Genomic DNA, 57,671 nt, shown 5'->3' with positions numbered 1-57,671 from the left:
GGCTCTACAGGCCGCCCATCGACCTGAGTTGCGGTCCCTGTCCGGCGGCAGGGAATCCCACGCCTCCTTCGTCGTCAGCGTCGTCGTCGGCACCTCGCTCGGCCTCGCTGCGCGTGTCAGCCTCGGCAGTGCCGTCCGAGTCGCCCTCGAGTCCGTCGACCATGCCGTTCGTCGGGTCGAAACCCTCGGCGGCGCCCTCGCCCTGATTCGATCTGTCCATGAGATGACGGTCGCACTCGAGGCACCATCACCGCTGGACGGTGGCTCTGAGATCCATGAACGTCGGTCCAGGAACGTCGGCCGCGGACTGCGTCCGGGACCGCGATCGACGGCTCACCCGGCTCAGCGCGACGGTGTTCAGCGAGCGAGACGCTCCGCCAGGGCGGCCTCGTCCGTCACGAACCAGACGTGCTGGCTGCGGTTGGACTCCCAGACGTAGTCGCGGAACGCTCCGCTCGCCGCTTCGAAAACGGACACGTCGCCGACCACGACGAGGCGCAGTCGGTAGTTCACCAGCTTCTGGGTGATCTCCCCGGCCTTCCGCGTGCTGAGATCGAAGAAGCCGGGGTCGAGCCGAGACACCGGGATCGCGATGGTGCTGATCCCCTCGGACCATGCGTTGCCGATGAGGTCGGAGGCGTCGTCCGATGTGGAGACGAGCGGGCCGTCGGGGTCGAGGTGCAGCACGCGGATGTCGCCGTGGTCGTCGATGCGCATGCACACGAACCTAGGGTCTCCGTCGGCGGCTCGGGCGACTGTTACGCCGTGGCGTGGACTCGGCCTGTGCGCGCGCTCCGAACTCGATCAGCGTCGACCGGGTGCCGGTCCTGGGTGAGGCGGCGGCGAACGAGACTGAGGCGGCGGCCGCGCCTGCGGCACCGCGTCAGTGACAGGAGAACACCATGGACCTCGGAGGCCTCGGAGACAAGGCGAACGACTTCGCGAAGAGCGAGAAGGGCGAACAGATGAGCGACGACGCGCTCGAGAAGGGCGGCGACGCGGCGGACAGGGCAAGCGGCGGCAAGTACGGCGACAAGATCGACAGCGCGGAGGACGCTGCCGACAAGAAGGTCGGCGGCGCATAGGCGGGTCCCGCTTCGTGCCGGATGAACGCGCTCGTGTCGGATGAACGCGTAATCGCGCGATCATCCGGCACACCCGCAGTCATCGCCGCGTCCCGGCGTGGACCGCACGGTCAGCCGGCCAGGACCTCGTCGACGAACTGCCGCACTGCCGACGTCACGATGTCGTTGACGTCGACGCCGGAGCGGGCCGCGACGCGGAGGCCGTGATCGGCCTTCGGCACCTCGACCACCCGGATGCTGGTTTCGCCCTCCGTCTCCCGGCGCACCTGCGCCGCGGATCCGAACGTGTCGTGCTCGCCCTGCACCACGAGCACCGGCACGTCAGGGGTCAGCAGCTCCTCCAGCCGTGACTTCTCCGGCTTCCCCGGAGGATGCAGCGGGAAGCCCAGGCACACGACCGCCGCGGCCCCCAGTGCGCCCGCGGTCCGGCAGCCGACCCGCGCACCGGCGCTGCGGCCACCGACGAACAGCGGCACGCCGTTCGCGAGCTCGAGCACCGTCGGGGCCGACTCCAGCCATCCGATGTCCAGCATCGGCGGCCGGACCGCGACCTTCCTGCCGGCGAGCCGCCATGGCTGCTCGTGGCGGACGACGGTGATGCCTTCGGCCGGCAGCGCCTTCGCCACGGCGAGAAGGTCGCGGGAGTCGATTCCGCCTCCGGCGCCGTGGCCCAGCCACAGGACGGCACGGGGCTCGTCGGCGGCGGACACGGTGATCCGTGCCGGCCCGAGCGAGGTCTCGAGAAGGCGCTCCACCCCTCGACCGTACCCGCGCGGCAGACGCTCGCGAGGTAGCGTGAAGGCCATGCAGCCGATGTTCCCCATCCCCGCGCCGCCCGGCACGCCACCGTGGGTAGGCGGGCTGTTCGTCCTCGCCGCGGTCGCCACAGTGGTCGTGCTGATCCTTCAGGCGGTGCGGTACTTCCGCAGCAACCGCGACGACGACGACTCGCACTGAGCACCGGAGCCGCTGCGCGCCCGGACGGTTGGTAGGCTCATGACCACAACCGAACACCGGGCCGCGAACGCGATGCGGGAGAGCCCCACCAGGGGCACCGAAGGAGCAAGCCTCCCCGCCAATCTCTCAGGTATCTGTACCGCACCGCACTGGCCACTCTGAAAAGCGAATCGAGCTTCGCTCGATTCCGCCCACGGTGAAAGCGACGGCGACCCCGACGCGAAGCTCTCAGGCAGATGACAGAGGGGGAGTTCCACCCGCAGCCCTCGCGCGCCAGGAGAACTCAGTGACGATAGGCCTCTCTCCGCTCCACCAGCTCCATGCCGATGCCGGAGCGAGCTTCACCGACTTCGCCGGCTGGCAGATGCCGGTCAGGTACAGCTCGGATCTGGCCGAGCATCACGCCGTCCGCACCGCGGCGGGCCTCTTCGACCTGTCGCACATGGGCGAGATCGTGGTGGTCGGACCCGAGGCGGCGGCCGCCCTCGACTACGCACTCAGCGCCGACCTGTCAGCGATCGTGGCCGGCCAGGCCAAGTACTCGCTGCTGCTCGATGAGCAGGGCGGCATTCTCGACGACTTGGTCGTGTACCGCACCGGCAGCGATCGCTACCTTGTGGTCGCGAACGCCTCGAACCGGGAGCTCGTCGCCGAGGAGCTGCGCAACCGGTGCTCACCGTTCACCTGCGATGTGTTCGACGAGAGCGACGACATCGCGCTGATCGCGCTGCAGGGGCCGAAGTCGCGGGAGATTCTCGAGAACCTGGAGCAGCCACTCGAGACACCGCTGGGCGAGCTCCGCTACTACCGAAGCGCGCCGGCCCGCTTCGACGGGCACGAGGTTCTGGTCGCCCGCACCGGCTACACCGGCGAGGACGGCTTCGAGCTGTTTCTCGCCCCGGATGCCGCGGCGCAGCTGTGGACTGCGATCCGCGAGGTCGGTGCCGGCAGCGGCCTGCTCCCCGCCGGGCTCGCGAGCCGCGACACCCTCCGTCTGGAGGCCGGCATGCCCCTCTATGGCCACGAGCTGAGCAGCGATGTGCAGCCGGTGCAGGCTGGACTCGCCCGCGCCGTCGCCCTGACCAAGCAGACGGAGTTCATCGGACGAGCAGCCGTCGAGCGGGGACCGGACGACGGCGCACCGGTGCTCGTGGGCCTCACCGCGGAGGGTCGCCGGGCGCCTCGCGCCGGGTACCCGGTGCTCGACGGTGACGGCGACGGCGCCGGCCTGATCGGCACCGTGACCTCCGGTGCACTCTCCCCGACGCTCGGCCATCCGATCGCCATGGCCTACGTCGCCCCCGAATTCGCAGGTGAGGGAACCAGACTCGCCGTCGATGTGCGCGGCACGCGCATCCCAGCCACGGTCGCCGCGCGTCCGTTCTACTCCCGAAAGGCAGCATCATGAACGCCCCCACCGGACTGCTGTTCACCGCCGAGCACGAGTGGGTCGACGTGGAAGGCGACACCGCGACGGTCGGCGTCACCTCCTACGCCGCGGACCAGCTCGGTGACGTCGTCTACGTCGACCTGCCGTCCGCAGGGGACGCGCTCACCGCGGGAGCGGTCATCGGCGAGATCGAGTCGACGAAGTCGGTCGGGGAGCTGTTCGCCCCGGTCAGCGGTGAGGTGCTCGAGCGCAACGACGACGTGCTGTCGAAGCCGGAGCTCGTCAACAGCGACCCCTACGGCGTCGGCTGGCTGCTGAAGGTGCGCTTCTCCGAGCTGCCGCAGCTGCTCAGCGCCGACGAGTACGAGAAGCTGGTCGGCGAGCAGTGAGCACCCCCTTCACGGACCGGCACATCGGAACGGATTCCGTTGCCCAGCTGCAGATGCTCTCGGTGCTCGGCTACGACACGGTCGAGGATCTGGTGCACGCCGCCGTCCCGGAGTCGATCCGCGCCCTGCCCGTCGCGGAGAGCTCGATCCCGAAGGCCGCAACCGAGCGGGAGGCGCTCGCCGAGCTGCGTGCGATCGCCCGTCACAACAAGGTCCGCCGCTCGATGATCGGACTGGGCTATTACGGAACCCTGACGCCGTCGGTGATTCAGCGCAACGTGCTCGAGAACCCGAGCTGGTACACGGCGTACACGCCCTACCAGCCGGAGATCTCGCAGGGCCGGCTGGAAGCGCTGATCAACTTCCAGACGATGGTGTCCGATCTCACCGGGATGGCGACGGCGAACGCATCGATGCTCGACGAGGCGACCGCCGTGGTCGAGGGGATGCTGCTCGCCCGCCGGGCTTCGAAGTCGCCGTCGAACGTGTTCCTGGTCGACGCGGATGCCTTCCCCCAGACGAAGGCCGTGCTCACGACCCGCGCGGAGGCGGTGGGCATCGACCTGGTGGAGGTCGACTTCACCACCCCTGAGCCCGGTTCGGGCACGCTCCCTGAGCCTGTCGAGGGGACCACCTCCGAAGACGGCGCGGTCCCGGTACCGATCGACGGGTCGACCGGCTCAGCGGCCGAGGCGTCCCTCCCAGAGGCGTTCGGGGTCTTCGTGCAGTACCCCGGCGCGTCCGGCCGGGTCTGGAACCCCACCGCCGTGATCGACGCCGTGCACGATGCCGGCGGTCTCGCGATCGTCGCAGCCGACCTGCTCGCGCTGACGATGGTCGCCTCGCCGGGAGACCTGGGCGCGGACGTCGCCGTCGGCACCAGCCAGCGCTTCGGCGTGCCCATGGGCTTCGGCGGACCGCACGCCGGCTACATGGCCGTCCGCGCCGGCCTCGAGCGGCAGCTCCCGGGCCGGCTGGTCGGCGTGTCGAAGGATGCCGACGGACACCCCGCCTACCGGCTGAGCCTGCAGGCACGGGAGCAGCACATCCGCCGGGAGAAGGCCACCAGCAACATCTGCACGGCGCAGGTGCTGCTCGCCATTCTCGCGTCGATGTACGCGGTGTACCACGGGCCCGGCGGGCTCACCAGGATCGCGTGGAACGTAGCCCGGAAGACCCGCGCATTCGCCGACCGGCTGAAGCGGGCCGGGTTCGAGATCGTGCACGACTCCTACTTCGACACCCTGACGGTGCGTACTCCGGGCCGCGCGGCCGAGATCGTCGCCGCCGCGCTGGAACGCGACCTGCTGCTGCACCTCGTCGACGACGACACGGTCTCGCTCAGCTTCGACGAGGCGACGGCGGAGACGGGAGTGATCGGCGGGCGCAGTGGCACGTCTCACCTCGAGCTGGATGACGCCCTCGCGGCGTCGTTCGGCATGGGCGGAGGCTGGGCGGAGTACTCATCGACCGGGGTGCCCGAGGATCTCCGCCGCACGACCGACTTCCTCACGCACCCGGTCTTCAACACGCACCGCACCGAGACGGCCATGATGCGGTACCTCAAGTACCTCGCCGACAAGGACTACGCGCTCGACCGCGGGATGATCCCGCTCGGCTCGTGCACGATGAAGCTCAACTCGGCCACGGAGATGGCGGCGGTGACCTGGCCGGAGTTCGCGGAGATCCACCCGTTCGCGCCGACCGAGGACGTCACGGGCTACATGGTGCTCATCTCGCACCTCGAGACCTGGCTGGCCGAGCTCACCGGGTACGACACCGTCTCGCTGCAGCCCAACGCGGGGAGTCAGGGCGAGCTCGCGGGTCTCCTCGCGATCCGCGGCTACCACCTCGCGAACGGCGACGACCAGCGGAACATCTGCCTCATCCCGCAGAGTGCGCACGGCACCAACGCCGCAAGCGCCGTGCTCGCCGGGATGCGCGTCGTGGTGGTCAGGACGGACGAGTACGGCAACGTCGACCTCGACGACCTGCACGCCAGGATCGACGAGCACGCCGGCGAGCTGGCTGCGCTCATGGTCACCTACCCATCGACCCACGGCGTGTACGAGCACGAGATCCGGGCGGTCACGGATGCGGTGCACGAGGCGGGCGGGCAGGTGTACGTCGACGGCGCGAACCTGAACGCGCTGCTCGGGTACGCCCGGTTCGGCGAGTTCGGGGGCGACGTATCGCACCTGAACCTGCACAAGACCTTCTGCATCCCGCACGGCGGCGGCGGCCCCGGCGTCGGGCCGGTCGCTGCGAAGGCGCACCTCGCGCCCTTCCTCCCCGGGCATCCGCAGTCGCAGAGCCCGGTGCACCCGGCGTTCGATCTGCTCACCGGGAACGCCGGCTCCCTGGTGCACGGCGGCGGGCCGGTCAGCGCCGCGCCGTACGGCAGCCCCAGCATCCTGCCCATCAGCTGGGCGTACGTGCGGATGATGGGTGCCGACGGACTGATGCGCGCCACCGGGGCTGCGGTGCTCGCCGCGAATTACGTCGCTGCCCGGCTGCGGGACTCATTCCCGGTGCTCTACGCAGGCGACAACGGCCTCGTCGCGCACGAGTGCATCCTCGACGTCCGGCCGCTCACCCAGGCCACCGGCGTGACGGTGGAGGATGTCGCGAAGCGGCTCATCGACTACGGGTTCCACGCGCCGACCATGTCGTTCCCCGTCGCCGGCACCCTCATGGTGGAGCCGACCGAGAGTGAGGACCTCCCCGAGCTCGAACGGTTCATCGAGGCGATGATCGCGATCAAGGCCGAAGCGGATGCCGTGGCCGACGGGCGCTGGTCCGCGGCGGACAATCCGCTGCGGCACGCCCCGCACACGGCCGAGGCCGTCATCGCGGGGGAGTGGGACCACGGCTACACCCGCGAAGAGGCGGTCTACCCGGTCCGGTCGCTGGTGCGTGCCAAGTACTGGCCGCCGGTCCGCCGCATCGACCAGGCCTTCGGCGACCGCAACCTGGTGTGCGCCTGCCCGCCGGTGGAGGCCTTCGCGTAGGAGTGCCCCGTCCATGAGTGGGTCGGACGGACCGACGACGTGCTGCACTTCGGGGCGGACGCTTCGACAGGCGCAGCGACCGTCGACTACCCAGACGGCGTCGGGGTCGATGTGGGAAGCACTGGCGGGGCGAAGAGGTCGGGCAGGAGTGCCACCGCGAACGGGTACCCGACGAAGACGACCGCGTCGATCAGCGTGTGCGCGACGATGAGCGGGAGCAGACGCCCGTATCTGGAGTAGAGCCAACCGAAGAGCACGCCCATCGCGACGTTCCCGAAGAAGGCCGGCACCCCCTGGTACAGGTGGTACGCCCCGCGCAGCACCGCCGCGCTCAGGATGATGGTCCAGGTTCCCCAGCGCAGGTCCCGCAGCCGCGCGAAGAGGTAGCCGACGACGATGACCTCCTCCGTCACACCGGCGCGGAGCGCGGACAGCAGCAGCACCGGGATGGTCCACCAGTGCTCGTCGAGCCCCGTGGCGACGACCGTCGGCGCGAGGCCCAGCGCGCGCCCGGTCAGATACAGCGCCAGGCCCGGGATACCGATGACGAGCACCAGCACGACGCCCCACAGCACATCGCGCCCCACCCGGCGGCCATCGAGCCCGAGCCGGCCGAGGTGCGGACGCGTGGCCCGCCACAGCAGGTAGCAGACGAGAGCGACCGGGACCAGATCGAAGAGGATCCCGAGGAACTGGTAGATGAGGTCGAACACCGGCCGCGGGCTCTGCGACGGGTTCAGGGTGGCCGTCTGCTGGGAGAGCGGACGGTCGAGGGTCAGCCGGTTGGCGATCGCCACCAGCGCGTATACCGCCGACGCACCGAACGACAACCCGAGCACGATGGCGATCTCCGCCGCGATCCGACGGCGACCGGCGACGGACTCGGAGGCAGACACGGTTCCGATGCTACGCGGGGCGAACTGGCGAGCGATTCCCGAGAGGAGCGCCGTTTGGCGCAATGCACAGCGCAGAGCCAGGGTCCGGGCGCAAGATTGTTGCATAGGCGCTAAAAACAGACCGATTCCAGTTACCGGTTAGTAACGTTTCGCGCGCGGGTTTTGCCCCCGGCCACCGGGTATTTAGGCTTCCCCTATACAGCGGGACAGCGCTTACAGCATGCTGTTCCCGCTCATCTTGCACAGGAGGAACATTGAAGATCAGACGACTCGGGGCAGCTGTTGCCGCGATCGGCGCTGGTGCCATCGTCCTGTCCGGCTGCTCTGCCCCCGAGGCGGAAGACAGCGGACTCGACGAAGGCACGAGCGTCAGTGCTGCGTGGAACCAGGCGTTCTACGCGTACAACGGCAACACCTCGTACGGCAACGCCACGGCGAACGCCAACATCATCTACCTGACCAACCCGGGCTTCAACTACTACAACAACGTGCCCGAGCTGGTCACCAATGACTCGTTCGGCACGTACGAGCTGGTGAGCGAAGACCCGCTGCAGGTGTCCTACACCATCGCGGACGGCGTTGAGTGGTCGGACGGTGTGCCGATCGACGCGGCGGACCTCCTGCTGTCGTGGGCGGCGAACTCCAACGCGTTCAACGACCCGGACTTCGACCCGTCGGAGTTCCAGGACCCGGAGACCGGTGCCATCACCGAGGACTTCCCTGAGGACCAGGTCTATTTCGACGGCGGCGGATCGGGTCTCGACCTCGTCGACGAGGTTCCCGAGATCAGCGACGACGGCAAGACCGTCACGCTGACCTACTCGAAGCCCTACGTCGACTGGGAGACCGCGTTCGACATCGACCTGCCGGCGCACGTCGTCGCGGGTGAGGCGCTCGGCATCGACGACCCGACCGAGGCGAAGGAGCGTCTGATCTCCGCGATCCAGAACAACGACGCCGCGGACCTCGCCCCGATCGCGAACACGTGGAACACCGCGTTCAACTTCACCGAGATGCCGGAGAACGAGGCGCTCGTCGTCTCGAGTGGTCCGTACACCATCGAGGAGTTCGTGGCCGATCAGTACATCACCCTCCGTGCCAACGAGAACTACACGGGCGACCTGCAGCCGAACATCGAGGAGCTGACGATCCGGTTCATCGGTGACCCGCTCGCCGCGGTCACGGCGCTGGAGAACGGTGAGGTCGACGTCATCTCGCCCCAGTCGACGACGGACGTCGTCGAGGCCCTGGAGGCTGTGGACGGTGTCGAGATCATCAAGGGACTCGAGGGCACCTACGAGCACGTCGACCTGCAGTTCGACCAGTCCAAGAGCGGTCACTTCGACGACCAGCGGATCCGCGAGGCGTTCCTGAAGACCGTTCCGCGTCAGCAGATCGTCGAGACGCTGATCGAGCCGATCATCGGTGACGAGGCCATCGTCCGGAACTCGCAGCTGTTCGTGCCTGGCGCTGAGGGCTACGACGAGGCTGTTGCCGCGAACGGCTCCGACGCCTACGCCGAGGTCGACATCGAGGGCGCCCAGGCGCTCCTCGCCGAGGCAGGGGTCGAGAACCCCGAGGTCTGCATCCTGTTCGACAGCGAGAACCCGCGCCGCGTGAACGAGTTCGCCATCATCCAGGAGTCCGCCAACCAGGCCGGCTTCAACGTGACGGACTGCTCGGACGCCGGCTGGGGCGGTCTGCTCGGCACGCCGGGCGCCTACGACGCCTCGCTGTTCGGGTGGCAGTCGACGGGCCTTGCGGTGACCGAGCCGCGGGCGAACTACGTGCCGGGCGGCATCAACAACCTCAACTACTACGAGAACGAAGACGTCACTGCGCTGTTCGACGAGCTGGAGACGACGTTCGATGAGGCGGAGCAGCGTCGGATTCTCACGGAGATCGACGCGCACCTGTGGGCTGACGCCTACGGTGTGACGATCTTCCAGTTCCCGTCGGTGACTGGTGTGAAGGACACGATCACGGGCGTCGACCCGTCGATCCTCGCGCCGACCATCTTCTGGAACGCATGGGATTGGGAGCTCGCCGAGTAATCAGAGCGATCTGAGAACCTCGTAACCCACTGGACGCTGGGACGGCGAAAGCCGTCCCAGCGTCCAGACCCTGTGACAACAGAAAAGGGAACCGCCTCTTCCCATGGCAACCTTCGTCATCCGGCGTCTGATCGCCTCATTCTTCGTCCTCCTCGCGGCGACATACATCATGTATGTCCTGACGGCGCTGTCAGGCGACCCGCTCGAGGACCTCCGCGCCAGCACCGCACCGAACGCGGCACAGCTCATCGAGCGGCGCATCGACCTGCTGCACCTCGACGTCCCTCCGTATCTGCGCTACTTCATCTGGCTCGGCGGCGTCAGCAAGTGCGTGATCGGCCAGTGCGATCTCGGGTACAACGTGCAGGGGCAGCCGGTGATCGCGCTCCTCGAGAACGCACTCGGCCAAACGCTGCAGCTCGTCACAACCGCCGCCATCCTCGCCATCATCATCGGCGTGATCGTCGGCATCGTCACCGCGCTGCGTCAGTACAGCGGCTTCGACTACGGCGTGACGTTCATCGCCTTCCTCTTCTTCTCGCTGCCGATCTTCTGGGTCGCGGTCCTGCTCAAGCAGTACATCGCCATCGGCTTCAACGACTTCCTGCGGAATCCCGACATACCGCCGATCGTGATCGTGATCGCGGCGATCCTCTCCGGCGTGGTCTGGGCCGCAGTCGCGGGCGGCAACTGGCGACGGCGAGGCATCGTCTTCGGCGTCGCAACGGCGGTCACCGCCGGAATCCTCTTCTACATGAGCGCCACCGATTGGTTCCTCACCCCTGGCCTCGGCATCGTGCTGATCACGCTCACCGGAATCGCGGCCGCCGTCGGGATCACGGCGGTCTCGACCGGGCTGAAGAACCGCAGGTCGCTGTACGCGTCGCTGACGGTGGTCGCGCTCGGTGTGGCGCTCTACTACCCGCTGCAGTTCATCTTCGGCCGGATGACGATGCCGCTGTTCCTCGGCCTGGCCGTGGTGACCATCCTGGTCGGCGGTGTCATCGGCTGGTTCTGGGGCGGCAACGACCGCTGGCAGGTGGCGCGCACCGCGGCGCTCGTCGCGGTGATCATGGGCGGACTGATCGCCATCGACGAGTACATGTCGTACTGGGAGGCGTACTCCAACTCCAGCCGCGTGCGTGGGCGCCCCATCGCGACGATCGGTTCGGTGACCCCGAACCTCGGCGGCAACTTCTGGGTGCAGGGCGTCGACTCCTTCACCCACCTGCTTCTGCCCACGATCGCCCTCATCCTGGTCTCCGTGGCCAGCTACACCCGGTACACGCGGTCGAGCATGCTCGAGGTGATGAACCAGGACTACATCCGCACCGCACGCGCGAAGGGCCTCACCGAGCGCACCGTCATCGTCCGTCACGCCTTCCGGAACGCCCTCATCCCGATCGCGACGATCGTCGCGTTCGACGTCGGCGCGATCGTCGGCGGCGCCGTCATCACGGAGCGCGTGTTCGCGTGGACCGGTATGGGGGCCCTCTTCATCAACGGTCTGGACCGTGTCGACCCGAACCCCGTGATGGCGTTCTTCCTGGTGACCGGTGCCCTGGCGATCATCTTCAACCTCATCGCGGATCTCGTCTACGCCGCCCTCGACCCCCGAATCAGGCTCTCGTAATGACCAACCTCAACATCCCGGTCCAGGATCCCGGCCACCACGAGCCCGGAGTCACCGATGAAGAGTCGAACCTCGAGCTCAAAGAGGTCGCCGGCCTCAGCCAGGGCCAGATCGTCCGCAAGCGCTTCTTCCGGCACAAAGGCGCCCTCATCTCGATGGTGGTGCTCGCGGGCATCATCCTGCTCTCGGTGACGAGCGTCGGTGTGACGCTCGGCGACTTGCGGATCACCGGCTGGTGGCCATACCACTGGTCCGAGCTGAATCCCATCGTCGACCGCACGAGCCCGAGCGGCACGCACCCGTTCGGCCAGGACGAGGTCGGTCGTGACATCTTCGCCGTCGTCATGCGCGGCACCCAGCAGTCGCTGATGGTGATGGTGATCGTGGGAGTGCTCGGCACCACCATCGGGACGGTGCTCGGAGCGATCGCCGGGTATTACCGCAAGGGCGTGGACTCGGTGATCATGCGGTTCACCGACATCATCATCACCATCCCGGTCATCGTCATCGGGGCGGTGCTCGGCCGGGCGGTCGGCAACCTCGGCGCGGTCGCGCTCGGCATCGTCCTCGGACTGTTCGCGTGGACGGGCCTCGCACGACTCGTCCGCGCGGAGTTCCTGTCGCTTCGTGAACGGGAGTTCGTCGACGCCGCGCGGGTGGCCGGTGCCCGGGACCGCCGGATCATCTTCCGCCACATTCTGCCGAACGCCGTCGGCGTCATCATCGTCAACGCGACGCTCCTGATGGCGGCAGCCATCCTGCTGGAGACAGCGCTCAGCTTCCTCGGGTTCGGCGTGCAATCGCCCGACACGTCGCTCGGCAAGATCATCACCGACAACCAGTCCGCATTCGGCACCCGTCCGTGGCTGTTCTGGTGGCCGGGCCTGTTCATCATCGCCATCGCCCTGTGCGTCAACTTCATCGGCGACGGGCTCCGCGATGCGTTCGACCCCCGCCAGAAGCGGATGCCCACCGAGCGTGCCCTCGCCAAGGGAGACAAGGGGCGCCGCACGCAGGCGGAGATCGTGACGCGCGGCACCGACGCGGACACCGGAACCAGCCGTCCGTGAGTGTCCTACAGCAGCAGGCCGCTGATGGCCGCGGCGGTCAGCACCGCGAGCAGCGCCGCCGTGCCGTAGTGCCACTGCACGCGGACGGGATGCGGGGGAGCGGCGTCCAGGGCGCCCTCGTCGCGGAGCAGCTCCCAGTGCAGCCGGATCACGTGTGCGGCGGCGCCGGACGCGCTCGTCAGCGAATCGCCCGGCCGGATCGAGCCGCCGGCGGCGCGCGCCGACTCGGCGACGCGGCGGGCGTCGTGCTCAGTCATGCTCGGGACGGTGTACCGGCTTGGCGCCGGCGCCGCCCAGACGTCGATCTTGCCGTCGGCCGTGTACAGCGTGAGCGAGAACCTGGTGTCGATGCGCTGGATCGCGTTCCAGGGGACGAAGTGGGTGCGCAGCACGTTCCGCACCGTGACGGCGTGCTCCTCGACCCGCAGCTCCGGCGCCCAGAACAGCGCCCAGACGACCGCGATCAGCAGCAGCGGCAGCGCCCCGTAGCGCAGCAGGCCGTCCACGTCGCCGGTGAGAAGAAAGCCGCCGAGTGCCGCGATGGCGACCGCGGACACCACCACCGTGAGCACCCGGCCGAACGACGGCTGGAAGCGAGCGGGACGAAACACCATGGGCTCAGCTTTTCAGATGTGGGCACTCTCGACGCTCGGAAGGATTCCCAGTGAGCACCGCTGCACCGGCGCCCGTCGCCGAAACCGTTCTCGAAGTCCAGAACCTCGATGTCGACTTCTGGGTCGACGGCGAGTTCTACCCGGCCGCCGAGGACATGAACTTCCGGATCGGCCGGGGCGAGGTGCTCGCCATCGTCGGTGAGTCCGGGTCCGGAAAGAGCTCCAGCTCCATGGCGCTCCTCGGCCTGCTGCCGCCGAACGCCCGCGTCACCGGCTCCGTGAAGCTCCTCGGCAAGGACATCTCGAGCATCGACCCGGCGGAGCTCCGCAAGGTGCGAGGCGGGCAGATCGCCGCGATCTTCCAGGAGCCGATGACGGCGCTGAACCCCGTCTACACGATCGGATTCCAGATCGTCGAGGCGCTGCGCTCCCAGTACCCGCTGGGACCGAAGGAGGCGAAGGAGCGCGCGATCGAGCTGCTGCGGCAGGTCGAGATGCCCAACCCGGAGCAGTCGTTCAACAAGTACCCGCATCAGCTGTCCGGCGGTCAGCGCCAGCGTGCCATGATCGCGCAGTCGATCTCCTGCGACCCGGTGCTGCTCATCGCCGACGAGCCCACCACCGCGCTCGACGTCACCGTGCAGGCCGAGATCCTCGACCTGATGCGCAACCTGCACAAGCGCCTCGACAGTGCCATCCTGCTGATCACGCATGACATGGGCGTCGTTGCCGACCTCGCCGACCGCATCATGGTGATGCGCAACGGCAAGGTCGTCGAGACCGGCACGGTGAGCGAAGTCTTCAGCGCACCGAAGCACGAGTACACGAAGCAGCTCCTCGCAGCGGTGCCGAACCTGGGCGTCAGCGAGCAGCGGCTGCTCGATCAGGCCAGCGCCGCGCAGCCCGTGCTCTCGCTCAAGGACGTCGCGATCGAGTACCCGAAGCGCGGACGCATCCCCGCCTTCCGTGCTGCGGAAGGGGTGACCCTCGACATCTTCCCCGGCGAGATCCTCGGGCTGGTGGGGGAGTCGGGGTCCGGCAAGACCACCATCGGCCGCGCCGCAGTCGGTCTGCTTCCGATCGCGGATGGCACACTGATCTGCGCCGGCCACGACATCTCCAAGGCCTCCGACAAGGACCTGCGGCCCATCCGGCGCAAGACCGGCATCGTCTTCCAGGACCCCGCCTCTTCGCTGAACCCCCGCATGCCGATCGGCCAGAGCATCGGCGAGCCGCTGCTGCTCGCCGGTGAGGCGAAGGGCACGGATCTCGACCGGCGCGTCGAGACCCTGCTCGACCAGGTCGAGCTGCCGCGCAGCTACCGGAACCGCTACCCGCACGAGCTCTCCGGCGGTCAGCGGCAGCGGGTCGGCATCGCCAGGGCGCTCGCCCTCGGCCCCGACCTGCTCGTGGCCGACGAGCCGACCAGCGCGCTCGACGTGTCCGTGCAGGCCAGGTTCCTCGATCTGCTGCAGGAGCTGCAGCACCAGCTGAACTTCGCGTGCCTGTTCATCAGCCACGACCTCGCCGTCGTCGACCTCCTCGCGCACCGGATCGCGGTGATGCACCGCGGCAGGATCGTGGAGCAGGGGCCGCGGGACGAGATCCTCCGCAGCCCCAAGGAGGCGTACACGCAGCGCCTGATCGCCGCTGTGCCGGTGCCTGATCCGGAACGGCAGCGGGAGCGCCGCGAGCAGCGCGCCCGCTGAGACTCCACGCAGCGCACCGCGATGGCGCCGGAAGCCGGTTCGGCGGTGCTCCGGTACGATTGGGAACGCGGCTGCCGTCTGCGCCGCCATTCTCTTCAATTCCCCGAGGTTCTCTTTCATGGCTTCTGCCGTCCGCACCGACCTGCGCAACGTGGCGATCGTCGCCCACGTCGACCACGGCAAGACGACCCTCGTCGACGCCATGCTGCGCCAGACCAACTCCTTCGGAGACCACGCGCACGTCGAGGACCGCGCCATGGACTCCAACGACCTGGAGCGTGAGAAGGGGATCACGATCCTCGCCAAGAACACGGCGATCAGCTACGCCGGCGCCCACGCGACCGACGGACCCGTGACGATCAACGTCATCGACACCCCGGGCCACGCCGACTTCGGCGGCGAGGTCGAGCGCGGTCTCAGCATGGTCGACGGCGTGGTGCTCCTCGTCGACGCCAGCGAGGGCCCGCTGCCGCAGACCCGATTCGTGCTGCGCAAAGCGCTCGAGGCGAAGCTTCCCGTGATCCTGCTGGTGAACAAGACCGATCGCCCGGACGCCCGGATCGACGAGGTGGTCTCCGAGAGCCAGGACCTCCTCATCGGGCTCGCCAGCGACCTGTCGGACGACGTGCCGGACCTGGACCTCGACGCGGTGCTCGACGTGCCGGTGGTCTACGCCTCCGGCCGGAACGGGGCCGCGAGCCTCACCAAGCCCGCCAACGGCAGCATGCCCGACAACGACGACCTGGAGCCGCTGTTCGGGGCGATCCTCGAGCACATCCCGGCGCCTCGCTACGACGACGAGCATCCCCTGCAGGCGCACGTCACGAACCTCGACGCGTCGCCGTTCCTCGGCCGCATCGCGCTGCTGCGCGTCTTCTCCGGCAGCCTGCGCAAGGGCCAGACCGTCGCGTGGGTGAAGCACGACGGCTCGGTGTCGAACGTGCGGATCACCGAGCTGCTGAAGACCCGCGCCCTCGAGCGCTACCCGGCGGAGGAGGCCCACGCCGGCGACATCGTCGCGGTCGCCGGCATCCCGGAGATCACCATCGGCGAGACCATCGCCGACCCGGATGACGTGCGGCCGCTCCCCGCGATCACGGTCGACGAGCCGGCGATCTCCATGACGATCGGCACCAACACGTCGCCGCTCGTCGGCAAGGTGAAGGGCCACAAGCTCACCGCCCGCATGGTCAAGGACCGTCTCGACCGTGAGCTGATCGGCAACGTGTCCATCCGCGTCGTCGACATCGGACGGCCGGACGCCTGGGAGGTGCAGGGCCGCGGCGAGCTCGCACTCGCGATCCTGGTGGAGAACATGCGCCGCGAGGGCTTCGAGCTCACCGTGGGCAAACCGCAGGTGGTCACCAGACGGGTGGACGGCAAGCTCCAGGAGCCGTTCGAGCACCTCACCATCGACGCTCCCGAGGAGTACCTCGGCGCCATCACCCAGCTGATGGCCGCCCGCAAGGGCCGCATGGACAACATGGCGAACCACGGCACCGGCTGGGTGCGGATGGAGTTCATCGTCCCTTCCCGCGGTCTGATCGGCTTCCGAACCGAGTTCCTCACCATCACCCGCGGAACCGGCATCGCGAACGCCATCTCGCACGGCTACGGCGACTGGGCCGGCACCATCACGACGCGCACCAACGGCTCGATCGTCGCCGACCGCGCCGGTGTCGTCACCCCGTTCGCCATCGTGAACCTGCAGGAGCGGATGACCTTCTTCGTGAACCCGACCGAGGAGGTCTACGAGGGCATGGTGATCGGCGAGAACTCCCGCGCCGACGACATGGACGTGAACATCACCAAGGAGAAGAAGCTCACCAACATGCGCTCCTCCACCGCCGACACGTTCGAGTCGATGACCCCGTCGAAGCAGCTGTCGCTCGAGGAGTGCCTCGAGTTCGCCCGCGAGGACGAATGCGTCGAGGTCACCCCGGAGGTCGTCCGCATCCGCAAGGTGGAGCTCGACCAGACCGCCCGGGCCCGCGCGACGTCGCGGCTGAAGAAGCAGGACGCCTGATGCGCCGCGCTGCGACCCGGGTCATCGTGGTGGCGCTCGCCTCGGCGCTGACGCTCACCGGCTGCACCGGCACGCCGCTCGACAACGTGATCGAGGGCCTCGTCGGCGAAGGCGCCGAACAGCTGCAGGGCGGGGTCGAGGGGCTCGTCGAGGACGCGCTCGGCGGAACCGCCATCACCAGCGACGGACAGCTGCCGGAGGGCTTCCCGGCCGATGCGGTGCCGGTGACCGGCACGGTGCTCGGAGGTGGCAGCGGCCCGAACGGCACCGGCTGGGTGGCGCGCACCGAGCTCGCCTCCGCGGCGGAGTTCGAGCAGGCGAAGGCGGCCCTGGAGGGCGCCGGGTTCACCGCATCCGCCGTCAACTCGGACGCGAACAGCGGCTTCGGCACCTTCACCTCCGCCGACCACACCGTCGTGCTGGTGGTTGCGACCGAGTCCGGACAGGCCACCGCCACGTACGTCGTCACCCCGTCCTGACCGCGGAGCCATCACGATGACCGGGCCGGAGCGGGTGCTGTTCGTGCACGCCCATCCCGACGACGAGTCCATCGCCACCGGCGGCACCATCGCCACCCTGGTGGACCGTGGCGCCGCCGTGACGGTGCTCACCTGCACCCGCGGGGAGCGGGGCGAGGTCATCCCGCCCGAGCTCGCGCACTTCGAGGGCTCACCCGATCTCGTGGCCATCCGTGAGGACGAGCTGCGCGGCGCCCTCCGCGAGCTCGGTGTCTCCGATTCCCGCTTCCTCGGCGCTCTCGATGCCCGCCGTCCGGGCCTGCCGGAGCGGATGTACCTGGACAGCGGGATGCGCTGGGGCGCCGACGGACCGGAGCCGGTGTCCGATCCGCACCCGGAGTCACTCTGCGCGGCCGACCTCGGCGAGGTGGCGGCCGACATCGCAGCGGTGATCCTCGATGTCGATCCCGACGTCGTGGTCAGCTACGACGAGCGCGGCGGTTACGGACACCCCGACCACATCCGGGTGCACCAGGCGGCACGCCGCGCGGCCGAGGTGCTGCGCGTGCCCTTCTACGCCGTGCTGCCGGCCGAGTCGGAGCTCGAACCGACCACGAGCGTGGACGTGCGGCCGGTGCTCGAACGAAAGCGCAGAGCCCTCGCCGCACACCGCACGCAGGTGGTGGTCGACCGCGACTCCTTCCAGCTGTCGAACGGTGAGTGGCATCCCATCGACACGACGGAGTCGTTCCGCAGGCTGCGGCTGCAGACGCCGGACGAGCAGCCCTCCGTGGTGTCCATGGTCGTCGCGGGGGTTCTCGCGCTCGCACTCGGCGCCGCACTCGGCGTCCTCGGCACCACCGGTCACCAGTACGTGCCGCCGATCGGCATCCTGCTGAGCCTCACCGCGGTGGCCGGACTGATCGTCGGTCTGCGGCTGATCTTCGACGGACGAACCGTTCCGCTCGCCGCCGCGCTCGGGGTGATCGGCGCGGAGGCGGCGCTCGCCATGCCCGGGATGGGCGGGTCCGTGCTCATCCCCTCGAACGGGATCGGATACGCCTGGACGTTGGGTCCGGTGCTGATCGCCGTCGTCGCCTTGGGGTGGCCTCGGATCGAACGCCGAGGAAGGCGTCGGTAGACTTCCAGCGTGACCTACGTCATTGCCCTCCCTTGCGTCGACCTGAAAGATCGCGCCTGCATCGATGAGTGTCCGGTGGACTGCATCTATGAAGGCGACCGGATGCTCTACATCCAGCCCGACGAATGCGTCGACTGCGGCGCCTGCGAACCGGTGTGCCCGGTGGAGGCCATCTACTACGAGGACGACCTGCCCGAGCAGTGGGCGGACTACTACAAGGCCAACGTCGAGTTCTTCGACGACATCGGCTCTCCAGGAGGCGCGGCCAAGGTCGGCGTGATCCACAAGGACCACCCGGTCGTCGCGGCTCTGCCGCCGCAGGCTGCGAACGCGTAGCGCCTGGTGACCCAGCGCGACCTCGGGCTGTCGCTTCCCGGCTTCCCCTGGGATTCCCTCGCCCCGCACGCTGCGACCGCACGGAGGCATCCATCGGGGCTGGTCGACCTGTCCGTCGGCTCGCCGGTCGATACGACCCCGGAGCTCGTCCGGGCGGCGATCCGCGACGCCTCGGACGCGCACGCCTACCCCCTGACGGCCGGCTCCACCGCCCTGCGGGATGCGATCGCCGCATGGTACGCCCGCCGCCGCGGTGTGACGGGTCTCGGCCGGGAGCACGTGCTGCCGTCGATCGGGTCGAAGGAACTCATCGCGTGGACCCCGCTGATGCTGGGGCTGGGGCCAGGTGACGTGGTGGTGCAGCCGAGCCTCGCCTATCCGACCTATGCGATCGCAGCTGCCCTGGCCCGGGCGGAGTCGGTCGCCGAGGACGATCCGGACGCGTGGCCGGACAACGCGCGCCTGATCTGGCTCAACAGCCCGGGCAACCCGGATGGGCGAGTGCTCGACGCAGGTCTCCTCGCCGCAGCCGTGTCGCGGGCCCGGGAACTCGGCGCGGTGATCGCGAACGACGAGTGCTACGCAGAGCTCAACTGGGCGGGGGATGAGCCGACCGCCTGCATCCTCGCCCCGGAGGTCACCGGCGGTGACCTCACCGGGGTGCTCTCCGTCTATTCGCTGAGCAAGCAGTCGAACCTCGCGGGCTACCGAGCCGGATTCGCAGCCGGCGACCCGGCGATCGTCGCGGCGCTCCTCGCGGTGCGGAAGCACGCCGGGCTGCTGCCGCCAGCGCCGGTGCAGGCCGCCATGGCGGTGGCGCTCGGCGACGACGAGCATGTGGCGGCGCAGCGGGTGGTGTACCGGTCAAGGCGGGAGCGCCTCGCCGCTGCGCTCACCCGGGCGGGGTTCCGGATCGATGAGAGCACCGCCGGGCTGTACCTGTGGGCGACCCGTGGCCAGGAGGCCTGGGCAACGGTCGCGGCACTCGCCGAGCTGGGCATTCTGGTGGCGCCCGGGACGTTCTACGGCGACGCCGGCGCCGGCCACGTGCGTGTGGCGCTCACCGCATCCGACGCGGCCATCGATGAGGCCGTCGAGCGCCTGGCGCACCTCGGTCTCTGAGCGACCGCGGCGATCCGAGGCGAATCGGACCGTCCTGCGCTTTGCCCATAGGCTGTCAGTGGCGTGTGCCCGTGCCGTCAGACCCTTCGCTTCGACAAGCTCAGATCCTTCGACAGGCTCAGGGACCGCGAACCGGGCACGCCGCTCGAACCACGACGGCAGCACGAATCAGGAGACTCCGTGAGCGACGACCCGCAGAAGGCCACCCTCGCGTACCCCGGCGGAACTGCCGAATTCCCGATCCTCCCCGGCGTCGACGGCGCCGCGAGCATCGATGTCTCGACGCTCACGAAACAGACCGGTCTCACCGCGCTCGACTACGGGTTCGTCAACACGGCGGCCACGCGCAGCGCGGTCACCTACATCGATGGTGACGCCGGCATCCTGCGCTACCGCGGGTATTCGATCGAGGATGTCGCGGCGCACTCCACCTACCTCGAGGTCGCCTGGCTGCTGATCTACGGCGAGCTGCCGACCCCGGCCCAGCTGAGCGCGTTCGAGGAGCGGATCCGCCGGCACACCCTTCTGCACGAGGACCTGCGACGGTTCTTTGACGCCCTCCCGCACACGGCGCACCCCATGTCGGTGCTCTCGAGCGCCGTCTCGGCGCTGTCCACGTTCTACGAAGGCTCGCTCAGCGTCCGGGATCCCGAGCAGATCGAGATCTCCACCATCCGCCTCCTCGCGAAGCTTCCCGTCATCGCGGCGTATGCGCACAAGAAGAGCCTCGGCCAGGCGTTCCTCTACCCGGACAACTCGCTGAACTTCGTCGACAACTTCCTGAAGCTCAACTTCGGCACCATGGCAGAGGAGTACCAGGTCAACCCGGTCCTCTCGAAGGCGCTCGACCGGCTGCTGATCCTGCACGAGGACCACGAGCAGAACGCCTCCACGTCCACAGTGCGCCTGGTCGGCTCCACCGAGGCCAACATGTTCGCGTCGATCTCCGCCGGCATCAACGCCCTCTACGGGCCGCTGCACGGCGGCGCGAACGAGGCGGTGCTCAAGATGCTCGCCGACATCCGCGACTCGGGCGAGAGTGTGGAGCAGTTCATCGAGCGGGTGAAGAACAAGGAGCAGGGCGTCAAGCTCATGGGCTTCGGTCACCGGGTGTACAAGAACTTCGACCCGCGGGCGAAGCTCGTGAAGGAGAGCGCCGACGAGGTGCTCGACGCCCTCGGTGTGAACGACCCGCTGCTCGACATCGCGAAGCAGCTCGAGGAGGTCGCGCTCGCCGACGACTATTTCGTTGAGCGGCGCCTGTATCCGAACGTGGACTTCTACACCGGCGTGATCTACAAGGCGATGGGCTTCCCGACCCGGATGTTCACCGTGCTGTTCGCCATCGGCCGGCTGCCCGGCTGGATCGCGCACTGGCGCGAGATGAACACCGACAAGTCCACGAAGATCGGCCGTCCGCAGCAGCTCTACGTCGGCGCCCCGGCCCGGGAGTGGCCGAACCGCGAGGCGTGAGAAATGCCCGGTCCCTTCGGCGAGCTCGGGGACCGGAGCAGCGCCTACGCGTGGAGGGCGGCGTTGAGCTGGATGCCCGTGCCGGTGCGCGGGAGCACCTCGACGGCGCCCGTGAGCGAGTTGCGGCGGAACAGCAGCCCCGGGACGCCGCTCAGCTCAGATGCCTTGAGCACCACCGGCTCCTTGTCCGGCTCCAGCACCATCACCTTCGTGCCTGCGGTGACGTAGAGGCCGGCTTCGACCACGCTGTCGTCGCCGATCGAGATGCCGATGCCGGAGTTCGCGCCGAGCAGCGCGCGGGCGCCGATCTGCACGCGATGGGTTCCGCCGCCGGAGAGCGTGCCCATGATGGATGCGCCGCCGCCGATGTCGGTGCCCGCGCCGACCACGACACCCTGCGAGATCCGGCCCTCCACCATCGAGCTGCCGAGCGTGCCGGCGTTGAAGTTCACGAACCCTTCGTGCATGACCGTCGTGCCGGGGGAGAGGTGGGCGCCGAGCCGCACACGGGACGCGTCCGCGATCCGCACCCGGTCGGGCGTGACGTAGTCGACGAGCCGGGGGAACTTGTCGATGCCCAGCACCGAGATGCCGTGCCGCTGCAGCTTCGGGCGCAACCGGGTGAAGTCCTCCGGGTGCATCGGCCCCGCGGTCGTCCAGGCGACGATCGGCAGGTGCCCGAAGATCCCGTCGAGGTTGAGCCCGTTCGGCTGCACCAGCAGGTGGCTCAGCAGATGCAGGCGCAGATAGGCATCCGGTGTGGACGCCGGCGGGGCGTCCAGGTCGATGGAGACGGTGACGAAGTCGACACGCACGTTCCGGCGCGGGTCCGGCTGGGCCAGCTCCTCGAGCTCGGCCGGGGCGATGTACGGATCGACGCCCTCCGGGACCGGACCCAGCTTCGGGGCGGCGAAGTACGTGTCGAGGACCGTCCCGTCATCCGCGACGGTCGCCAAGCCATAGCCCCACGCGAAGCGGGTCGTGTCCTCGTTCATCGGCTCCAGCGTACCGGCCGGGAGACCGGCGGAACCGTGCCGCCTAGACTGGGCGGGTGCCGGTTGCCGACCCGACCCTGCCCGTTCTCGACACCACCGCCTCCGTCGTGGAGCTCACCCGACAGCTGTGCGACCTGGAGTCCGTCTCTGGCAACGAGGCCGCGATCGCGGATGCCATCCAGGCCGCGCTCGCAACGGCATCCCACCTCGAGGTGATCCGCGACGGCGACGCGGTCGTCGCCCGCACGAACCTGGGCCGTGAGCACCGGGTGGTCCTCGCGGGGCACATCGACACCGTGCCGGTGAACGAGAACCTCCCCACCCGATTCGAGACCGAGGACGGCGTCGAATACCTGTGGGGACGCGGCACCGTCGACATGAAGGCGGGTGTCGCCGTCGCGCTGAAGCTCGCCGTTGAGCTCGCCGACCCGCGGATCGACGTGACGTGGATCTGGTACGACCACGAGGAGGTCTCCGCGGACCTCAACGGCCTCGGCCGGCTCGCCCGCAACCACCCAGAGCTGCTCACCGGCGACTTCGCGATCCTGATGGAACCGACCGGCGCTGACATCGAGGGCGGATGCAACGGCAACCTGCGGGCCGAGATCCGCACGTTCGGGCTGCGGGCACACTCAGCGCGGGCATGGGTCGGCGAGAACGCGATCCACGCCGCAGCGCCCATCCTCGCCACCCTCGCCGCATACCGGCCGCAGGAGGTCGAGGTCGACGGACTGGTCTACCGCGAGGGTCTGAACGCGGTCGGGATCGCCGGCGGCATCGCCGGCAACGTCATCCCCGACGAGTGCATGGTGCACGTCAACTACCGCTTCGCCCCCAGCCGCAGCACCGATGAGGCGGTGGCACACATCTCCGAGCTGTTCGACGGATACGACATCCGCATCGTCGACCTCGCAGACGGTGCCCGGCCGGGCCTCGACGCCCGGTTCGCGCAGGAGTTCGTCGCGAGCGTCGGCGGGACGGCGAAGCCGAAGTACGGCTGGACCGACGTCGCGCGGTTCTCCGCACTCGGCATCCCGGCGGTCAATTACGGCCCGGGCGATCCGCTGAAGGCGCACGCCGACGACGAACGGGTGCCGGTCTCGCAGATCGAGTCCTGCGAGCGCGGGCTGCGCGCGTGGCTGAGCGCCCGCTGACCCACCGGCGGCTGAGCCGAGTGCGCGCCCGCGCCGGGACGCTCTACGTGCTCACCCCGTGGTGGGGCAAAGTGCTGGCCGTCTTCGCCGTCTCCCGGATCGTCAGCACCGCCGTGCTGCTGTCGTTCGCTGCCCGGCAGCCGGCGAACGCCTGGACCGGACCGTCGCCGGGCTACTTCGACTTCGCGAAGCTCTGGGACGGGCACTGGTACTTCATCATCGCCGTCTCCGGCTACCCCAGCGAGCTGCCGCTCACGGATGACGGGCACGTGGCGGAGAACGCGTGGGCGTTCATGCCGGCCTACCCGTCGCTGGTGCGGGCGTTGATGACCCTGACCGGCGCGCCGTTCGCAGGTGTGGCCGTGGTCGTCTCGGTGCTGTTCGCGGCTGCGGCGGCGCTGCTCCTCTACCGGCTGATGAACCTGGTGCTGCCGTCCAGCACGGCCCTGTTCTCCGTGGTGCTGTTCTGCTTCTCGCCCCTGTCGCCGCTGTACCAGGTGGCGTATGCGGAGTCCATGCACACCTTCCTGCTCACCGCGGCGCTCGCCCTGCTGCTGCAGCGCCGGTACTGGATGCTGCTGCCGGTCCTCGCCCTCGCATCGCTGACCCGGCCGTCCGGTCTCGCGTTCGCGCTGACGATGGTGCTGCACGTGGCCTACCGGTGGTGGACGCGACGGGAGGACCCGTTCCCGGCTCGGGAGCGAGTGGCCGCATCCGTCGCAGCCGTGTTCAGCGGGCTGACGGGGCTCGCATGGCTGCTCATCGCCTGGGCGATCACCGGGTCCCTCACCGCATACACCGACACCGAGCTCGCCTGGCGCGCGCCCTACATCGGATACACGCACCTGATCCCGTTCACGCCGTGGGTGCAGGGCGCCAACTGGTGGCTGGGGGAGCCGACCGGAGCGATCCTGCTCGCGATCGCGGTCGCAGCATTCGCCGCTCTGATGTTCACGCCATGGGTGCGCCGGCTCGGGGTCGACCTGCGGCTCTGGGTGGCGAGCTACGTGCTCTACCTGCTCGCCGTGTTCTTCCCCCAGTCCAGCACCCCGCGGCTGCTGCTGCCGACCTTCCCGCTGTTCGGCGCGATCGCGCAGCCGACGGCTCCCGTGTACCGGGTGGCGGTCGTGCTGCTGTTCATCCTCGGTCAGATCGGGTGGGTGCACATCGCCTGGTGGGCAGACGGCGTCGACTGGACCCCGCCGTGAGCGTTCGTGCAGCCGGCCCGCGAGGGTGGATCGGACACCGCCGTTTCGGGTTTGGGCCGGTCGTACGAGATAATGGACTCAGTACCGTGGAAAGGGGACTGATCGATGGCAGCCATGAAGCCGAGGACCGGTGACGGACCGATGGAGGCTGTGAAGGAAGGTCGCCTCATCATCGTCCGCGTGCCGCTCGAGGGCGGCGGACGTCTGGTCGTGTCGGTGAATGATGCCGAGGCCAAGGAGCTGCACGACGCCCTCGCCGGCGTCGTGAGCGCGAACTGACCCCAGAGTCGTTCTGTCGGGCCCGAGCAGTCGGGCCGGAATGCGTCCGCGCCTAGTTCAGCCGGGTCAGCTGGAGCAGGCCGTCGCCGGCGGGTGAGATGGCGCTCACCACCGCCGGCGAGCCGGCGATCTCCCGCAGCAGTGCCCGGATGCTCTGTGCCGTGTCATCCCGCGACGTCGGGTCGGCGACCCGACCGCGCCACAGCGCACGGGCCACCAGCACCGTCCCGCCCACCCGGGCGAGCCGCAGACCGTGCTCCACATACTCGATCACCGCGTGCGGGTCCCCGTCGATGAAGACGATGTCGTAGCTCTCGTCGTTCATGCGGGGGAGCACCTCGAGCGCGTTGCCGGTGATGAGCCGCACCCGGCTCGGCGAGATGCCGGCCTCGGCGAACGACCTGCGCGCCGAATGCTGGTAGTCCACCTCCGTGTCGATGGAGGTGAGGGTCGCCCGCGGGGCGCCCTTCAGCAGCCACAAGCCGCTCACGCCGAGCCCGGTGCCGATCTCCACGATCTGCCGTGCGTTCGAGGCCGCGGCGAGCACGGCGAGCTGCGACCCGATCGCGGGCGAGACGGCTTCGACGCCGTGCTCGAGGGAGTGCAGCCGTGCTGCGACGAGTGGCTCGGTCTCCATCGGGAAGTCCTCCGCGAACTTCCAGCCGAGCTCTAGGTCTGACAAGTGTTCTCCCGGACGGTGTTCGCTGCGAGGTGACCCTGGCGGGTTATCCTGAGCGGGTGTTTGGGCTGACCTTCGAAAAACTGCTGGTGATCGGGATCATCGCCGTTTTTCTCCTCGGCCCTGAGCGCTTGCCATATTACGCGGCGCAGTTCGGGAGATTCGTGCGCTCGGCGCGCGACATGGCGAACGGCGCCCGGGATCGCCTCCGCGAGGAGATGGGACCCGAGTTCGACGAGGTCGATTGGAAGAAGCTCGACCCTCGACAGTACGACCCGCGGCGGATCATCCGTGAGGCGCTGCTGGAGGACGAGGAGCCACCCGCGCCCGCGGTCGTGGTGAAACCGCCCCGGCAGTCGGCGTACGCGCAGCGGAAGCAGAAGGTCGTGGCCGCCGAGCCGGCCCCGTTCGACTCCGAAGCGACCTAGGGCTCAGCGCCCCCACTTACGTGACGGCGAGCCCGAGGGGCTTGCCGGCGAGACCGCGGGTGCGGCCGGCGAGCTGCTCCGCCACTGCGGTGAGCGCCACGGCCGCCGGATCCGCCGGGTCGGAGAGCACGATCGGCACCCCGATGTCCCCGCCGACCCGCAGCGGCACGCTGATCGGCACGGACGCCAGCAGGGGCACCCCGAGGCGTCCCGCCACCTCAGCGCCGCCGCCGGAGCCGAAGAGGTCGAGCACCGACCCGTCCGGCTGGGCGAGGCCGGCCATGTTCTCGATCACGCCGGACACCGTCTGACCCGTCTGCCGGGCGGCGAGCCCGGATCGCTCCGCGACATCCGCCGCGGCGATCTGCGGCGTGGTGACCACCAGCACCTCCGCGTGCGGCAGCAGCTGGCCCACCGAGATCGCCACGTCCCCGGTGCCTGGTGGCAGGTCCAGCAGCAGCACGTCGAGGTCGCCGAACCATACGTCGGTGAGGAACTGCTGCACCGTCCGGTGCAGCATCGGCCCCCGCCACGACACCGCCTGGGGTCTCCGTTTGCCCGCCTGCCCTGAGCCCGTCGCCTGTCCTGAGCCCCGTCCAGGGGAAGGGTCGTCGGAGGGCTCCAGGAACATGCCGATCGAGATCGCCTTCACCCCGTGGGCGACCGGCGGCAGGATCATGTCGTTCACCCGGGTCGGCACCGCGTCCTCGACGCCGAGCAGACCCGGAATGGAGAAGCCGAACACATCGACGTCGACGAGCCCGACCGCAAGGCCGCGCGCCGCGAGGGCGACCGCGAGGTTCGCGGTGACGGTGGACTTGCCGACACCGCCCTTGCCGCTGGTGACGGCGAACACCTTGGTGAGGCTGTCGGGCCCGAACTGGATGCCGCGGGGCCGTCCGGCGCGCAGCCGCTCGGTGAGGGCGTTCCGCTGCTGTGCGGTCATCACCGAGACCCGCACCTCCACGTCGTCCACTCCGGCGACCGAGGCCGCGGCATTCCGCACGTCCCGCTCGATCGCGTGCGCGGCGGGGCATCCCACGATCGTCAGCCGCACGTCCACTGTGGCGCGCCTGGCGTCGACCCGGACACCGCTGATCATGTCGAGCTCGGTCACCGGTCGACGGATCTCGGGGTCGAGCACGCCGTGAAGGGCGCGCAGCACTCCGTCGGCCAGCACCGCATCCGCCTCATCGGCGCCGGAGACGTCGGCGGGGAAGCGTTCGGGCTGAGGGTCAGCCACCCGCAGGCTCTTCCTTCTTCTCGCGGTCGAGCTCTTCGAGCAGGTTGCGCAGCTCCGCACGGATGAACTCACGGGTCGCGATGTCGCGCATCGCAAGCCGCAGCGCCACCACCTCCCGCGCCAGATACTCGGTGTCGGCGAGGTTCCGCTCGGCCCGCTGCCGGTCCTGCTCGATCTGCACCCGGTCGCGGTCGTCCTGCCGGTTCTGGGCGAGCAGGATCATCGGTGCGGCGTACGACGCCTGCAGCGACAGGATGAGGGTCAGCAGCGTGTAGTTCAGCGCCCGCGGGTCGAATTGCGCCTCCGGCGGCGCCCACGTGTTGTACGACAGCCAGACCATGACGAACACGGTCATCCCCAGGAGGAACCACGGTGTGCCCATCGCGCGGGCGAAGGATTCGGAGAACTGCCCCAGGCGGTCGCCCTGGCGGGCGCGGGGAGCGGGCGGCGGCGTTCGGCGGGGTGCCGACTCGACTGCGATTCGTTCAGCGCGGGCCACGTGGGATCCTCCTTCCTGGCCGGTTCGGTCGTACGGGGATGGTGCCGGTGGAGGCGCTCTCGAGGATGCGCCGGTCCTCCTCGGCGTCGTGACTTCGCCAGTCGGCGGGCAGCAGGTAGTCGAGCACATCATCGATCGTCACCACGCCCACCAGCCGGTGGTTCTCGTCGACCACCGGCACCGAGACGAGGTTGTAGCTGGCGAGGATTCGTGCCACCTCGGCGGCGCTGGAGTCGGCGCGCACGGGCTCGAGGCCCTCGTCGAGCAGCGTCCCGAGGCGTTCCATCGGCGGATAGCGGAGCATCCGCTGGAAATGGACCATGCCGAGGAACCGGCCGGTCGGCGGCTCGTACGGCGGCAGGGTGACGCACACGGCGGCGCCCAGGGCCGGGGCGAGCTCGTGCCGGCGGATGAGGGCGAGACCCTCGGCGACGGTCGCGTCGGGGGAGACGATGATCGGCTCCGGCGTCATCAGCCCACCGGCCGACTCGGGTTCGTAGCTCAGCAGCAGGCGCACGTCCTGCGCCTCCTCCGGCTCCATCAGGTCGAGCAACGCCTCGCCGCGCTCGTCACTGAGCTGCGCGATCAGGTCGGCGGCGTCGTCCGGTTCCATCTGGTCGAGCACGTCCGCGGCGCGGGTGTCCTCCAGGTGGCTGAGGATCTCCACCTGCTCCTTCTCCGGCATCTCCTCGAGCGCGTCGGCGAGCCGGTCATCCGGAAGCTCCTCGGCGACCTCGTAGCGACGCTCCTCCGGAAGGTCGAGAAGGGTGGAGGCGAGGTCTGCGGGCAGCAGGTCGCTGTAGGTGGCGATGAGCTGTTCGGCGCTCTGCGGTTCGCCCTTCGTGGTCTTCTCGCGGACGTCCTCCCAGCGGGCGGTGATCGTCGCCCCCTTCGCGAACGGCGAGGGGGAGGTGCGGGGGCGGCGGAGGAACAGCTGGCTGATCGCCCACTCGCCAGGCGACTCCTGCTCGAGGGCGACATCCTCGATCGTCGCCTCACCGGAGCGGTCGCGGAGCACGACCTTGCGGCCGAGGAACTCGGCGAGCACGCGGACCTCGCCGCCGCGCTGCTCGAAGCGGCGGAGGTTGATCTCGCCGTTCATGATGATCTGCGCTGAGCCGATGCTGGTGACTCGGCCGATGCTGAGGAACACGCGCCGCTTGCCGGGCACCTCGACGATGAGGCCGACCACACGCGGGGGCCGGGTTCTGCGGTACACGACGAGCACGTCGCGGACCCGTCCGACCCGGTCGCCGACCGGATCGAACACGGGGCATCCCGCCAGACTGGCGGCGAAAACGCGTGCGGCACTCACGGTAGAAGGGTAGTGGGTTCATGAGAAGGGTCGGTGTGAGCCGTGCCACAATGACGGCATGAGCAACGCCAACCCCTTCGGTCGTCGGACGGTCGCGCAGCCCAAACTGCCGCGAGGTGAGGTCGTCGGCACGTATGACACCTATAAGGAGGCGCAGAGCGTCGTCGACCGGCTTGCGAAGGCGGAGTTCGAGGTCAGCAAGGTCTCGATCGTCGGCAACGACCTGAAGACGGTGGAGCGGGTGACCGGCCGGCTGACCTACGGGCGGGCGGCGCTCGCCGGGGCCGCCAGCGGTGCGTGGTTCGGCGTGTTCTTCGGCCTGCTCATCCTGCTCGTCTACCCGGTGACGAATCTCGCCTTCTTCGGCGCGGCCGCGCTCATCGGCGCCGGCTTCGGGATGCTGTTCAGCCTGATCGCGTACGCCATCAACCGGCGCACCCACGACTTCACGTCGATGACGCAGGTGCTGGCGTCGAACTACCAGGTGATCGTCGATCCGAACCTCGCCGACAATGCCCGCGACGTGCTGGCCCGCCCGGAGAACGTGGAGTCGTAGCGCGCTGAATCCGGCCCGGTTCGGCGCATCCGGGCCGCCGCGGCGGGCCACTTCCGCCGATTCGGGCCGGTTCCGGCGAGTGCCTGTCGTGGCTCAGCGAGCGAGCCAGGCCTCCACGTCGTCGGCCGTGCGCGGGATGCCGATGGAGAGGTTCTCAGCGCCGGACTCGGTCACCACGATGTTGTCCTCGATCCGCACGCCGATGCCGCGGTACTCCTCGGGCACCGTCAGGTCGTCGGGCTGGAAGTAGAGCCCCGGCTCGATCGTGAACACCATGCCCGGCTCCAGGATGCCGTCGAGGTAGAGGTCCCGCCGCGCCTGCGCGCAGTCGTGCACGTCGAGGCCGAGGTGGTGCGAGGTGCCGTGCACCATGTAGCGGCGGTGGTACTGCTGGCCCGGGTCGAGCGACTCCTCGGCCGACACCGGCAAGAAACCCCACTCGGCGGTCTTCTCCGCGATCACCCGCATCGCCTCGGCGTGGATCTGCCGGAACCGGATGCCCGGACGCACGATCGCGAACGCCGCATCCGCCGCCTCCAGCACCGCCTCGTACACCTTGCGCTGCACGGGGGAGAACATGCCGGACACGGGGAGGGTGCGCGTGATGTCCGCCGTGTAGTAGCTGTCGAGCTCGATGCCGGCGTCGATGAGGATCAGGTCGCCGGCGGCCACGAGGCCGTCGTTGCGGGTCCAGTGCAGGATGCACGCGTGCGGGCCGGAGGCGGCGATGGTGTCGTAGCCGACGGTGTTGCCCTCGGCGCGGGCACGGCGGTTGAAGGTGCCTTCGACGAGGCGCTCGCCGCGCGGGTGGGCGGTGATCTCGTCGCGGTCGGCGATCACGTCGTCGAAGCCGAGCTTCGTGGCCGCGACGGCGGCGCGCATCTCACGCAGCTCCCACTCGTCCTTCACCAGCCGCAGCTCGCTCAGGTCGCGGGCGAGGGAGGCGTCGCCCTCGTTCTCGAGCGCCTCGACGTCGGCGGCGAGCAGCCGGCGCCCGTCGATCGAGTCGGTGAGCTCACGGTCCGCCTCGCGAACGACGAGGGTCGTTGCGTCGATTCGCTCGATCACGTCGGCGAAGCGGTCGAGCCGGCGGGTGGGGATGCCGAGCTCCGCAGCGACGGCGGCGAGGGAGGGGCGGGGACCGGTCCAGAACTCGCCGATGTCCGAGTTGGCGTAGAACTCGTCGGAGTCGCGGCCCGCCGCCTCGCGGAAGTACAGGGTCGATTCGTGCCCGTTGGGTGTCGGCTCCATCACCAGCACGCTGCCCGGCACCGACGCGGAACCCCAGCCGGTGAGGTGCGCGAAGGCGGAGTGCGCGCGGTAGGCGTAGTCCGTGTCGTTCGAACGCTGCTTGGCCGGCCCGGCGGGGATGATCAGCCGGGCGCCCGGGTGCAGCTCGGAGATACGGGCGCGGCGGGCGGCGGTGTACGCCGCCACCTCGCGCTCTGCGGGGGTGTGCTCGACGCGCTCCGCCCATCCAGACGAGATGTAGTCCTTGAAGGTGTCGGACACCGGGGTCGTCGAACGGTTCTCAGTCGCGCGCGGGGGCTTCTGCTCGGCCATGCATCCATTGTCCCTCTCGGTCATCGAGCTTGTCGAAATGACCATGCGGGTGAAGTTCGCCTCGCTCGGTCATTCCGCTTCGACACGCTCAGTACAAGCGACCGGCTCAACGAGCGATCACGGTCCCTGGCCCTGTCGAACTGACCCACCGAGGTGCCTACCCGGCAGGCCGGAGCTGGGCGAGCACCGGGCGGTGGTCGCTGCCCTGATCGTCGCGCGACTCGATCACCCGCATCCCGGTGAACTGCCAGTTCGGGGTGGCCATCACGTGGTCGATCGGTGCGCCGAGCAGCGGCGGGAGGAACGTGGGCCAGGTGCCCACCGCGGCGGCGTCGGTGGCGAGCGCCGCATCCCGGCAGTCGCCCAGCTCACCGGCCACCGCGTACGCGTCCATGTGGTCGACGGTGGCGTTGAAGTCGCCGGCGACGATCACGTTCTCGCGCGCGCAGATCCCGGCGAGCCACTCCAGGTCCAGGCGCCACTGCCGCATGTACTCGCGGATGGGGGCGACCGGATGCGCGGCGACGATCATCGGTCCCTCCCCGTCGACGGGCACGGCCACCAGCGACGGCAGCTGGCCGGTGTTGCCGAGGGAGTCGTCGACGCGGTACTCGCCGAGCTCGGCGCTGATGAGGAGGGACGTGCTGCGTGCCTTTGAGACCTCGTCGAAGGCGACGGTGAGCGGCCACATCGGCTTGCCTGCCTCACCGAGCAGCCGCGCGGCTTCCTGCGCGGTCGGCAGGGTCGTCTCGGGAAGCGCCACGACATCCGCCCGGGCGTCCAGAGCGAGGTCCACGATGCCCTCAACGCCGGGCGCGTCGCCGAGCGTGTTCCAGCTCAGGACGGTCAGCTCGGTCTCCGCCTTGGTCTCGAAGCCCTCGCCGCCGAACCCCCGGCTGGACAGCACCGCGGCGTTGCCGGCGGCGAAGAGCAGCAGCAGCAGGGCGAGCGATGCCACCAGGCGACGGGTGAGCGGCGCCAGCAGGGCGAGCAGGGTCAGCGATACGGCCCCGAGGATCGCGATCGCGGCGGCAGCTCCGCGCAGCGACACGATCTGGGCGATCCCGAAGGTGCGCTCCGCGTTGAACAGCTGCGGCCAGAGCGCCAGCATCCCGAGAATCGCTGCCACGACGAGCACGGCGGCGGCGAGGACTCGAGCGATCATCGGCGCGAGCCTACCCCGCTTAGCATCGAGGTATGCCCGGACACATCGACCTGCACACACACAGCAGCGTGTCCGATGGAACCCAGACCCCCACCCAGCTGATCCGGGCAGCGGCCGCGGTGGGGATCGGCACGGTGGCGCTCACCGACCACGACTCCACGGCGGGGTGGCAGGAGGCCGCCGCAGCGGTGCGGGGCACCGGCATGACGCTGGTTCCGGGCATCGAGCTCAGCGCCCAGCTCGACTACGCGTCCGTGCATGTGCTCGGCTACCTGTTCGACCCCGGCGACGCGGATCTCATCTCGGAGACCGCCCGCATCCGCGCCGAGCGGCTGAGCCGGGCGGAGGCGATGGTGCAGCGGATCGCGGCGGACTACGCGCTCGCCTGGGAGGACGTGCTGGCGCAGACCGTTCCAGGGGCGACGGTCGGACGCCCGCACATCGCGGATGCGCTGGTGGCGAAGGGCCACGTGCCGACCCGGAGCGCAGCGTTCGAGAGCATCCTGCACTGGAAGGGCGGGTACTACCGCCCGCACTACGCCCCCGAGCCGGTGGACGCGGTGCGGCTCATCGCTGCGGCCGGCGGGGTGCCGGTGATCGCCCACGCCGGTGCCCGTGGACCCGCTGGGCTGCTGAACGACCGGCGGATGCGGGTGCTCGTCGACGCCGGGCTGTTCGGTCTCGAGGTGTACCACCGCGACAACCCGCCTGCGGCACGGAAGCGCCTGCTCGAGATGGCGATGCGGTTCGGGCTGGCGGTCACCGGATCCAGCGACTACCACGGCGTCGGCAAGGTGAACGCCCTCGCCGAGAACACCACGGAACCCGAGGTGCTGGAGGCGCTCCTCGCTCGCGGGACAGGCTCCGACCCCGTCCACGGCTGATTCCTCCGCGACTCGGCGAAGGGGTGGCGTCAGCCGGCGGCGGGAGCGGAACCCGAGTCGCCGCTCGGGCGACGACGGCGGCGGCGGCGCGGAGCCGCGGTGCCGTCGCCGGCGACCGTCTCGGCCGCACGCTCTGGCGCGGCGGTGGTCGTGCCGGAGCCGCCGGTGGAGCGGGTGCGTGAGCGTGAGCGGGAACGACCGCCGGATCCGCCCGACGAGCCTTCCGAGCGTCCCTCCGGCCGTCCGCTCTCGGTCCTCGGCGGAGCGGCCTGCGCCGTCGAGGCGCGGAGGCGGCCCTTGGTGCCGGCCGGGATGTCGAGGTCGGTGAAGAGGTGGGGTGACGATGAGTACGTCTCCACCGGCTCCGGCTGTCCGAAGTCGAGCGCACGGTTGATGAGCGCCCAGCGGTGCAGGTCGTCCCAGTCGACGAAGGTGACCGCGATGCCGGTCTTGCCGGCGCGGCCGGTGCGGCCGACGCGGTGCAGGTACGCCTTCTCGTCCTCGGGAACGGTGTGGTTGATGACGTGGGTCACGTCGAGCACGTCGATGCCGCGCGCCGCGACATCCGTCGCGATGAGCACGTCCTTCTTGCCCGCCTTGAACGCCGCCATGGCGCGCTCGCGCTGCTCCTGATTGAGGTCGCCGTGCACGGCGGCGGCGTTGAACCCGCGGTCGTTCAGCTCCTCGACCAGCTTCGCGGCGGCGCGCTTGGTGCGCGTGAAGATCACGGTCTTGCCGCGGCCGTCCGCCTGCAGGATGCGGGCGATGACCTCGTCCTTGTCGAGCGAGTGCGCGCGATAGACGAGGTGCTTGATGTTGGACTGCCAGAGTCCCTCGTCCGGGTCGGTTGCACGGATGTGGATGGGGCGGGTCATGAAGCGGCGCGCCAGCGCGACCACCGGGCCGGGCATCGTCGCGGAGAACAGCATCGTGTGCCGCTCCGGCGGGGTCTGCGCGAACAGCTTCTCGACGTCGGGCAGGAAGCCGAGGTCGAGCATCTTGTCGGCCTCGTCGAGCACCATCGTCTCGACGTCCTTGAGGCTCAGCAGGCGCTGACCGGCGAGGTCGAGCAGGCGTCCGGGCGTGCCGACCACGATCTGCGCGCCGTCCTTGAGGTCGGCGACCTGGCCCTCGTAGGCCTTGCCGCCGTAGATGGCGACGAGCTTCGTCGGACGGTTCTTCGCCGCCATGGTGAGGTCCTCGTACACCTGCACGGCGAGCTCGCGGGTGGGAACGACGACGAGCGCCTTCACGCCCGGCTCCGGGTTCTCGCCGAGGCGCTGGATCAGCGGGAGGCCGAAACCGAACGTCTTGCCAGTTCCCGTCTTCGCCTGGCCGATGATGTCCTGACCGCTCAGCGCGAGGGGGATGGTCTGGGTCTGAATGGGGAATGGCTCGAGGATGCCCTTGTCGGCAAGGGCGTCGACCATGTCCTGGTCGATCGAAAGATCGCGAAAAGTCAAAAGTTGCCTGTTCTGAAGAGAAGTCTTAGGGTTCCAGTTTACCCTGCCGGGTTCGCCGCCCCGGCCGGGCGGAAAGAGGCCCTCAGTCGGCCATTCCGCTGTGGCCATACACTTGGCGACGTGGTGAACTGGTTCCGGCGCGCGCGCGAGCGCATCGAGGTTCCAAGACTCACCCCCCGCTCGGAGCAGCGGCCGACCGCACGAGTGGACCTGGCCGAGCTCACCCCGTCGCTCTCGGCCTACCTCGGGCACGCGGCGTATCTGCAGCTGAGCTTCTTCGAGACGCTGAGCCGCGCCACCGCGATCGCGCCGACGCTTGAGGCGAAAGAGGTGCTCGCGAGGGTCGCGGGGCGCGCCCTCGAAAAGCACCGCAAGCTCGTCATCGAACTGGAGCGCCGCGAGCTGGACCCCGTGCAGGCGATGGAGCCCTTCGCGGCCGGTGTGCACGAGTTCCAGCGGGTCACCCGCGGCAACGACTGGTACGAGACGCTCGTCAGCTGCTACGTGACCGCCGGCTTCCTCGACGACTTCTTCGTTCGGCTCGGTGCCGGGCTGAGCGGCGAGGCGGGCGCGCGGGCTGTCGCGATCCTTCGCCAGGATCTCGAGGCCAAGGAGCTCGTCGACCTGGTGCTCGATGCCGTCGGCGCCAATCCGCGGCTGTCCTCCCGGCTTGCGATGTGGGGCCGGCGACTCGTCGGCGACACCATGTTGATCGCCCGCTCAGCCCTGGTGCTCGGATCGGACCACGACACCGAAGAGGCGCGGATCGAGCCGGTGTTCACGGAGCTCATCGCCTCGCACACCCGCCGGATGGACAACCTCGGCCTCACCGCGTAAGACCCCATCGAGGGACATTAGGCGTTGAGGAGGCGGTGCAGGAGGCGCTGGTCGTGCTCGACGCGGCGGCGGGGGAGCAGGAGCGCCAGTGCGACCGACACGACGAGGGCGGCCGCCAGGCTGATCAGCCAGATCCAGCCGCCGTCGAATGTCAGGCCCGCCCACAGCAGGGCGACCCACACGGCAGCGGTGGTCGCCGCCGCGACGGCGGGCAGCAGCAGCGCGCCGTGGTGCTCGCGACCCGGCATCGTGTAGCGCACGATGAATCCGATCCCGGCGCCGATCACGGTGACGAAGAGCAGCTCCATCGCTACGCGACGAAGCCGATGCGGCGGGACTCCTCCGAGCCGATCTCCACGTAGGCCAGCGACGCGACCGGGACGATGTACGCCTTGCCCTTGTCGTCCGAGAGGCGGAGGAAGGTGCTCTTGGAGTCGAGCGCGTCCGCGACGGACTTCTCGATCTCCGCCTGTGCCTGCGACGACTCGAAGCTGATCTCACGGGGGCTGTTGGCGATGCCGATGCGAATGTCCACGAGCCAAGATTACGGCACGCTCAATGCCCGTCCGGGGCCCTGTTCTCTTGCGGCAGAACGGATGGTCGCGCCGGCGCTGTCGGAACCCTCGCCTATCGTGATGGGGTGCAGCGGGGGTTGATCGAGGCGGGGTCCGCCGAGCCGGCGGCTCGGCAGCTCGACGCGTCGCAGCAGGCGGTGCTCGACCTGCCGCTCGATGCCAGCGCATCCGTCCTCGGTGCTCCCGGCACCGGCAAGACCACCACCCTGATCGAGCTGATCGCCCACCGGGTGCTGCACCGCGGACTGTCGCCGGATCAGGTGCTGGTGCTGGCGCCCACCCGGCTGGCGGCGACGCGTCTCCGCGACCGCCTGGCGCTGCGCCTGCGGGTGCCGACCACCGGTCCGCTGGCCCGGACGCCGGCGTCGTTCGCGTTCGCGCTCGCCCGCCGCGCCGCCGTGGAGGCGGGCGCCGAGCCGCCGACGCTCCTGACCGGCGGCAGTCAGGACGCGATCCTGCGGGAGCTGCTCGAGGGACACCTGGTGGACGGCACCGGCCCTGTGTGGCCGGAGCAGCTGGGGGAAGAGGTGCGCTCGCTGCGCACGTTCCGCACCGAGCTGCGGGAGCTGATGATGCGGTCCACCGAGTTCCGCATCGGCCCGGAGCAGCTCCGCGCCGCCGCCGCGGACCACAAGCGACCGGAGTGGGTCGCGGCCGCCGACTTCTTCGACGAGTACCTCGCAGTCGTCGCGAACTCCACCTCGCCGCAGCTCGACCCTGCCGAGCTGATGGCGTTCGCCACCGCCGCGGTCGCGACCGGCGGCCCGGGTGACGAGGTGTCGAGCCTGCGTCTGCTGGTGATCGACGACCTGCAGGAGGCGACCGAGTCGATCCTGCAGCTCATCACCGCGATCGCCGCCCGCGGGGTGCCGGTGATCGCATTCGGTGACCCCGACGTCGCGTCGAACTCGTTCCGCGGGGGCACCGCCGAAGCGATCGGCGCTCTCGCGGGCCGGCTGGAGGATCCCGCCCTGCGGCGGCTGACGCTCGCCACCGTCCACCGCCACGGCGAGCTGCTGCGCGGGCTCGTGTCGAACGTGACCGACCGGATCGGCACGGCGGCCGCCGGGCCGCAGCGCCGTGCGGCCGCACGCCCCGCGCCGGTCGCAGCCGGCGACGCGGATGCGGGCGGCGTCGTTCCGCACGGACGGCGCCCCGAGCCGGTCCTGGTGGTGGAGGCGGCAACTCCCGCACGGCAATACGCGACGCTCGCCCGCGAGTTCCGCGAGCAGCACCTCCTGGGTGGGGTGCCGTGGGGCGAGATGGCCGTCGTCGTGCGCAGCGGCGCACTGGTTCCTGCGATCGCCAAAGCGTTCGCGCTCGCCGAGATCCCGACCCGGACATCCCTCAGCGGCCGGCCCGTGCGGGAGGACCCCGCCGCCCGGGCGCTGCTGTCGCTGCTCGAGGTCGCGCTCGGCCGGGCGGACCTCACACCGGAGCGGGCGGCGGACCTGCTGCTGTCGCCGTTCGGGCGGCTCGACCGGCTGAGTCTCCGGAAGCTCCGGCTCGCGCTCCGGCAGGAGGAGCTCGCCGGCGCCGGCACCCGCTCCAGCGACGCCCTGCTCGTCGAGGCGCTCGACGCGCCCGGGCGCGTCGCCACCATCGACTCGAGATTCGGGCGCGCGGCGGCATCGATGGCCGCCCTCCTCGACCGCGTGCGCGCCGCGGACCGCGACGGCGCCACCATCGAGGAGCTGCTCTGGCTCGTCTGGGAGCGCAGCCGCCTCGCCGAGCCATGGTTCAAGGAGGCCACCGCAGCAGGCGTCACGGCCGCCGAGGCGAACCGAAACCTCGACGGCGTGCTCGCCCTCTTCACCTCGGCCCGCGACTTCGTCGAGCGCAGGCCGGGTGACGACCCGCGCCTGTTCCTCGAGGCCCTGCTCGACGCCGAGGTGCCCGACGACACGCTCACCCCGCGCTCGCACGACGACTCGGTGCTGGTCACCACGCCGTCCGGCGTCGTCGGCAGCGAGTTCGAGGTGGTCGCCGTCGCCGGCCTGCAGGAGGGCGTCTGGCCGAACCTCCGGCTGCGCGGGTCCCTGCTCGGCCCCGGGGCGCTCGTGCGGATCGCGACCGGGCTGTCCGACGCGCCGATCGACGAACGCCGGCAGGTGCTCGACGACGAGCTGCGGATGTTCGCGCTTGCCGTCTCGCGCGCCCGCAACCGCGTGGTGCTCTCCGCCGTCGTCAACGACGACGAGTCCCGGAGCATGTTCCTCTCCCTGGCTCCGGAGGGCGCAGGGATGCTCGACAGCGCCAACGTGCTGCCGCTCTCCCTGCGCGGGCTCACCGGGCGCCTCCGCCGCGAGCTGACCGCCCGGCACGTTCCCGAACCCGCCCGCGCCGCTGCCGCATCCGGCCTCGCCCGCCTCGCCGCGGAGGCGCTGCCGGGCGCCGATCCGGTCGACTGGCACGGCATGCTCCCGCCGTCGAGCGACGATCCGCTCTTCGATCTCGACGACGCCGACGTGCGCGTGCCGGTCTCGCCGTCGAAGCTCGAGCGGTTCGAGGAGTCGCCGCTCAACTGGTTCATCGACCTCGTCGCCGGCGACAGCCCATCGGTGGCGATGAGCATCGGCAACGTCGTGCACTGGGCGATGGAGTCCGCGACCGGCACCGACCCGGAGCAGCTGTGGAGCGCCGTCGAGGGACGGTGGGACGAGCTCGTGTTCGAGGCGGAGTGGCTCGGCGCGCAGCAGCGGCGGATCGCCCGCAGGATGATCGACGCCGTCGCGCAGTACCTCAAGGACTTCGAGGCGGAAGGCGGCCGGCTGGTGTCGGCGGAGGGCTCGTTCAAGCTGGAGGTCGACCGCGCGGTGGTGCGCGGCAAGATCGACCGGGTCGAGCAGGCCAGTGACGGCCGGGTGATCATCGTCGACCTGAAGACCGGCACCTACAACCTCACCGCGGCGCAGCTGAAGGATTACGCGCAGCTGTCCGCCTACCAGCTCGCCTACGCGGACGGCGGCCTCGACGGGCTGGGTGAAGACCACAGGCCCGGCGGCGCCAAGCTCCTCTACGTCAAGAAGGGCGTGAAGGCGAAACCGTACCGCGAAGCCCCGCAGCCCGCTTTCGGGGCGGAGGAGCACGACGCCTTCCGGGAGCGCATCCGCCGCGCCGCGACCGCCATGGCCGCATCCGGGTTCGAGGGTCTGCTCGAGGTGGATGAGTACAAGCCGGGCGAGGCGCGCTTCCGGTGGCATGTGGTGAAGGCGGTGTCGAGTGACTGACGCGACCATGGTGCTCCCCGCAGAGGCCGAGCCGCGGGTGCCGCTCTCCGCCGACGACATCGCCGACGCGCTCGGCCGCCCGCGCCCGACCCCGCAGCAGCGTGCCGTCATCGAGGCGCCGCTCGCACCGGCCCTGGTGGTCGCCGGGGCCGGCAGCGGCAAGACCGAGACCATGGCCAACCGCGTGCTGTGGCTGCTCGCCAACGGGCACGTCCGCGCCGGGGAGGTGCTTGGACTCACTTTCACGCGCAAGGCGGCGAGCGAGCTGGGCGAGCGCATCCGCGACCGCATCGACGCGCTGGCCGCGCGCGGTCTCGTCCCCGGCCACGACCCGTTCGAGCTGCCGACCGTCGCCACCTACAATTCCTTCGCGAACCGGATCTACCGCGACAACGCCGTGCTGCTCGGACGGGAGAGCGACGGCGCCGTGCTGAGCGACGCGTCCGCCTGGCAGCTGGCCCGCTCTCTCGTCACGGCCAGCACCGACGAACGCCTGCCGGAGTCGGACAAGAGCGTCGACGCGCTCACCAAGGCGGTGCTGGCGCTCGACGCGGCCCTCAGCGAGAACGTCGCCGACGGCGATCAGGTGGCGGACTTCGCGCGGGAGTTCGCCGCGCTCGACGGGCTGCCGCCCGGCGGCAAGGGGGCGTACGAGGAGGTGAGCCGGATCGCCGGCGAGGTCGGCGCGCTGCCGCAGCTGTGCCGGCTCGCCGCCGAGCTCGCCGAGGCCAAGCAGCGCCGCGGCGTCGTCGCCTATTCGGACCAGGTGGCCCTCGCGCTGCAGATCGCGGAGCGCTTCCCGCGGGTGGGCGAGGAGCTTCGCACCGAGTTCACGGTCGTGCTGCTCGACGAGTACCAGGACACCAGTGTGGTGCAGACCCGGCTGCTGGCCACCCTGTTCCGCGACCGGCCGGTCATGGCGGTCGGCGACCCGCACCAGTCGATCTACGGCTGGCGCGGTGCGAGCGCCGCCAACCTCGACGAGTTCGCCGAGCACTTCTCCGCCGACGGGGTGGAGCGGTTCTCGCTGTCGACCAGCTGGCGGAACGGGCATCGCATCCTCGACATCGCCAACGAGCTGGTGAAGCCGCTCACCGCCCGCTCCAGGGTGCGGGTCGACCGGCTGAAGGCGGGGCCGACCGCCACGGATCTCCCGGTGCGTGTCGTCGTCGAGGAGACCATCACTGAAGAGGCGGATGCGATCGCCCGCTGGTTCCGTGCGGGGCTCGATGAGCGGCCCGGCGCCACCGCCGCGCTGCTGCTCCGCGCCCGCAAGACGCTGCCGTTCTTGCTCACCGCGTTCCGCGAGCACGACGTCAGGTTCCATGTGCTCGGCGTCGGCGGGCTGCTGCAGGAGCCGGAGATCGCCGACCTGGTGAGCGCCCTGCGGGTCGTCCACGACCCGACCGCCGGGTCAGAGCTGGTGCGGCTGCTCGCCGGATCGAAGTGGCGGATCGGGGTGCGGGACCTGCACGCGCTGCACTCGCTCGCATCCTGGCTGGACGGCCGCGATTACGCCGGCCGCCGCATCGACGACGAGGTGCGCGACACGATGCGCGCCTCCTTCGCCGACAATGAGGGCGGCTCCATCGTGGACGCCCTCGACTTCCTCGCGAGCCGGAACGAGCACTCCGAGTTCGCCGCCTTCAGCGCCGAGGGTCTCGTGCGGCTGAAGGATGCCGGACGGACCCTTGCGCGGCTCCGTGCCCGCGCCGGCCTCGACCTCCTCGACTTCGTCAGCTTCGTGCAGCAGGAGCTGCTCCTCGACATCGAGGTCGGCGCCAATGAGTCGCTGCCGGTCGGCACCGCGAACTTCGAGGCGCTGTTCGACGCCGTCGGCTCCTACCTCGCCGTCGACGACGTCGCGACGCTCGGCGGTTTCCTCGCCTGGCTGCGTGAAGCCGAGCAGCGCGACGACCTGTCCCCGCGCCCCGAGGACCCGGAGCCGGGCAGCGTGCAGATCCTCACCATCCACGGCAGCAAGGGCCTGGAGTGGGACCTTGTGGCAGTGCCGCGGCTCGTCGCCGACGAGCTGCCGGCGAAGCCGCTCGACGGCACCTCGGGGTGGCTGTCGTTCGGCGGGCTGCCGTACGAGTTCCGCGGCGACCGCAGCGAGCTTCCGGTGCTGGGCTGGCGGTCGGTCACCACCCGCAAGGAGCTGATCGACGCAGTCGACGTCTTCAAGCGGGAGGTGAAGGACCGGCAGCAGCTCGAGGAGCGGCGGCTGGCGTACGTCGCCGTCACCCGCGCGCGTCACTCGCTGCTGCTCTCCGCATCCTTCTGGGCGACGCAGAAGTCGTGCCGGAAGCCGAGCGTCTTCCTCACCGATCTGGTGCACGCCGGACTGCTGCCGGAGCTGCCGCTGGAGACGGCGCTCGAGGAGAACCCGCTCGGTGAGCAGGTGACCCGCTTTCTGTGGCCCCGGGACCCGCTCGGCGGACGCCGTGAGGCGGTCGAGCGTGCCGCCGAGCTGGTGCGCACCGCACGTCCCGGCGCGGAAGGGCACTGGAAGCGGGACCTCGACGTGCTGCTGGCTGAGCGGGCGGAGCGGCTCCGCGGCGAGGCCGCCGTGCGGCTGCCGATCCGGGTGCCCGCGTCGCGGTTCAAGGACTACGTCACCGACCCGGCCGGCATCGCCCGGACCCTGCGGCGTCCGATGCCGGAGCGCCCGTACCGGGCCACCAGGCTGGGCACGCTGTTCCACGACTGGGTCGAGGAGCGGTTCGGTGTCCGCGGCGGCAGTGAGGAGCTGGATGCCGCACCCGCGGAGCGGGACGACAGCGGCGCCCCGCTGGAGGACGAGGCGCAGCTGGCCAGGCTGAAGCAGATCTTCGAGCGGTCGGAGTGGTCGTCGCGGCGCCCGGTCGAGGTGGAGCGGGAGCTGCACATCGAGTTCGAGGGCCATGTGCTGGTCTGCAAGATCGACGCCGTCTACGAGGACGGCGGCCGGTTCCAGATCGTCGACTGGAAGACCGGCAAGGCACCCCGCGACGCCGACGACCTGGCCGGCAAGCGGCTGCAGCTGGCGCTCTACCGGCTGGCCTTCGCCCGCTGGAAGGGTGTGGATCCGGAGCTCGTGGATGCGGTGTTCTACTTCGTCGCAGACGACGCGGTCGTCCGCCCCGACACCCTCGAGACGGAGGAGCAGCTCCGCGCCCGCTGGCGCGCCGCGATGAGCCCACGCGCCTGAATCCGGCCCGGTTCGGCGGATCCGGGCCGCCGCGGCGCCCCACTTCCGCCGAACCGGCCCGGTTTCGGGCGGCTCAGCTCTTGAGGTTGCCGGGGCGGGCGAGGATCGCGGAGGCGAGCGCCTCCACGGGTTCACGGGCCGCACGGGGGTTGTCGAGCAGCGCGAAGTCGATGGTGCCGAGCGGTGGCAGCCCCGCGACACTCCCGACCTCGGTGAGGTCGCCGGGGATGAGGCTCCGCGGGAACACCGCGATCCCGATCCCGGCGCGCGCGGCCGCCAGCGCCCCGTTCACCTCGCGGACGTTGCAGGTCACCCGCCAGGTGCGGCCGGCCTGCTCCAGTGCCGCGATGGCGACGGCGCGGCTGAGGCTCGGGCTCGGGTAGGCGATGAGCGGCACGGGCGCCGCCTCCTCGACCCGCAGGTCCTGATGCGCAACCCAGGCCAGCGAATCCCGCCGCACCAGCCTGCCCTGCGCCGTGCCGGACTCCTGCTTCAGGAACGCCAGGTCGAGCTGGCCGGCGTGCAGCCGCTTGGCGAGCGCCCCGCTCTGGGCGACCGAGAGCTCCAGGTTGATCTGCGGATACAGCTGCCGGAAGTCGCGGAGCACCTGCGGCAGCTGGGTGAGCGCGAGATCGTCCGCGGCTCCGAACCGCAGCCGCCCCCGCATCGCCGAGCCGGTGAAGTAGGTCACCGCCTGGTCCTCCGCGGCAAGGATCGACCGGGCGAAGCCGAGCATCGCCTCGCCGTTGTCCGTGAGCCGCACCAGCCGGGTGTCCCGCGCGACCAGCGCTCGCCCGGCCGCCTTCTCCAGCCTCCGCACGTGCTGGCTCACGGTGGGCTGGCTGAGCTGCAGACGCGCCGCCGCCTGCGTGAACGACAGTGTCTCCGCCAGGGCGACGAAAGTGCGCAGCAGCACAGGGTCGAACACCGCGCCTCCCGCCGCCGGATCCATTGCGTTTCGCAATGCCACTTATAGCCGTCATTCCGAACGCGAATGACCCCGTCAGTTTAGGCTGGTAACAGGCTCATTACGCAATCGACTTCTACGCAACCAGGTATCGCTACTTTCGTGTCTTCTCCAGCGACGGACGCATCCGTCACCGCACCCCTCCCGATCTTCGCCGAACGCCCCAGTTGGCGGGACACCTTCTCGGCACTGCGCGTCTTCAACTACCGCCTCTACGTGATCGCGCAGCTGTTCGCGAACACCACCGGCTGGATGCAGCGGATCGCCACCGACTGGCTGGTGCTGCAGCTCACCGGCAGCATCGGCCTGGTCGGCCTCACGGTCGCGCTGCAGTGCCTGCCGATCCTGCTGTTCGGGGTGTACGGAGGCGTGCTCGCCGACCGGCTGCCGAAGCGGGTCACCATCCTCATCACGCAGGCGACCGTGGCGGTGCTGAGCGGCTCCCTCGCGGTGCTCGCGATCACCGGCGCGGTGGAGCTGTGGCACGTCTACGCGATCGTGTTCGTCATCGGGATGCTGCAGGTCGTCGAAGCGCCGGCCAGGTCGGTGTTCGTGAACGAGCTGGTGGGGCACAGCCACCTCCGGAACGCCATCAGCGTCAACGCGTCGATCTTCCACCTCGGCGGGCTGCTCGGTCCCGCGATCGCCGGCGGGATGATCGTGCTGGTGGGCGCAGGCTGGGCCATCGGCATCAATGCCGCAGCCGGGCTGATCACCATCGGCTCCCTGCTGCTGATGCGCAGGTCGGAACTCCGGGTCGCGGCGCCGGTGGCGGCGGCGCGCGGCCAGATCCGGGAGGCCGTGCGCTACGTGCTGAGCAAGCCCACGATCGCCTGGCCGATGGGGATGCTGCTCTTCGTCGCCGTGTTCGGGATGTCCATGCCGACGCTGCTGGCCGGCATGGCGAACTCCGCGTTCGGCACGGGCGCACAGGGGTACGGCCTCTACAACTCCTTCGCGGCGATCGGTGCGCTCACCGGCGCGCTGCTCTCGACGCGCCGCACGTCGCTGCGGATCCGCTCGGTGATCCTGGCGGGGCTCGCCTATGGCGTCTTCATGCTCTCCGCCGGACTCGCGCCGGTGGCGCCGCTGTTCCTCGCCATGCTGGTCGGCATCGGCATCACCAGGCTGCTGTTCGCCACCGCGGCGGAGTCGCTCAGTCAGCTGACGTCGAACGTCGCCATCCGCGGGCGCGTCATGTCGATCTACATGATGATCATCATCGGCGGGCAGGCGATCGGCGGTCCGCTGCTCGGGTTCCTGGCCGATGCGTTGGGCCCTCGGCAGGCGTTCGTGCTCGCCGGCGGTGTGCTGACGACCGCCGCGATCACCCTCGGCATCCTGCTCGCACGCAAGGGCAGGCTGCGGCTGCGGGTCGGTTTTCGCCAGCCGCGGCTGGTGCGGATCGTGGAGCGCTCCGAGCCGCGCGCGGTCGACACCCCGTCCCGCACCCGGGCCGCCGGCGCCGAACGCCGCCGCTTCGCTCAGGCGCGCCGGTTCGCGGTGCGCCCGATCACTCAGGCGCGAACGACCGTCACAACGCTCGTTCGGACCGGGTCAGCAGCTGTTCGACCTCGTCGACGCTCGCAGCGGGCAGACGCTGCTCGCCGATCGGATTCATGACGTCGTTGGCGATCGACTCGATCAGCCCGTCGAGCATCTGCACGGCGTCGTCGACGATCTCGGTGCTTCGCTCCTGCGTGCCGTGCAGCAGCCACTTCGCGATCTCGAGCTCCGCGTAGAGCATCGCCCGGTGCCGAACCTGCCGGTCGATGTTGCCGCGCTCACGCCCGTAGGACTCGAGGGCCGCATCCGAGACGTACTCGTCGCTGGCGCCGAGCACCCAGAACAGGTCTCGTGCCGGGTCGCCGACCCGAAGGTCCTGCCAGCCGAGCACGCCGGACACCTGGCCCTCGGTCACGAGGAACGAGTCGGCGCTGAGTGAACCGTGGATGACGGTCGGCTGGAACTGCCACAGCTGCGCCTCCTCCGTGGCCCGGCCCCACCGCGCCAGCAGCCCCGCCGGGACCAGCCCGGTCGCGGCGGCCCGCTCCAGCACGGTGATGCAGGAGCGGCGGCTGTCGAGCGCGGTCTGCGTCGGCAGCCCGGCATCCGCGACGAAGCTGGTCGGCAGGCTGTGAATCGCGGCGATCGCCCGGCCCATGCCGGTGGCGAGCTCCGGGGAGATCTCGTGCAGCGGCACCTTGGACCCGTAGACGAACTCGTATACGCAGGCGCGGGTGCCCTCGAACGGCGTCTGTCCGGCGAACGTCGACACCCGGAACGGCAGACGCTCGCGCACACCGGCGCTCAACGCCCGGAGCGCCACGAGGTCAGCGGACTGCTCCGCCTGTGCCCGGTCGTTGCGGGGGACGCGGATGATCCAGTGCTTGCCGTCGCGGTCGGTGAGGAGAGCGCTGTCGAAGTCGCCATGCGCTCCGGTGCCGAAACGCGAAGCGGCCACCACATCGATGCCCGCGACGGCGGATGTCGCCAGCGCGGCTAGAGTGAGATGGGTCCTGGCCATACCGAACAGGGTAGGTGGGCCCTTGTTCGGCAAAGCAATCCGCCACGCCATTCTCAGCGCATGATGGGCTCCAAATGACCGCGTCGTTCCCCTTGCGGTTGCCGCTGTCGAGGCACGGTGTCGACCGGGATTCGCTGACCCGGGAGGACGCGGCGGCGCTCGAGGCGCTCCGGTCGTCGGACGCCGCGCTGGTGCTGCCGCTCTGGAACGGCACCGCCCTCACCGACACACAGGATCGGCTGCGCTTCGTTCGGGTGAGGGACATCCCAGAGTCGCCCCTCTGGATCTACCTCGGCCGCATCGCGGACGGCGACGCGACCGAGCATGACGGCGCGCCGGTGTTCTCCGCGGTGATCGATGACGCCGTCGCCGCGGGACTCGACGGGCAGTGGGAGAACCTCCGCACGCTCGGGCATCGGCTGAGCAGCCGCGACGCGGGTCTCTTCACCCAGGCGCTCGCGATGGCGAACTGGCACGCCACCCACGGGTTCTCGCCCCGCACGGGCGCGGCGACTCGCCCCGAGAAGGCCGGCTGGGTGCGGATCGATCCGTCGGACGGCAGCGAGCTCTACCCGCGGACCGATCCGGCGGTGATCGTCGCGGTCACGGATGCCGAGGACCGGCTGCTGCTCGGCTCGAACGCGATGTGGGAGAGCAACCGCTACTCGCTGCTCGCCGGCTTTGTGGAGCCGGGGGAGTCGTTCGAGTCCGCCGTCGAGCGCGAGGTCCTCGAGGAGTCGGGGTTGAAGGTGATCGACCCGGTGTATCTCGGCAGCCAGCCGTGGCCGTTCCCCGCTTCCGTCATGGTCGCGTTCTCCGCGCGCGTCGACCCGGATGCCGACAACGTCGCCACCCCGGACGGGACCGAGATCCTCGAGCTGCGCTGGTTCAGCCGGGAGGAGCTGCGGGCCGCGCTGCCCGGCCTGAGGCTCCCCGGGCGCACGTCGATCGCCCGCGCGGCGATCGAGCACTGGTACGGCGAACCGCTCCCGGGGGACTGGTGAGAGGGGGAGCATGAGCGCGAACGACCTGCTCGCTGGACTCGACGAGCAGCAGCGCGTCGCCGCGGAGGCCCTGCTCGGCCCGGTGTGCATCCTGGCCGGCGCCGGCACCGGCAAGACGCGCGCCATCACGCACCGGATCGCGTACGGCGTCGCCTCCGGCGTCTATGCCCCGAACCGGGTGATGGCGCTCACCTTCACCGCCCGCGCCGCCGGTGAGCTGCGCACGCGGCTGCGGCAGCTCGGCGCTGCCGGCGTCTCCGCCCGCACCTTCCACGCCGCGGCGCTGTCGCAGCTGTCGTACTTCTGGCCGCAGACGGTTGGCGGCACGATGCCGAAGCTGCTGGAGAGCAAGGGCAGACTGCTCGGCCAGGCCGCGGAGACCCTGCGGCTGAAGATCGACACGGCCGCCCTCCGCGACGTCGCCGCGGAGATCGAGTGGCGCAAGGTCTCCTGCCTCACCATGGAGCAGTACGAGCGTGCCGCGCACACCCGCGCGCTGCCGCCGAGCATCGACGTCGGGCGGATGGTCGACCTGCAGTCCGCGTACGAGCGGATCAAGGACGAGCGGCGGCAGATCGACTTCGAGGACGTGCTGCTCGCCGCGACGGGAATGCTGGAGGCGGAGGCACGGGTCGCCGAGCAGGTGCGCGCCCAGTACCGGTTCTTCGTCGTCGACGAGTACCAGGACGTCTCCGCGCTGCAGCACCGCCTGCTCACCCAATGGCTCGGTGACCGCAGCGACGTGTGCGTCGTCGGCGACGCCTCCCAGACGATCTACTCCTTCGCGGGCGCGTCGAGCGACTACCTGCTCGGATTCGCCTCCGCCTACGACGACGCGGCCGTCATCCGGCTGGAGCAGAACTACCGCTCGACCCCGCCGATCATCGACACCGCCAACCGGCTGATGCGGGGGCGCCCCGGAGCCTTGGAGCTCGTGCCCGCGGCCGGCTGGACGGCGGAGGGGGGCACCGAGCCGACCATCACCGCCTACGCCAGCGACCGGGACGAGGCCCAGGCCATCGCGCAGTCCATCGCGGCGCGGATCGCAGACGGCGAGAAGGCGGAGGGCATCGCGATCCTCTACCGCATCAACGCGCAGTCCGCCGCGATCGAGGCGGCGCTCGCCGACGCCGGTGTCAGCTATCTGGTGCGCGGCGCGACGCGGTTCTTCGAGCAGAAGGAGGTGAAGCAGGCGCTGATGATGCTGCAGGGCGCCGCCGTCTCCATCCGTGACGAGCCGCTGTTCAAGACGGTGAGCGACGTGCTGCGGAGCCTCGGCTGGACCCAGGAGCCACCGGAGACCCGCGGCGCGGTGCGGGACCGCTGGGAGGCGCTGAACGCGCTGATGAGCCTCGCCGAGGCGACCCCGGTCGGCACCTCGCTGCGGGAGTTCGTGAACGAGCTGTTCGAGCGGCAGGCGGCGCAGCACGAGCCGACGATGTCGGCGGTGACCCTCGCCACGATGCACTCGGCGAAGGGGCTCGAGTGGGACACCGTGTACCTGCCCGGCCTCTCCGAGGGGCTGATGCCGATCAGCCACGCCAAGGGATTCGACGCCATCGATGAGGAGCGGCGGCTGCTCTACGTCGGCATCACGCGCGCCCGGAAGGCCGCGCACCTGTCGTACTCGGAGTCGGCGCCGAACCGGAACGCGGCGCGGCTGCCGAGCCGATTCCTCGCAGAGCTTCGTCCGAGCACAGGCACCCGTGGTGGCGTGCCACAGCGTGCCGGGTCGATGACCCGCTGAGGCGCAGCACCACGGAGTCTTGCTGCCGGTCCGGCTTGTCGGTCAGCGCGGCCAGCACGCCGCGCACGGCAAGCACTGCCGCCTCGGTGGACAGCAGGGCGGTCTCCGCATGTCCGCGCCGGCCGAGCAGTTGGGTCGCGAGCGCCGGCCATGCCGGGTCCTCATCGATGTGCGCGAGCTCGAGGCAGTAGAGGCACGGGCCGTCGCCGGGAATGAGCACCGGCCCGACCCGCACGCCGGTGTCGCTGAACACCACCGGCAGGTGCGGCACATCCCGGCGAAGCCAGAACGAGAGGTGCCAGGGTGCCAGCACGAAGTAGCCGACGAGCACGGCGGCGTTCGCATCCAAGGTCGCGGCGGTTCGTTCATCCCGCGCCAGGGATACGCGGATGCCCTCCGCGCCAAGGAGGGTCGCGATCCGGTCGGCGGTTGGCCCGGGGCCGCAGACCGCGACGTGCGCCCGCGGCGCCGGTGATGGCCGTTCGAGCACCGGGTCCAGCGTGTCGAGGAGACGCCGCACCTCATCCCGGGCGAACTCGCTTCGGCCGGCGAGCGTTTCGAGGGCAAGCTCCGTGGTGCCCGTGACGACCGCGGCGAGCAGCCTCTCCTGGAGCGGCGAGACATCCGTCATCACGACGCGCGCCGGATCCAGGCCGATCTGCAGGCTGGTCGGCGTCCGCCACAGCACGGGCACCTTCGGGTCGAGTCGCACCACCATTCGCCCATGATGGACAACGCCCCGCACGGGCGTCGCCCGTTCTCCACATCGACGCAGAAACGCGGGGTTTCTGTTCCCGTTCCGGCCTAGTGCACCCGTTCCGCCGGACGCACTAGACCGAAACGGGAACAGTAGCGATGGAGAGGCCGAGGCGGCTACTCCTCGCGGGGGCGGTCGCCGCGGTCGTCGTTGAGGAGGTCGTCGATGGCACGGTCGATGTCGTCCTCGACACGCTCGGTCTCGCCGAGCCGGGCGATCAGCGCCGACGGATCGTCGATGTCGGCTCCCGTCGGCATGACGTCCGGGTGCGCCCACACGGTGTCGCGGGCTTCCGGGCCGACGGCATCGGTGACCTTCCGCCACATCGCGGCCGCCTCGCGCAGCCGGCGCGGCCGGAGCTCCAGACCGACGAGCGTGCCGAACGCCGACTCCGCCGGCCCGCCGGACGCACGCCGTCGGCGCACCGTCTCGGCGATGGCGTCGGCTCGGGGGAGACGCAGCGTCGCCTTCGCGGTGACCACGTCGACCCAGCCCTCGATGAGGGCGAGCATCGACTCCAGCCGGGCCAGCGCGGCGAGCTGCTCCTCCGACTTCGGCGGGATGAGCGCGCCGCTCGTCACCGCCTCACGCAGCGCTTCGGGATTCGAGGGATCGAAGTCGGCGGCGAGCTCCTCGAGGCGATCGGTGTCCACCCGGATGCCGCGAGCGAACTCGGTGATCGAGGTGAGCACGTGCAGCCGCAGCCACTTCGCCTGCCGGAACAGCCGCGCGTGCGCGAGCTCGCGCACCGCGAGGTAGAGCTGCACCTGGTCGACCGGGATGTCGAGGCCGCGCCCGAACCCGTCGACGTTCTGCGGCAGCAGCGCCGCGTCGTCGCCGAGCAGCGGGATGCCGATGTCGCCGCCCGACACCACCTCGCTGGAGAGCTGCCCGACCACCTGGCCGAGCTGCATCGCGAACAGGGTGCCCCCGAGGTTCCGCATGATCTGCCCGGCGCTCTGCATCATCCCGGCCATCTCCTCCGGCGCCTGCTCGCGCAGCACCTGGGTGAGCGCGTTGGCGATGGAGGTGGCGACCGGCTCGGCCAGCTGGGTCCAGACCGGCATGGTCACCGTCGCCCACTCGGTGCGGCTCATCAGCTTCGGAGTGGTCGCGAGCGGGGAGAGGGAGGTCGCCTCGTCGAGCCACAGCTCCGCGACGTGGAACGCCTGCTCCAGCGCGCTGCGCTCCGCAGGCAGCGTCGGCACCGTGGTGGGGGAGGCGATGTTCTTCGCCTGCTCCCGGGCGATGCTCCAATTGATGCCCTCACCGGAGGACTGGAGGGCGGTCTGCAGCTGCTCCATCATCCGCTTGATCAGCTCGGGGTCGGCGGGCAGCCCGGCGGCGCTCGCGAGCCGGGCGGGATCGATGTCGGAGTTGCCGGCGAGGAACTCCCTGAGCATGTCGCGGAACTCGTCCTCGTTGTCGTTCCGCGGGTCATCAGCCATGCGAACTACGCTAGCGGCTGCACCTATTCGCTTGCCCGACTTGCGCCGTCCCGGACCCCGGCGGCAGTGCGCCTGGAGCGAACGCGTGCGCGATTCCTTTCCCAAGCACCAAGGAGCCAGGTGGTCCTCTTCCTCGACACGGAGCCGGAGGCGCCGCCGTCGACCGAGCGACGCCGACGGATCGGCTGGTTGCTCCTGCTGATCGGGCTCGCGGCCGCATCCGTGCTGGCGCTCAGCCCCGCGCCGTACGTGATCGAGAAGCCGGGCCCGTACTACGACACCCTCGGCTCGGTGCAGTTCCAGGGCGAGACGGTGCCGCTGATCGAGATCCCCGGCGAGGAGACGTACCCGACCGAGGGGGAACTGACCCTGCTCACCGTCACCATCGAGGGGAATCCGGACCGGCTGCCGACCTGGATCGACATCGCCCTCGCCTGGCTGCAGCCCAGCCGCACCGTGGTGCCGGTCGGCGTGGTCTACCCGCCCGGATCCACGGTGGAGGACACCACCGAGCGAAGCCGCATCGACATGGAGAACTCGCAGCGGGAGGCGATCGCCGCGGCACTCACCGAGCTCGACTACGAAGTTCCCGGGCACCTGCTCATCGCGGGCACCCAAGAGGGTGGCCCGTCGGACGGCGTCCTCGCCGAGGGCGATGTCGTGGTCAGCGTGAACGGCGACTCGTTCGACGACGTCACGGCACTGCGGGAGGGCATCGCCGCCAACGGCACTGATCAGCCGGCCGAGGTCATCGTGGAGCGGGACGGCGAGCAGGAGACCTTCCAGATCACTCCCGAACTGAGCGACGGCGAGAACCCTGCGCCGATCCTCGGCATCCTGGTCGGCGCCGAGTACGAGTTCCCGATCGACGTGACGATCCAGCTGGAGAACGTCGGAGGGCCGAGCGCCGGACTGATGTTCGCGCTCGGGATCATCGACAAGCTCAGCCCCGGCGCGCTGAACGGCGGTGAGGAGGTCGCCGGCACCGGCACCATCACCGGAACCGGGAACGTGGGACGGATCGGCGGCATCCGGCAGAAGATGTACGCCGCGCTGGAGAGCGGGGCGGACTGGTTCCTGGCCCCGGCGGACAACTGCCCGGATGTCGTCGGCAACGTGCCGGACGGGCTGACGGTGTTCCCGGTCGCGACGCTGGATGACGCGATGGAGGTGCTCGACGCCATCCGCACCGACGGCGGGATCGAGGAGCTCGCGACCTGCGAAGCGGGTTGAGCGCACTCAGCACTCCCTCGGCGGATCGAGACCGCGCCGTTACTGCCCGCCGGATGTCACCGGAACCTCCCAGATAGACTGGGGGCCGGCCGACTGGCCGTCCTTGCAGTCACAGCAATCAGCACCACCGAGCCGAGGGTGAGTCCTTGAGCAGCACAGTAACCCAGCCCCCGAACAGAACCCGCGCCACCATCGCGATCGGCGCAGCGATCCTCGCCGTCTTGGTGATCCTGTTCTTCATCTTCGCGAGCCTGTACACCGAGGTGCTCTGGTTCCAGCAGCTCGGCTTCCAGGACGTGCTGTTCACCCAGTGGGCCGCCGGTGCGGTGATGTTCCTCATCGGGTTCGTCGCCATGGCGGTGCCCGTCTGGCTGAGCCTGCAGATCGCGTTCCGGTTCCGGCCGGTGTACGCGAAGCTCAATGCGCAGCTGGACCGCTACCAGCAGGTGGTCGAGCCGCTGCGCCGCCTGGCCATGTTCGGCATCCCCGCCGTCCTCGGTGTGTTCGCCGGGGTCTCGGCATCAACCCGTTGGCAGACGGTGCTGCAGTGGCTGAACAGCACCCCGTTCGGGGAAGCGGACCCGCAGTTCGGATTGGACGTGTCGTTCTACGTCTTCCAGCTTCCGTTCCTGCACTCCGTGGTCGGCTTCGCCTCCGCGGTCGTGCTGCTCTCCGGACTCGGCGCGCTCGCCACCCACTATCTGTACGGCGGCATCCGCGTGAACGGCCGTGAGGTGCGGATCTCGAAGACCGCCCGCGTGCAGCTCGCCATCACCGCCGGTCTGTACATCCTGCTCCAGGCGGTCAGCATCTGGCTGGATCAGTACACGACCCTCTACGACCGGAGCGCAGGCTTCCTGCCCAACGGTGCCGGCTACACCGAGGCGAATGCCGTCATCTGGGGACGTGCCACCGTCGCCGGTATCGCGGCGCTGGTCGCCATCCTGTTCTTCCTCACCGCGTTCATCGGCCGGTGGCGGCTGCCCATCATCGGCACGGCGCTGCTCGTCGTCTCCAGCATCGTGCTGGGCTCCGTATACCCGTGGATCGTGCAGCGGTTCCAGGTGGAGCCGAGCGAGCAGTCGCTGGAGGCGCAGTACATCGAGCGGAACATCGAGGGCACAAGGCAGGCCTATGGTGTGGCGGGCATCGAGGAAGTGCCGTACAACGCGACCACGGACGCCGAGCCGGGTGCGCTGCGCGAGGACGCCGAGACCACGGCGAACATCCGAATCGTCGACCCGGCGCTGGTCACCGACACCTTCCGCCAGCTGGAGCAGGTGCGGCAGTACTACCAGTTCGCCCCGTTCCTGGATGTCGACCGCTACACGATCGACGGCGCCACCACCGACACCGTCATCGCGCTCCGCGAGCTGAACCAGCAGGGGCAGAGCTCCGGCGGCTGGTACAACAACACGATCCTCTACACCCACGGATTCGGTGTCGTCGCGGCGTACGGCAACCAGCGCGCCTCCGACGGTGAGCCGGTGTTCCTCGAGTCCGGCATCCCCTCGACCGGTGTGCTCAGCGAGGAGCTCGGCGACTACCAGCCGCGCATCTACTTCGGTGAGGAGTCGCCGGAGTACTCCATCGTCGGCGGCCCGGAGGGGGCGGAGCCGCTCGAGCTGGACTACCCGTCCGGCGGCGAGGAGGCCACCGGCCCGCGCACCACGTTCGCCGGCGACGGCGGCCCTGTGCTCGACAACGTCTTCAAGAAGCTGCTCTACGCGATCAAGTTCCAGTCGGAGCAGATCTTCCTCTCCGAGGCGGTGAGCGACCAGTCGCAGATCCTCTACGACCGCGACCCGCGTGATCGTGTTTCGAAGGTCGCGCCGTATCTGACCCTCGACAACGACCCGTACCCGGCGATCGTGGAGGGCAAGATCGTCTGGATCGTGGACGGCTACACGACGAGCGACAACTATCCGTACTCGACGGTGCAGCAGCTCTCGCGAACCATCGCCGACACGTACACGCCCGAGCCGCTCTACGCCGTGGACGACCTCAACTACATCCGCAACTCGGTGAAGGCCACGGTCGACGCCTACAGCGGTGAGGTCAAGCTCTACGCGTGGGACGACGAGGACCCGGTGCTGCAGACCTGGCAGAAGATCTTCCCGACGAGCCTCGACCCGATGAGCGAGATGAGCGAGGAGCTCCTGTCGCACGTGCGCTACCCGGCGGACCTCTTCAAGGTGCAGCGCGCCATCCTCGGTGACTACCACGTCACGAATCCGAACTCGTTCTACGAGGGCGAGCAGGCGTGGATCACCCCGAACGACCCGGGCTCCGCCGAGGCGCAGCAGCGCCTGCAGCCGCCGTACTACCTGACGATGCAGGTGCCGGGGACGGACGAGCCGGCGTTCACGCTCTACTCCACCTTCATCCCGGATGCGACTGGTGAGGGCGCGCGGAACGTGCTGACCGGATACCTGGCAGCGAACTCCGACCCGGGTGAGGACTACGGCAAGCTGACGCTGCTGACCCTGCCCGGCCAGAACACCGTGCCCGGACCAGGCCAGGTGTACAACACGTTCCGCTCCGACACGGAGGTCGCGAACCAGCTCGCGCTGCTCGAGCGGGGCAACACCGAGGTGCTCCTCGGCAACCTGCTGACCCTCCCGGTCGGTGGCGGCCTGCTCTACGTCCAGCCCGTGTATGTGCAGGCGACGGGTGGCACCAGTTACCCGCTGCTGCGCAAGGTGCTCGTCTCGTTCGGCAACGAGATCGCGTTCGAGGACACCCTCGACGCGGCCCTCGACACCCTGTTCGGCGGTGAATCCGGAGCCGATGCGGGTGACGTCGACGTGGAACCCACGGATCCGACCGAGGAGCCGACCGACCCGGGTGAGGAGCCGACGGACGAGCCGACGGCCACTCCCGAGCCGACCGAGCCGGCCGAGCCGGGTGACGCGCTGGCTCAGGCGCTTGCCGACGCTCAGCAGGCGCTCGAGGACCGGCAGGAGGCGTACGCGAACAACGACCTGGTCGGGGCGGCCGAAGCGGACGAGCGACTGCAGGACGCGATCGAGCGGGCGCTGGCAGCCTCCGAGTAGCCTCGGTCGTTGGATTGATCTGCTGAGCCGAGCCGGTTCGGTCCCTGAGGTAGAAGGGTCCGGACCGGCTCGGTCCGCGACGGGCTCCAGCCCCCGAAGGGACCGAACCGAATGACCAATCGCCCCGTCGACCTCTCCGGAGGCGAGTGGCTCGAGACGAACCGTGCGCAGTGGGACGAGCGCGTCCCGGTGCACGTCGGAAGCCCCATGTACGACCAGTCCGCCCTGCTCGCTGGGAACGGTCGGCTGTTCCTTGTCGAGGAGTCCGAGCTGCCGCGCATCGCGCCTGAAGGCTGGGAAGGCCTCCGGGTCCTGCACCTGCAGTGCCACTTCGGCGCAGACACCCTGGTGCTGGCTCAGCGCGGCGCGACGGTCGTCGGCATCGACTTCTCGAAGCCGGCGATCCAGGAGGCACGAGGCCTCGCGGATCGAGCCGGGCTGGCCGATCGGGCGCGCTTCATCCACGCCAACGTCTACGACGCCAGACACATCCTCCCCGAGCCGGACTCGTTCGACGTGGTCTTCACGACCTGGGGCACCATCGGCTGGCTGCCCGACACCGCCGAGTGGGCGCGCATCATCGCGTGGTTCCTGAAGCCGGGCGGCAGGCTCTACTTCGCCGACGGTCATCCGGCGGCGTTCGTGTTCGAGAGCCGTGGTGGTGCGCTGCCCACGTTCGCGTACCCGTATGCCGAAGTCGAGCCGATCGTGATCGACGAGCAGGGCACCTACGCCGACGAGACGGCGCAGTTCGAGCACACCCGCACCTTCGAGTGGATGCACCCCCTGGGGAAGACCGTCACCGACCTGATCGACTCCGGCCTGCGCCTCGACTTCCTGCATGAGCACTACTCGGTGCCATGGAGGATGTTCGACGAGCTCGAGCACCGCGAGGGCGTGGGCTGGCGCTGGCCGGGGGAGCAGTGGCTCCCGCTCGGCATGAGCCTCGGCGCGACGAAGCCACTCGGTCCCTGAGCCAGTCGCAGCGACCGAACGGGTTACTCCCTCCCGGTCCCTGAGCCCGTCGAAGGGACCGAACCAGTCGCCTGGTCCCAACCAGCAACCAGCGTCTCCAAGAACAGCCTCCGATACCGCGCCCCATCGACATCGAACACGACGTCGACCAGCCCACGCTGGATGCCGACGGGCCGCTCAGGCTCGGGTCCCGTGCGGAAGTCGACGAGGGTCTGACCCCGCGCCACCGTCCCATCGAGCACGACCTGCACCGGCGCAGCCCTGGTCACCAGGGCATCCGGATCAATCACCGCGCACACGGCACCGGCGTCGCCGATGCACGCCGCGGCTTCGGCGGGGATGCGCTCGTCGTCGCCGCCCATCCGCGCGCTGTGCTGCAGCAGCCGGCCCGCGACCTGCGCCACGGGCGCATGTGAGTCGATGAGCCGGGTGATGGTCGACTCGTCGACCGCAACCCTGTAGAACGGCTCAAGTCCGTACATCGTGATCGGCACCCCGCTGCGGAACACGACCTCCGCTGCCTCGGGGTCATGGAAGATGTTGAACTCCGCCGCCGCCGTCGCGTTCCCGAGCCCGATCGCTCCGCCCATGCAGACGATCCGCTCGACGTTCCGCAGCACCTCCGGATACATCCGCAGCAGCACGGCGATGTTCGTCATCGGCGCGAGGGTCACCAACGTGAGCGGTTCGCCGCTGTGCTCAATGGTCCGGCGCAGCAGTTCGACGGCATGCTCGCGCGTCGGCTCCAGGCCGTGCGGCGCCAGCACCACATCGGCGATCCCGTTCCGCCCGTGGAAGTCGTCGGCGTGCTGCGGGGGCTCGAGAAGCGGCGCGGACATCCCGGCAGCGACCGGCACGGCGTCTGCGCCCATGAGCTTCAGGATGCCGAGCGTGTTCTCGACGACCTGATCGAGCGGAACGTTGCCGCCGACGCAGGTGACCGCGCGAAGGTCCAGGCGGGGATGGGCGACGGCCAGCATGAGCGCGAGCGCGTCGTCGACCCCCGTGTCGACATCGAGGATCACCGGCTTGGTCGTGGACTGCCTCATCGATCCAGGATGCCAGCGTTCGCCCACCGCGGACCCGGGCGGAATCGTGCGCCTCCCGCACCTGATATGCTGGAACCACGCCGCGGGGTGGAGCAGTTCGGTAGCTCGCTGGGCTCATAACCCAGAGGTCGTAGGTTCAAATCCTGCCCCCGCAACGATGTCCTGTCTCAGGACATAGGAAACTCCCGAACCCTCAGTGGTTTGGGAGTTTCTTCGTTTTCTGGGGTTGGTAATCGCGGTTCGGGTCGAGTTCCAGTTCGCGGAGTAGTTCTCCGGTGGCG

General features: G+C 69.8%; 49 protein-coding genes, 1 tRNA gene, 1 pseudogene and 2 riboswitches. Of the genes and pseudogenes, 31 read left to right on the top strand and 20 right to left on the bottom strand.

Features of this window, described 5'->3' with window-relative positions; genetic code table 11:
• Positions 1 to 4 precede the first annotated feature (4 nt).
• Both ACFFGH_RS30950 and ACFFGH_RS30945 read right to left on the bottom strand, forming a co-directional pair.
• Positions 5 to 220, bottom strand: coding sequence for a hypothetical protein (locus ACFFGH_RS30950; RefSeq protein WP_386676142.1), 216 nt, complete (start codon positions 218 to 220; stop codon positions 5 to 7).
• A 137-nt stretch (positions 221 to 357) separates the two neighbouring features.
• Positions 358 to 717 (bottom strand): DUF4180 domain-containing protein, encoded by a 360-nt coding sequence (locus ACFFGH_RS30945; RefSeq protein WP_386676140.1) that lies wholly within the window; start codon positions 715 to 717, stop codon positions 358 to 360.
• A gap of 185 nt (positions 718 to 902) precedes the next feature.
• Between ACFFGH_RS30945 and ACFFGH_RS30940 the strand changes: the two genes are divergently transcribed.
• Positions 903 to 1,085, top strand: coding sequence for an antitoxin (locus tag ACFFGH_RS30940; RefSeq protein ID WP_386676138.1), 183 nt, complete (start codon positions 903 to 905; stop codon positions 1,083 to 1,085).
• Between the two features lie 110 nt (positions 1,086 to 1,195).
• Here the strand turns inward: ACFFGH_RS30940 and ACFFGH_RS30935 are convergent, their stop codons facing one another.
• Positions 1,196 to 1,840, bottom strand: a complete 645-nt coding sequence (locus tag ACFFGH_RS30935; protein WP_386676136.1) for an alpha/beta hydrolase family protein — start codon at positions 1,838 to 1,840, stop codon at positions 1,196 to 1,198.
• Positions 1,841 to 1,889: 49 nt separating this feature from the next.
• Between ACFFGH_RS30935 and ACFFGH_RS30930 the strand changes: the two genes are divergently transcribed.
• From ACFFGH_RS30930 to gcvP, 4 genes are all read left to right on the top strand, one after another.
• Positions 1,890 to 2,042 (top strand): hypothetical protein, encoded by a 153-nt coding sequence (locus ACFFGH_RS30930; RefSeq protein WP_386676134.1) that lies wholly within the window; start codon positions 1,890 to 1,892, stop codon positions 2,040 to 2,042.
• Between the two features lie 65 nt (positions 2,043 to 2,107).
• Positions 2,108 to 2,194, top strand: a riboswitch (glycine riboswitch).
• Between the two features lies 1 nt (position 2,195).
• Positions 2,196 to 2,292, top strand: a riboswitch (glycine riboswitch).
• Positions 2,293 to 2,328: 36 nt separating this feature from the next.
• On the top strand, positions 2,329 to 3,450 hold the full coding sequence (gcvT, locus tag ACFFGH_RS30925; RefSeq protein ID WP_386676132.1) for a glycine cleavage system aminomethyltransferase GcvT: 1,122 nt from the start codon (positions 2,329 to 2,331) through the stop codon (positions 3,448 to 3,450).
• Positions 3,447 to 3,821: a glycine cleavage system protein GcvH gene (gene gcvH / locus ACFFGH_RS30920; RefSeq protein WP_386676130.1), complete on the top strand. Its 375-nt coding sequence runs from the start codon at positions 3,447 to 3,449 to the stop codon at positions 3,819 to 3,821. Before gcvT ends, gcvH begins: the two co-directional genes overlap by 4 nt.
• Positions 3,818 to 6,832: an aminomethyl-transferring glycine dehydrogenase gene (gcvP, locus tag ACFFGH_RS30915; RefSeq protein ID WP_386676128.1), complete on the top strand. Its 3,015-nt coding sequence runs from the start codon at positions 3,818 to 3,820 to the stop codon at positions 6,830 to 6,832. Before gcvH ends, gcvP begins: the two co-directional genes overlap by 4 nt.
• An 86-nt stretch (positions 6,833 to 6,918) precedes the next feature.
• Here the strand turns inward: gcvP and ACFFGH_RS30910 are convergent, their stop codons facing one another.
• Positions 6,919 to 7,728 carry a CPBP family intramembrane glutamic endopeptidase gene (locus ACFFGH_RS30910; RefSeq protein ID WP_386676127.1) on the bottom strand — a complete coding sequence of 270 codons (810 nt, stop codon included), beginning with the start codon at positions 7,726 to 7,728 and terminating at the stop codon, positions 6,919 to 6,921.
• 254 nt (positions 7,729 to 7,982) lie between these two features.
• Between ACFFGH_RS30910 and ACFFGH_RS30905 the strand changes: the two genes are divergently transcribed.
• The 3 genes from ACFFGH_RS30905 (at position 7,983) to ACFFGH_RS30895 (ending at position 12,485) form a co-directional block, all read left to right on the top strand.
• Entirely contained in the window at positions 7,983 to 9,782 is a 1,800-nt protein-coding gene (locus tag ACFFGH_RS30905; RefSeq protein ID WP_386676125.1) for an ABC transporter family substrate-binding protein, read from the top strand.
• Positions 9,783 to 9,885: 103 nt separating this feature from the next.
• Positions 9,886 to 11,415 (top strand): ABC transporter permease, encoded by a 1,530-nt coding sequence (locus ACFFGH_RS30900; RefSeq protein ID WP_386676123.1) that lies wholly within the window; start codon positions 9,886 to 9,888, stop codon positions 11,413 to 11,415.
• The gene (locus ACFFGH_RS30895) at positions 11,415 to 12,485 is read left to right on the top strand and encodes an ABC transporter permease (RefSeq protein WP_386676121.1); all 1,071 of its coding nucleotides are present in this window, start codon (positions 11,415 to 11,417) and stop codon (positions 12,483 to 12,485) included. The genes ACFFGH_RS30900 and ACFFGH_RS30895 overlap by 1 nt, the downstream gene beginning before the upstream one ends.
• A gap of 5 nt (positions 12,486 to 12,490) precedes the next feature.
• On the opposite strand, the gene ACFFGH_RS30890 is transcribed toward ACFFGH_RS30895, so the two are convergent.
• Complete coding sequence (locus tag ACFFGH_RS30890) at positions 12,491 to 13,099, bottom strand: PH domain-containing protein (protein WP_386676119.1); 609 nt, start codon at positions 13,097 to 13,099, stop codon at positions 12,491 to 12,493.
• Between the two features lie 50 nt (positions 13,100 to 13,149).
• On the opposite strand from ACFFGH_RS30890, the gene ACFFGH_RS30885 reads away from it, so the two are divergent.
• The 7 genes from ACFFGH_RS30885 (at position 13,150) to ACFFGH_RS30855 (ending at position 21,364) form a co-directional block, all read left to right on the top strand.
• Complete coding sequence (locus ACFFGH_RS30885; protein WP_386676118.1) at positions 13,150 to 14,808, top strand: dipeptide ABC transporter ATP-binding protein; 1,659 nt, start codon at positions 13,150 to 13,152, stop codon at positions 14,806 to 14,808.
• Between the two features lie 118 nt (positions 14,809 to 14,926).
• A complete protein-coding gene (typA, locus tag ACFFGH_RS30880; RefSeq protein ID WP_386676116.1) occupies positions 14,927 to 16,834 on the top strand; it encodes a translational GTPase TypA in 1,908 nt (635 codons plus the stop codon).
• Entirely contained in the window at positions 16,834 to 17,313 is a 480-nt protein-coding gene (locus ACFFGH_RS30875) for a hypothetical protein (protein WP_386676114.1), read from the top strand. Before typA ends, ACFFGH_RS30875 begins: the two co-directional genes overlap by 1 nt.
• A 16-nt stretch (positions 17,314 to 17,329) precedes the next feature.
• Positions 17,330 to 18,433, top strand: a complete 1,104-nt coding sequence (locus ACFFGH_RS30870; RefSeq protein ID WP_386676112.1) for a PIG-L family deacetylase — start codon at positions 17,330 to 17,332, stop codon at positions 18,431 to 18,433.
• Positions 18,434 to 18,442: 9 nt separating this feature from the next.
• The gene (gene fdxA / locus ACFFGH_RS30865; RefSeq protein WP_386676110.1) at positions 18,443 to 18,769 is read left to right on the top strand and encodes a ferredoxin; all 327 of its coding nucleotides are present in this window, start codon (positions 18,443 to 18,445) and stop codon (positions 18,767 to 18,769) included.
• A gap of 6 nt (positions 18,770 to 18,775) precedes the next feature.
• The gene (gene dapC, locus ACFFGH_RS30860) at positions 18,776 to 19,891 is read left to right on the top strand and encodes a succinyldiaminopimelate transaminase (protein ID WP_386676108.1); all 1,116 of its coding nucleotides are present in this window, start codon (positions 18,776 to 18,778) and stop codon (positions 19,889 to 19,891) included.
• A gap of 180 nt (positions 19,892 to 20,071) precedes the next feature.
• A complete protein-coding gene (locus ACFFGH_RS30855; protein ID WP_386676106.1) occupies positions 20,072 to 21,364 on the top strand; it encodes a citrate synthase in 1,293 nt (430 codons plus the stop codon).
• Positions 21,365 to 21,408: 44 nt separating this feature from the next.
• Here ACFFGH_RS30855 and dapD read toward each other — a convergent pair whose 3' ends face one another.
• Positions 21,409 to 22,359, bottom strand: coding sequence for a 2,3,4,5-tetrahydropyridine-2,6-dicarboxylate N-succinyltransferase (dapD, locus tag ACFFGH_RS30850; RefSeq protein WP_386676104.1), 951 nt, complete (start codon positions 22,357 to 22,359; stop codon positions 21,409 to 21,411).
• 56 nt (positions 22,360 to 22,415) lie between these two features.
• On the opposite strand from dapD, the gene dapE reads away from it, so the two are divergent.
• From dapE to ACFFGH_RS30835, 3 genes are all read left to right on the top strand, one after another.
• Positions 22,416 to 23,513 carry a succinyl-diaminopimelate desuccinylase gene (gene dapE / locus ACFFGH_RS30845; protein ID WP_386676103.1) on the top strand — a complete coding sequence of 366 codons (1,098 nt, stop codon included), beginning with the start codon at positions 22,416 to 22,418 and terminating at the stop codon, positions 23,511 to 23,513.
• Positions 23,495 to 24,721: a mannosyltransferase family protein gene (locus ACFFGH_RS30840; RefSeq protein WP_386676101.1), complete on the top strand. Its 1,227-nt coding sequence runs from the start codon at positions 23,495 to 23,497 to the stop codon at positions 24,719 to 24,721. The genes dapE and ACFFGH_RS30840 overlap by 19 nt, the downstream gene beginning before the upstream one ends.
• A 105-nt stretch (positions 24,722 to 24,826) precedes the next feature.
• A complete protein-coding gene (locus ACFFGH_RS30835) occupies positions 24,827 to 25,000 on the top strand; it encodes a DUF3117 domain-containing protein (protein ID WP_386676100.1) in 174 nt (57 codons plus the stop codon).
• 52 nt (positions 25,001 to 25,052) lie between these two features.
• On the opposite strand, the gene ACFFGH_RS30830 is transcribed toward ACFFGH_RS30835, so the two are convergent.
• The gene (locus ACFFGH_RS30830) at positions 25,053 to 25,682 is read right to left on the bottom strand and encodes an O-methyltransferase (RefSeq protein WP_386676098.1); all 630 of its coding nucleotides are present in this window, start codon (positions 25,680 to 25,682) and stop codon (positions 25,053 to 25,055) included.
• Positions 25,683 to 25,738: 56 nt separating this feature from the next.
• On the opposite strand from ACFFGH_RS30830, the gene ACFFGH_RS30825 reads away from it, so the two are divergent.
• Positions 25,739 to 26,107, top strand: a complete 369-nt coding sequence (locus ACFFGH_RS30825) for a sec-independent translocase (protein WP_386676096.1) — start codon at positions 25,739 to 25,741, stop codon at positions 26,105 to 26,107.
• A 16-nt stretch (positions 26,108 to 26,123) separates the two neighbouring features.
• On the opposite strand, the gene ACFFGH_RS30820 is transcribed toward ACFFGH_RS30825, so the two are convergent.
• The 3 genes from ACFFGH_RS30820 to ACFFGH_RS30810 are packed head-to-tail and all read right to left on the bottom strand — an operon-like array spanning position 26,124 to position 29,164.
• A complete protein-coding gene (locus ACFFGH_RS30820) occupies positions 26,124 to 27,350 on the bottom strand; it encodes an Mrp/NBP35 family ATP-binding protein (protein ID WP_386676095.1) in 1,227 nt (408 codons plus the stop codon).
• Complete coding sequence (locus tag ACFFGH_RS30815; RefSeq protein ID WP_386676093.1) at positions 27,343 to 27,849, bottom strand: DUF1003 domain-containing protein; 507 nt, start codon at positions 27,847 to 27,849, stop codon at positions 27,343 to 27,345. The genes ACFFGH_RS30820 and ACFFGH_RS30815 overlap by 8 nt, the downstream gene beginning before the upstream one ends.
• Positions 27,836 to 29,164, bottom strand: coding sequence for a magnesium transporter MgtE N-terminal domain-containing protein (locus tag ACFFGH_RS30810; protein WP_386676091.1), 1,329 nt, complete (start codon positions 29,162 to 29,164; stop codon positions 27,836 to 27,838). The genes ACFFGH_RS30815 and ACFFGH_RS30810 overlap by 14 nt, the downstream gene beginning before the upstream one ends.
• Positions 29,165 to 29,222: 58 nt before the next feature.
• Here ACFFGH_RS30810 and ACFFGH_RS30805 point away from each other — a divergent pair, with 58 nt between their 5' ends.
• A complete protein-coding gene (locus ACFFGH_RS30805) occupies positions 29,223 to 29,720 on the top strand; it encodes a YflT domain-containing protein (protein WP_386676089.1) in 498 nt (165 codons plus the stop codon).
• Between the two features lie 93 nt (positions 29,721 to 29,813).
• Here the strand turns inward: ACFFGH_RS30805 and ACFFGH_RS30800 are convergent, their stop codons facing one another.
• Together ACFFGH_RS30800 and ACFFGH_RS30795 are read right to left on the bottom strand one after the other, a co-directional pair.
• Positions 29,814 to 31,283, bottom strand: coding sequence for an aminopeptidase P family protein (locus ACFFGH_RS30800; RefSeq protein ID WP_386676087.1), 1,470 nt, complete (start codon positions 31,281 to 31,283; stop codon positions 29,814 to 29,816).
• Between the two features lie 157 nt (positions 31,284 to 31,440).
• Complete coding sequence (locus ACFFGH_RS30795) at positions 31,441 to 32,448, bottom strand: endonuclease/exonuclease/phosphatase family protein (protein WP_386676085.1); 1,008 nt, start codon at positions 32,446 to 32,448, stop codon at positions 31,441 to 31,443.
• Positions 32,449 to 32,480: 32 nt separating this feature from the next.
• Here ACFFGH_RS30795 and ACFFGH_RS30790 point away from each other — a divergent pair, with 32 nt between their 5' ends.
• A complete protein-coding gene (locus ACFFGH_RS30790) occupies positions 32,481 to 33,332 on the top strand; it encodes a PHP domain-containing protein (protein ID WP_386676083.1) in 852 nt (283 codons plus the stop codon).
• A 29-nt stretch (positions 33,333 to 33,361) separates the two neighbouring features.
• On the opposite strand, the gene ACFFGH_RS30785 is transcribed toward ACFFGH_RS30790, so the two are convergent.
• Positions 33,362 to 34,795, bottom strand: coding sequence for a DEAD/DEAH box helicase (locus tag ACFFGH_RS30785; protein WP_386676081.1), 1,434 nt, complete (start codon positions 34,793 to 34,795; stop codon positions 33,362 to 33,364).
• 120 nt (positions 34,796 to 34,915) lie between these two features.
• Between ACFFGH_RS30785 and ACFFGH_RS30780 the strand changes: the two genes are divergently transcribed.
• Positions 34,916 to 35,632, top strand: a complete 717-nt coding sequence (locus ACFFGH_RS30780; protein ID WP_386676079.1) for a ferritin-like fold-containing protein — start codon at positions 34,916 to 34,918, stop codon at positions 35,630 to 35,632.
• A 17-nt stretch (positions 35,633 to 35,649) separates the two neighbouring features.
• On the opposite strand, the gene ACFFGH_RS30775 is transcribed toward ACFFGH_RS30780, so the two are convergent.
• Together ACFFGH_RS30775 and ACFFGH_RS30770 are read right to left on the bottom strand one after the other, a co-directional pair.
• Complete coding sequence (locus tag ACFFGH_RS30775; RefSeq protein ID WP_386676077.1) at positions 35,650 to 35,940, bottom strand: hypothetical protein; 291 nt, start codon at positions 35,938 to 35,940, stop codon at positions 35,650 to 35,652.
• A 2-nt stretch (positions 35,941 to 35,942) separates the two neighbouring features.
• The gene (locus tag ACFFGH_RS30770) at positions 35,943 to 36,167 is read right to left on the bottom strand and encodes a DUF3107 domain-containing protein (protein ID WP_386676075.1); all 225 of its coding nucleotides are present in this window, start codon (positions 36,165 to 36,167) and stop codon (positions 35,943 to 35,945) included.
• Positions 36,168 to 36,272: 105 nt separating this feature from the next.
• Here ACFFGH_RS30770 and ACFFGH_RS30765 point away from each other — a divergent pair, with 105 nt between their 5' ends.
• Together ACFFGH_RS30765 and ACFFGH_RS30760 are read left to right on the top strand one after the other, a co-directional pair.
• Positions 36,273 to 39,437, top strand: a complete 3,165-nt coding sequence (locus ACFFGH_RS30765) for an ATP-dependent helicase (protein WP_386676073.1) — start codon at positions 36,273 to 36,275, stop codon at positions 39,435 to 39,437.
• Positions 39,430 to 42,627, top strand: coding sequence for an ATP-dependent helicase (locus ACFFGH_RS30760; RefSeq protein WP_386676071.1), 3,198 nt, complete (start codon positions 39,430 to 39,432; stop codon positions 42,625 to 42,627). Before ACFFGH_RS30765 ends, ACFFGH_RS30760 begins: the two co-directional genes overlap by 8 nt.
• 73 nt (positions 42,628 to 42,700) lie before the next feature.
• Here the strand turns inward: ACFFGH_RS30760 and ACFFGH_RS30755 are convergent, their stop codons facing one another.
• Positions 42,701 to 43,555, bottom strand: coding sequence for a LysR substrate-binding domain-containing protein (locus tag ACFFGH_RS30755; protein ID WP_386676069.1), 855 nt, complete (start codon positions 43,553 to 43,555; stop codon positions 42,701 to 42,703).
• 141 nt (positions 43,556 to 43,696) lie between these two features.
• Here ACFFGH_RS30755 and ACFFGH_RS30750 point away from each other — a divergent pair, with 141 nt between their 5' ends.
• On the top strand, positions 43,697 to 45,217 hold the full coding sequence (locus tag ACFFGH_RS30750) for an MFS transporter (RefSeq protein ID WP_386676067.1): 1,521 nt from the start codon (positions 43,697 to 43,699) through the stop codon (positions 45,215 to 45,217).
• Here ACFFGH_RS30750 and ACFFGH_RS30745 read toward each other — a convergent pair.
• Complete coding sequence (locus ACFFGH_RS30745) at positions 45,129 to 46,121, bottom strand: phosphotransferase (RefSeq protein WP_386676065.1); 993 nt, start codon at positions 46,119 to 46,121, stop codon at positions 45,129 to 45,131. The two genes, ACFFGH_RS30750 and ACFFGH_RS30745, sit on opposite strands and share 89 nt — an antisense overlap.
• A gap of 74 nt (positions 46,122 to 46,195) precedes the next feature.
• Between ACFFGH_RS30745 and nudC the strand changes: the two genes are divergently transcribed.
• Together nudC and ACFFGH_RS30735 are read left to right on the top strand one after the other, a co-directional pair.
• A complete protein-coding gene (gene nudC, locus ACFFGH_RS30740; RefSeq protein WP_386676063.1) occupies positions 46,196 to 47,125 on the top strand; it encodes an NAD(+) diphosphatase in 930 nt (309 codons plus the stop codon).
• 10 nt (positions 47,126 to 47,135) lie between these two features.
• Positions 47,136 to 48,698 (top strand): annotated as a pseudogene (locus ACFFGH_RS30735) (ATP-dependent helicase); the annotation flags it as partial.
• Between the two features lie 19 nt (positions 48,699 to 48,717).
• Here the strand turns inward: ACFFGH_RS30735 and ACFFGH_RS30730 are convergent.
• Together ACFFGH_RS30730 and ACFFGH_RS30725 are read right to left on the bottom strand one after the other, a co-directional pair.
• Positions 48,718 to 49,590 (bottom strand): TOMM precursor leader peptide-binding protein, encoded by an 873-nt coding sequence (locus ACFFGH_RS30730; RefSeq protein WP_386676061.1) that lies wholly within the window; start codon positions 49,588 to 49,590, stop codon positions 48,718 to 48,720.
• Between the two features lie 155 nt (positions 49,591 to 49,745).
• Positions 49,746 to 51,077, bottom strand: a complete 1,332-nt coding sequence (locus ACFFGH_RS30725; protein ID WP_386676059.1) for a zinc-dependent metalloprotease — start codon at positions 51,075 to 51,077, stop codon at positions 49,746 to 49,748.
• 120 nt (positions 51,078 to 51,197) lie between these two features.
• Here ACFFGH_RS30725 and ACFFGH_RS30720 point away from each other — a divergent pair, with 120 nt between their 5' ends.
• The 3 genes from ACFFGH_RS30720 to ACFFGH_RS30710 all read left to right on the top strand — a co-directional run bounded on the left by ACFFGH_RS30720 (position 51,198) and on the right by ACFFGH_RS30710 (position 56,341).
• Positions 51,198 to 52,310: a YlbL family protein gene (locus tag ACFFGH_RS30720; protein ID WP_386676057.1), complete on the top strand. Its 1,113-nt coding sequence runs from the start codon at positions 51,198 to 51,200 to the stop codon at positions 52,308 to 52,310.
• Positions 52,311 to 52,456: 146 nt separating this feature from the next.
• On the top strand, positions 52,457 to 55,366 hold the full coding sequence (locus ACFFGH_RS30715; RefSeq protein ID WP_386676055.1) for a UPF0182 family membrane protein: 2,910 nt from the start codon (positions 52,457 to 52,459) through the stop codon (positions 55,364 to 55,366).
• A 111-nt stretch (positions 55,367 to 55,477) separates the two neighbouring features.
• Positions 55,478 to 56,341, top strand: a complete 864-nt coding sequence (locus tag ACFFGH_RS30710; protein ID WP_386676053.1) for a class I SAM-dependent methyltransferase — start codon at positions 55,478 to 55,480, stop codon at positions 56,339 to 56,341.
• A 23-nt stretch (positions 56,342 to 56,364) separates the two neighbouring features.
• Here the strand turns inward: ACFFGH_RS30710 and ACFFGH_RS30705 are convergent, their stop codons facing one another.
• Entirely contained in the window at positions 56,365 to 57,390 is a 1,026-nt protein-coding gene (locus ACFFGH_RS30705; protein WP_386676051.1) for a nucleoside hydrolase, read from the bottom strand.
• An 81-nt stretch (positions 57,391 to 57,471) separates the two neighbouring features.
• Here ACFFGH_RS30705 and ACFFGH_RS30700 point away from each other — a divergent pair.
• Positions 57,472 to 57,545 (top strand) — tRNA-Met (locus ACFFGH_RS30700).
• Positions 57,546 to 57,671 lie beyond the last annotated feature (126 nt).

The sequence above is a fragment of the Lysobacter korlensis genome (assembly GCF_042434515.1).
The sequence above is the reverse complement of the archived record's forward strand: the minus strand, read 5'-3'. Positions and strand labels throughout refer to the sequence as shown.

Coding starts and splice junctions, on each gene's coding strand:
- ACFFGH_RS30940 (WP_386676138.1), top strand. CDS start 903: ATGGACCTCGGAGGCCTCGGAGACAAGGCGAACGACTTCGCGAAGAGC.
- ACFFGH_RS30900 (WP_386676123.1), top strand. CDS start 9,886: ATGGCAACCTTCGTCATCCGGCGTCTGATCGCCTCATTCTTCGTCCTC.
- typA (WP_386676116.1), top strand. CDS start 14,927: ATGGCTTCTGCCGTCCGCACCGACCTGCGCAACGTGGCGATCGTCGCC.
- ACFFGH_RS30930 (WP_386676134.1), top strand. CDS start 1,890: ATGCAGCCGATGTTCCCCATCCCCGCGCCGCCCGGCACGCCACCGTGG.
- ACFFGH_RS30710 (WP_386676053.1), top strand. CDS start 55,478: ATGACCAATCGCCCCGTCGACCTCTCCGGAGGCGAGTGGCTCGAGACG.
- ACFFGH_RS30705 (WP_386676051.1), bottom strand. CDS start 57,390: ATGAGGCAGTCCACGACCAAGCCGGTGATCCTCGATGTCGACACGGGG.
- ACFFGH_RS30835 (WP_386676100.1), top strand. CDS start 24,827: ATGGCAGCCATGAAGCCGAGGACCGGTGACGGACCGATGGAGGCTGTG.
- ACFFGH_RS30725 (WP_386676059.1), bottom strand. CDS start 51,077: ATGGCTGATGACCCGCGGAACGACAACGAGGACGAGTTCCGCGACATG.
- ACFFGH_RS30775 (WP_386676077.1), bottom strand. CDS start 35,940: ATGGAGCTGCTCTTCGTCACCGTGATCGGCGCCGGGATCGGATTCATC.
- ACFFGH_RS30745 (WP_386676065.1), bottom strand. CDS start 46,121: ATGGCCAGGACCCATCTCACTCTAGCCGCGCTGGCGACATCCGCCGTC.
- ACFFGH_RS30870 (WP_386676112.1), top strand. CDS start 17,330: ATGACCGGGCCGGAGCGGGTGCTGTTCGTGCACGCCCATCCCGACGAC.
- gcvH (WP_386676130.1), top strand. CDS start 3,447: ATGAACGCCCCCACCGGACTGCTGTTCACCGCCGAGCACGAGTGGGTC.
- ACFFGH_RS30945 (WP_386676140.1), bottom strand. CDS start 717: ATGCGCATCGACGACCACGGCGACATCCGCGTGCTGCACCTCGACCCC.
- ACFFGH_RS30805 (WP_386676089.1), top strand. CDS start 29,223: ATGAGCAACGCCAACCCCTTCGGTCGTCGGACGGTCGCGCAGCCCAAA.
- ACFFGH_RS30795 (WP_386676085.1), bottom strand. CDS start 32,448: ATGATCGCTCGAGTCCTCGCCGCCGCCGTGCTCGTCGTGGCAGCGATT.
- ACFFGH_RS30890 (WP_386676119.1), bottom strand. CDS start 13,099: ATGGTGTTTCGTCCCGCTCGCTTCCAGCCGTCGTTCGGCCGGGTGCTC.
- nudC (WP_386676063.1), top strand. CDS start 46,196: ATGACCGCGTCGTTCCCCTTGCGGTTGCCGCTGTCGAGGCACGGTGTC.
- ACFFGH_RS30875 (WP_386676114.1), top strand. CDS start 16,834: ATGCGCCGCGCTGCGACCCGGGTCATCGTGGTGGCGCTCGCCTCGGCG.
- ACFFGH_RS30800 (WP_386676087.1), bottom strand. CDS start 31,283: ATGGCCGAGCAGAAGCCCCCGCGCGCGACTGAGAACCGTTCGACGACC.
- dapD (WP_386676104.1), bottom strand. CDS start 22,359: ATGAACGAGGACACGACCCGCTTCGCGTGGGGCTATGGCTTGGCGACC.
- ACFFGH_RS30895 (WP_386676121.1), top strand. CDS start 11,415: ATGACCAACCTCAACATCCCGGTCCAGGATCCCGGCCACCACGAGCCC.
- ACFFGH_RS30790 (WP_386676083.1), top strand. CDS start 32,481: ATGCCCGGACACATCGACCTGCACACACACAGCAGCGTGTCCGATGGA.
- ACFFGH_RS30950 (WP_386676142.1), bottom strand. CDS start 220: ATGGACAGATCGAATCAGGGCGAGGGCGCCGCCGAGGGTTTCGACCCG.
- ACFFGH_RS30730 (WP_386676061.1), bottom strand. CDS start 49,590: ATGGTGGTGCGACTCGACCCGAAGGTGCCCGTGCTGTGGCGGACGCCG.